This window comes from Oryzihumus sp. (assembly GCF_054325275.1).
The window spans coordinates 1-46,512 of sequence record NZ_JBTCWL010000027.1 but is presented as its reverse complement, the minus strand read 5'-3'; the positions used below and the strand labels follow the sequence as shown (position 1 = coordinate 46,512).

Below are 46,512 nucleotides of genomic sequence, written 5' to 3'. Positions count from 1 at the left end.
CGCCGCCACCTGGTGGAGCTCCGCACCGCGGACGCCGCTGACTACTCCCTGGGCCAGGAGCTCACGGTCGAGACGTTCGAGACCGGCCAGGAGATCGACGTCATCGGCACCACCAAGGGCAAGGGCCACGCAGGTGTCATGAAGCGTCACGGCTTCAAGGGTGTGAGCGCCTCCCACGGTGCGCACCGCAACCACCGCAAGCCCGGTTCTATCGGTGGCTGTGCGACCCCCGGCCGTGTCTTCAAGGGCATGCGCATGTCGGGTCGCATGGGCGGCGTTCGCCAGACCACCCAGAACCTCACGATCCACGCCGTGGATGCTGACAAGGGTCTGCTGCTGATCAAGGGTGCCATCCCCGGCCCCCGCGGCGGCATCGTCCTGGTGCGCACGGCTGCCAAGGGAGCCTGATCGCCATGACGACGATTGACATCATCAGCCCCCAGGGCAAGAAGACCGGCTCGGTGGACCTGCCGGGCGAGGTCTTCGACGTCCAGACCAACGTCCCCCTGATCCACCAGGTGGTCGTTGCGCAGCTGGCCGCCGCTCGTCAGGGCACGCACTCCACCAAGACCCGCGGCGAGGTCCGCGGTGGTGGCCGCAAGCCCTACAAGCAGAAGGGCACCGGCCGCGCCCGCCAGGGCTCGACCCGCGCGCCGCAGTTCGCCGGCGGTGGCACCGTCCACGGCCCGCAGCCGCGCGACTACACCCAGCGGACGCCCAAGAAGATGAAGGCTGCTGCCCTGCGCGGCGCCCTCTCCGACCGGGCCCGCCACGGCCGAATCCACGTCTTCAGCGCTCTCGTCGAGGGCGACACCCCGTCGACCAAGTCGGCGTGGGCGATCCTGGACGGCGTGTCCGAGCGCAAGAACGTCCTCGTCGTGGTCGAGCGCAACGACGCCACGTCGTGGAAGAGCCTGCGCAACCTGGAGAACGTCCACGTCCTGGTCCCGGACCAGCTGAACACGTACGACGTCCTCTGCGCCGACGACATCGTCTTCACCGAGGGTGCGCTGAGCACCTTCCTGGCCGGTCCCGTCAAGGGCAAGGCCGCCGCCGAGGCCGAGGTCGTCGTCGAGGTCGAGGAGGCCCCCGAGGCACCCAAGGCCAAGAAGCCGGCCAAGAAGGCTGCGGCGAAGAAGGCCGAGTCCGCTGAGGAGGACACCAAGTGAGCAACCTGGGCAAGGACCCGCGCGACATCCTGCTCGCGCCGGTCGTGTCGGAGAAGTCCTACGGGCTGCTCGACGAGGGCAAGTACACCTTCGTCGTCGACCCGCGGGCCAACAAGACCGAGATCAAGATCGCGGTCGAGCGGGTCTTCGGCGTCAAGGTCGACTCGGTCAACACGCTGAACCGCCAGGGCAAGACCCGTCGCACCCGCTTCGGCATCGGCAAGCGCAAGGACACCAAGCGCGCCATCGTCACCCTGAAGGAAGGCTCGATCGACATCTTCGGGGGACCGGTCGCCTGACCGGGTCCACCAAAGACTGATCGAGACGATTAGGGAACTGAGGATCACAGACAATGGGTATCCGTAAGTACAAGCCGACGACGCCTGGTCGTCGTGGCTCGAGCGTCGCGGACTTCGTGGAGATCACGCGGTCGACGCCCGAGAAGTCACTGGTCCGCCCGCTCTCCAAGAGCGGCGGCCGTAACAGCGCGGGTCGCATCACGACGCGTCACATCGGTGGCGGTCACAAGCGCGCCTACCGCGTGATCGACTTCCGTCGCCACGACAAGGACGGCGTGCCGGCCAAGGTCGCTCACATCGAGTACGACCCCAACCGCACGGCGCGCATCGCCCTCCTGCACTACGCGGACGGCGAGAAGCGCTACATCCTGGCGCCGAACAAGCTCAAGCAGGGCGACCCGATCGAGAACGGTCCGGGCGCCGACATCAAGCCGGGCAACAGCCTGCCGCTGCGCAACATCCCCGTGGGTACGGTCGTGCACGCGATCGAGCTCCGTCCCGGTGGCGGAGCCAAGATCGCCCGCTCCGCCGGTGCGCGCGTCCAGCTCGTCGCCAAGGACGGTCCCTACGCCCAGCTGCGTATGCCGTCCGGTGAGATCCGCAACGTCGACGCGCGCTGCCGCGCGACCGTCGGCGAGGTCGGCAACGCCGAGCAGAGCAACATCAACTGGGGCAAGGCCGGCCGCATGCGCTGGAAGGGCAAGCGCCCGACCGTCCGTGGTGTGGCCATGAACCCGATCGACCACCCGCACGGTGGTGGTGAGGGCAAGACCTCCGGTGGTCGTCACCCGGTCAGCCCCTGGGGCCAGGCCGAGGGCCGTACCCGGCGCCCCAACAAGGAAAGCGACAAGCTCATCGTGCGTCGCCGTCGTACTGGCAAGAAGCGCTGATAGGAGCCCACGAAAATGCCTCGTAGCTTGAAGAAGGGCCCCTTCATCGACGACCACCTTCAGAAGAAGGTGGACGCCCAGAACGAAGCGGGCACCAAGAACGTCATCAAGACCTGGTCGCGCCGGTCCATGATCAACCCCGACATGCTGGGCCACACCCTCGCGGTGCACGACGGCCGCAAGCACGTCCCGGTGTTCGTGACCGAGTCGATGGTCGGCCACAAGCTCGGTGAGTTCGCGCCGACCCGCACGTTCAAGGGTCACGAGAAGGACGACAAGAAGGGTCGCCGCCGCTAAGCGGTGGTCCACAACCCACAACACCATTCGAAGAACTTCGAACGAAAGCAAGGGACAGCGATGGAAGCCAAGGCGCAGGCGCGGCACGTCCGTGTCACGCCCCAGAAGGCCCGCCGCGTCGTGGACCTGATCCGTGGCAAGCAGGCGACCGAGGCCGTGGCGGTGCTGCAGTTCGCACCGCAGGCCGCGAGCGAGCCGATTCGCAAGGTGCTCGAGAGCGCCATTGCGAACGCTCGCGTGAAGGCCGACAAGGCAAATGAAGCATTCGACGAGCGTGGCCTGGTCATCAGCGCCGCCTACGTCGACGAAGGTCCGACGATGAAGCGGTTCCGGCCGCGTGCTCAGGGTCGTGCCTACCGCATCCGCAAGCGCACCAGCCACATCACCGTGCACGTGGCGCTGCCGGAGAACGCGACTAAGGGAGGAACCCGCTAATGGGTCAGAAGGTCAACCCGCACGGCTTCCGCCTGGGCATCACGACCGAGCACAAGAGCCGGTGGTTCGCCGACAGCACCAAGACGGGTCAGCGTTACCGCGACTACGTCAAGGAGGACGTCGCGATCCGCAAGCTCATGTCCTCGGGCATGGAGCGGGCCGGCATCTCCCGTGTGGAGATCGAGCGCACGCGTGACCGCGTCCGCGTCGACATCCACACCGCCCGTCCGGGCATCGTCATCGGTCGCCGTGGCGCCGAGGCGGACCGGATCCGTGGCGAGCTGGAGAAGCTCACCGGCAAGCAGGTCCAGCTGAACATCCTCGAGGTCAAGAACCCCGAGACCGACGCTCAGCTGGTCGCCCAGGGCATCGCCGAGCAGCTCTCGGCCCGTGTCTCCTTCCGCCGCGCGATGCGCAAGGGCATGCAGTCCGCCCTGCGCGCCGGCGCCAAGGGCATCCGGGTGCAGTGCTCCGGCCGTCTCGGCGGCGCCGAGATGTCCCGCTCGGAGTTCTACCGTGAGGGTCGTGTGCCGCTGCACACGCTGCGCGCGAACATCGACTACGGCTTCTACGAGGCCCGCACGACGTTCGGCCGCATCGGCGTGAAGGTCTGGATCTACAAGGGTGACGTCACGGCCAAGGAGCTCGCCCGCGAGCAGGCCGCCGCGCCGCGCCCGGCGCGTGGCCCCCGTCGTGACGGCGCCGAGCGTCCGGCCCGCGGCCGTCGCCCCGCCCGCACCGAGACCACCGAGGCCCCGGCCAGCGAGGCCCCCGCGACGACCGAGGCTCCGGCTGCGAGCACCGAGGGAGCTGAGTCCTGATGTTGATTCCTCGTCGAGTCAAGCACCGCAAGCAGCACCACCCGGGTCGTTCCGGCGCTGCCAAGGGCGGCACCACGATCGCGTTCGGTGACTACGGCATCCAGGCCCTCGAGCCCGCCTACGTGACCAACCGTCAGATCGAGTCCGCTCGTATCGCGATGACCCGTTACATCAAGCGTGGCGGAAAGGTCTGGATCAACATCTACCCGGACCGCCCGCTCACCAAGAAGCCCGCCGAGACCCGCATGGGTTCCGGTAAGGGTTCCCCGGAGTGGTGGATCGCCAACGTGAAGCCGGGTCGTGTCATGTTCGAGCTCTCCGGTGTTCCGGAGCCCATCGCCCGTGAGGCCATGCGTCTGGCGATGCACAAGCTGCCGATGAAGTGCCGCTTCGTTCGGCGTGAGGGTGGTGACATCTGATGGCAGTCGGTTCCAAGGACCTGACTCCCTCCTCGCTGCGTGGTCTCGAGGACGACCGTCTGGTCGACGAGCTGCGCAAGGCCAAGGAGGAGCTGTTCAACCTCCGCTTCCAGTCGGCCACCGGTCAGCTGGAGAACCACGGCCGTCTGCGCGCCGTCCGCAAGGACATCGCCCGGATCTACACCGAGATGCGTGAGCGCGAGCTCAACATCGGTCGGTCCGAGAAGGCGGAGTGACGACCATGAGCGAGAACAAGCAGGAGAGCACTGTGAGCGACGAGCGCAACTACCGCAAGACGCGCCAGGGCTACGTCGTCAGCGACAAGATGGACAAGACCGTCGTGGTCGAGGTCGAGGACCGCGTCAAGCACGCGCTCTACGGCAAGGTCATGCGTCGCAGCCACAAGGTCAAGGCGCACGACGAGGCCAACTCGGCCGGTGTCGGCGACCGCGTCCTGATCATGGAGACCCGTCCGCTCTCGGCCACCAAGCGCTGGCGCGTGGTGGAGATCCTCGAGCGCGCCAAGTAAGCAGAACCCCAGCGGGAGGCGGGTGGCCCTGGGCCACCCGCCGCCCCCGGGCCAATGACCATAGATCCGTTCCGCAAGGCTCAGTGATGAGAACCAGCGCGACGACAGGAGTTCGACAGTGATCCAGCAGGAGTCGCGACTGCGTGTCGCCGACAACACCGGTGCCAAGGAGATCCTTTGCATCCGTGTTCTCGGTGGCTCGGGTCGTCGGTACGCCGGCATCGGTGACGTCATCGTCGCCACCGTCAAGGACGCCATCCCCGGCGGCAACGTCAAGAAGGGCGACGTCGTCAAGGCCGTCATCGTGCGCACCACCAAGGAGCGCCGTCGGCCGGATGGTTCCTACATCCGCTTCGACGAGAACGCGGCCGTCATCCTCAAGGGTGACGGTGACCCGCGTGGCACCCGCATCTTCGGCCCGGTGGGCCGCGAGCTGCGCGAGAAGAAGTTCATGAAGATCATCTCGCTCGCTCCGGAGGTGCTGTAACTCATGGCGAAGATGAAGATCAAGAAGGGTGACCTGGTTCAGGTCATCAGCGGTCGCGCCCAGAAGAACGGCGGCGACCGGGGCAAGCAGGGCAAGGTCATCGCGGTCTACCCCGACACCCAGCGCGTGCTGGTCGAGGGCATCAACCGGATCACCAAGCACACCAAGGCCGGCACCACCGGTCGTGGCGCCCGCACCGGCGGCATCGTGACCCAGGAGGCGCCGATCCACGTGAGCAACGTGCAGATCGTCGACCCGGAGACGAAGAAGCCGACCCGCATCAAGACCCGCGTCGAGACGGTGGAGCGTGACGGCAAGACCAAGACCGTCCGTACCCGCGTTGCCGTGCGTTCCGGTAAGGACCTGTGAACATGACTGAGACCGCTACCAAGCCGCGTCTGAAGGCGCGCTACGCCGACGAGATCAAGCCGGCGCTGCTGCAGGAGTTCGGCTACGCGAACGTCATGCAGGTGCCCGGTGTCGTCAAGGTGATCGTCAACATGGGTGTCGGTGACGCTGCGCGCGACGCCAAGCTCATCGAGGGCGCGGTCCGCGACCTGTCGGCCATCACCGGCCAGAAGCCGGTCGTGACCAAGGCCCGCAAGTCGATCGCGCAGTTCAAGCTCCGCGAGGGCATGCCCATCGGCGCGCACACCACGCTGCGCGGCGACCGCATGTGGGAGTTCCTGGACCGTCTGCTGTCCGTCGCCCTGCCGCGCATCCGCGACTTCCGCGGCCTGTCGCCCAAGCAGTTCGACGGCCGTGGCAACTACACGTTCGGCCTGACCGAGCAGTCGATGTTCCACGAGATCGACCAGGACAAGATCGACCGCGTCCGGGGTATGGACATCACGGTCGTCACGACGGCGACCAACGACGACGAGGGTCGTGCGCTGCTGCGTCACCTCGGATTCCCGTTCAAGGAGAACTGATCGTGGCCAAGACCGCGCTGATCAACAAGGCGAACGCCAAGCCCAAGTTCAAGGTTCGCGCCTACACCCGCTGCCAGCGGTGCGGCCGTCCGCACTCGGTCTACCGCAAGTTCGGCCTGTGCCGTGTGTGCCTTCGCGAGATGGCCCACCGCGGCGAGCTGCCCGGTGTGACGAAGAGCAGCTGGTAACCCACAACAAACCTCTTACACCGTAGGTCGGCGGCAGAACGTGTGTCGCTGAAACCCCGGTGAGGAAGGGCGGAGAAGCCCAATGACAATGACAGACCCGATTGCGGACATGTTGACCCGCGTCCGGAACGCCAACTCGGCGCACCACGACGTGGTCTCCATGCCGTTCTCCAAGCTCAAGTCTCACATCGCTGAGATCCTCCAGGCCGAGGGCTACATCGCCGGCTGGAAGGTCGAGGACGCCGAGGTCGGCAAGACCCTGACGATCGACCTGAAGTACGGCCCGAACCGCGAGCGTTCCATCGCCGGCGTTCGTCGGGTGTCCAAGCCCGGTCTGCGCGTCTACGCGAAGTCGACGAACCTGCCCAAGGTTCTCGGCGGTCTCGGTGTGGCCATCATTTCCACGTCGTCCGGCTTGCTCACCGACAAGCAGGCGGCCAAGAAGGGTGTAGGCGGAGAAGTCCTCGCCTACGTCTGGTAACAGGAAGAGGAGGAAAGAACCCCATGTCCCGTATTGGACGACTTCCTGTTTCCGTGCCCGCCGGCGTCGACGTCAGCATCGACGGCCAGGCCGTCACGGTCAAGGGTCCCAAGGGTCAGCTGCAGCACGTCGTGGCTGCGCCGATCACGGTCAACAAGGCCGAGGACGGTGCCGTCGAGGTCAAGCGCCCGAACGACGAGCGCAACTCGCGTTCGCTGCACGGCCTGACCCGCACGCTGATCAACAACATGGTGCTCGGTGTGACCGAGGGCTATGAGAAGAAGATGGAGATCCACGGCACGGGTTACCGCGTGACCGCCAAGGGCAGCGACCTCGAGTTCGCCCTCGGTTACAGCCACCCGATCACCGTGAAGGCGCCTGAGGGCATCTCCTTCACTGTCGAGAACCCCACCCGCTTCGCGGTCCAGGGCATCGACAAGCAGCTGGTCGGCGAGGTCGCCGCCAACATCCGCAAGCTGCGCAAGCCCGACCCGTACAAGGGCAAGGGCGTGCGGTACGCCGGCGAGCAGATCCGTCGCAAGGTCGGAAAGGCTGGTAAGTAAGCCATGGCAATGATCATCAAGCGCGCGAAGAGCAAGAGCGCCGCTCGCGGTCGTCGCCACCTGCGCGTCCGCAAGAAGGTCAACGGCACCGCGCTGCGTCCGCGCATGGTGGTGTCGCGCTCGAGCCGTCACGTCTTCGTCCAGATCGTCGACGACACCGTGGGCAAGACCCTGGCGTCGGCCTCCACGATGGAGGCGGACCTGCGGTCCTTCGACGGCGACAAGTCGGCCAAGTCCCGCAAGGTCGGCGAGCTCCTCGCCGAGCGTGCGAAGGCTGCCGGCGTCGAGGCCGTCGTGTTCGACCGTGGTGGCAACCGCTACCACGGCCGTATCGCGGCGATCGCCGACGGTGCCCGCGAGGGTGGGTTGGCTCTGTGATGACCCACACCGCTGTCGAGATTTCAGAGAAGAGGAACGTCTGATGGCTGGACCCCAGCGCCGAGGCGCCACCGGCGCCGGCACTGCCGGCAACGAGCGCAGCGACCGCGGCAACCGTCGTGACCGCGACAACCGTCGCGACAACGCTGCGGAGAAGACCGCTTACGTCGAGCGCGTCGTGACCATCAACCGCGTCGCCAAGGTCGTCAAGGGTGGTCGTCGCTTCAGCTTCACCGCGCTGGTCGTGGTGGGCGACGGCGACGGCACCGTGGGCGTCGGCTACGGCAAGGCCAAGGAGGTGCCCGCGGCGATCGCCAAGGGTGTCGAGGAGGCCAAGAAGAACTTCTTCAAGGTCCCGCGCATCCAGGGCACCATCCCTCACCCGGTCCAGGGTGAGGCCGCCGCTGGTGTCGTGCTGCTCCGTCCGGCCGCTCCCGGTACCGGTGTCATCGCCGGTGGCCCGGTGCGCGCCGTCCTCGAGTGCGCCGGCATCCACGACGTGCTGTCCAAGTCCCTGGGCTCGGACAACGCCATCAACATCGTCCACGCGACGGTCGAGGCCCTGCAGGGTCTCGAGCGCCCCGAGGCGGTCGCGGCCCGTCGTGGCCTGCCGCTGGAGGACGTGGCCCCGGCCGCGCTGCTGCGTGCCCGTGCCGCGGGGGTGAGCGCCTGATGGCTCGTCTGAAGGTGACCCAGACCCGTTCAGAGATCGGTGGCAAGCAGAACCAGCGCGACACGCTGCGCAGCCTCGGTCTGAAGCGCATTGGCGACGTCGTCGTCAAGGAGGACCGCCCCGAGATCCGCGGGATGGTCCGCACGGTGACCCACCTGGTCACCGTCGAGGAGGTTGACTGATCATGGCCAAGGACCCGTCCGCGCTGAAGGTGCACCACCTTCGCCCGGCTCCTGGTGCCAAGACCGCCAAGACCCGTGTGGGTCGTGGTGAGGGCAGCAAGGGCAAGACCGCTGGCCGTGGTACCAAGGGTACGAAGGCGCGCTACCAGGTTCCGGAGCGCTTCGAGGGTGGGCAGATGCCGTTGCACATGCGGCTGCCCAAGCTTCGTGGCTTCAAGAACCCGTTCCGCACGGAGTACCAGGTCGTCAACCTCGACCGCATCTCCGCGCTGTACCCCGACGGTGGCGACATCACGGTCGAGGACCTCGTGGCCAAGGGTGCCGTCCGCAAGGGCGCGCCGGTCAAGGTCCTCGGCACCGGTGAGATCACCGTCAAGGTGAACGTCTCGGTGCAGAAGTTCTCGGCCTCGGCCAAGGACAAGATCGAGGCCGCTGGCGGTACGGCGACCGAGGTCTGACCTGACCGAAACGGTCGAACAACCGCATACTGAAGCTAGTCGTCAGCGCCCCGGGCGCCGGGTCCGTGGGCCCGGAAGCCCGGGGCGCTGTCTAGGACGGTAATGTCGCCCGGGTGACTGGGGGACTGACCTGTCCCCCCGATCGTTCGTTCCATGACCAGGCTGCCGCAACGGGTGGCCCGCAGGAGGACCAGTGCTCACCGCTTTCGCCCGCGCGTTCAGGACGCCGGACCTGCGCAAGAAGCTCCTGTTCACGTTGGCGATCATGGCGGTGTTCCGGCTCGGCTCACTGGTGCCGACCCCGGGCGTCAGCTACACACAGGTGCAGAGCTGCATCAAGGGCGCCTCGACCAGCGGCGTGCTCTCGCTGGTCAACCTGTTCAGTGGTGGTGCGCTGCTCCAGCTGTCGATCTTCGCGCTGGGGATCATGCCCTACATCACCTCGAGCATCATCATCCAGCTGCTCACCGTGGTGATCCCGCGCTTCGAGACCCTGAAGAAGGAGGGTCAGTCGGGCACGGCCAAGCTGACGCAGTACACCCGCTACCTCACCATCGGACTGGCGGTCCTGCAGTCCGCGACGCTGGTGACCATCGCGCGCAACCCCAGCCAGCTGTTCGGGCCTTCGTGCACCAGCATCATGCCGGACGAGAGCCTGCCCACCATCCTCATCATGGTGCTCACGATGACCGCCGGCACCGGCGTCATCATGTGGCTCGGTGAGCTCGTCACCGACCGGGGCATCGGCAACGGCATGTCGCTGCTGATCTTCACCTCGATCGCCGCGCGCTTCCCGACCTCGCTGTGGGCGCTGCGCACCAAGGGCTGGGACAAGTTCATCATCGTCATCCTGCTCGGCCTGGTGATCATTGCCGCCGTCGTGTTCGTCGAGCAGTCCCAGCGCCGCATCCCGGTGCAGTACGCCAAGCGAATGATCGGGCGGCGGATGTACGGCGGCACGTCCACCTACATCCCGCTCAAGGTCAACATGGCCGGTGTCATCCCGGTCATCTTCGCCTCGTCGCTGCTGTCCCTGCCCTCGCTGATCGCGCAGTTCCAGCGCGGCACCGGCCGGCCCCCGGGCTGGGTGACCTGGGTGGACCAGAACCTCACCCGCGGTGACCACCCGATCTACATGCTTGCCTACGTCGGGCTGATCGTGTTCTTCACGTTCTTCTACGTGTCCATCACCTTCAACCCCGATGAAGTCGCCGACAACATGAAGAAGTACGGTGGTTTCATCCCGGGTATCCGGGCCGGGCGACCCACGGCCGAATACCTCGACTACGTCCTCACCCGGATCACCGTGCCGGGCGCCCTCTACCTGGGGCTTATCTCCCTGATCCCGCTCATCGCCTTCGTCCTCGTCGGCGCTGACCAGAACTTCCCCTTCGGGGGCACCTCGATCCTGATCATCGTGGGTGTCGGCCTGGAGACGGTGAAGCAGATCGAGTCCCAGCTGCAGCAGCGTCACTACGAAGGGTTCCTCCGCTGATGCGTCTCATCATCCTCGGCCCGCCCGGAGCCGGTAAGGGCACCCAGGCTGCCCGGATCGCCGAGCGCCTGGGCATCCCGGCGATCTCGACCGGCGACATCTTCCGCGCCAACATCAAGAACGGCACCGCACTCGGCAAGCAGGTCCAGGAGATCCTGGCGGCCGGCAAGTACGTGCCCGACGAGGTGACCAACGCGATCGTGCGTGACCGGCTGATGCAGGACGACGCCGGCAAGGGCTTCCTGCTCGACGGCTACCCGCGCACCCAGGCCCAGGTGGCCGAGCTCGACGCCATGCTCGCCGAGGGCGGGCACCAGCTCGACGCCGTGCTCGAGCTGACCGCCGACACCGACGAGGTCGTGGCGCGGCTGCTGAAGCGAGCCGAGCTCGAGGGGCGCGCCGACGACACCGAAGAGGTCATCCGCCACCGCCAGGAGGTCTACGTCGAGGAGACCGCGCCACTGGCCGCGATCTACCGCGAGCGTGGGCTGCTGCGCCCGGTGGACGGCATGGGCGACGTGGACACCGTCACCGCCCGCCTCGAGAACGCGCTGGGCGCCTGACCCCGTGTTCGGACGCAACCGGCTCGACGTCAAGACCCCCGACCAGATCCGGCGCATGCGACGCGCCGGGCTGGTCGTGGGGGACACCCTCGCCCTGCTGCGTGAGCAGGTCTGCGCCGGGATGACCACCGCCGACCTCGACCGCATGGCCGAGGAGCACATCCGCGGCGCAGGGGCGACCCCGTCGTTCCTCGGCTACCACGGCTTCACCGGCACGCTGTGCGTCAGCGTCAATGACGAGGTCGTCCACGGTGTCCCGGGCAGCCGCGAGCTGCGCGAGGGTGACCTGGTCTCCATCGACTGCGGCGCCATCGTCGACGGGTGGCACGGCGACGCCGCCATCTCGCTCGTCGTCGGCGGGCGCGAGGCCGGCAGCCCGGCCGACCTGGCGCTCATCGACGCCACCGAGGCCTCCATGTGGGCGGGCATCGCCGCCCTCAAGGTCGGCTCCCCGCTGTATGCCGTGGGCGCGGCGGTCGAGGACGCGGTCACCAAGGCGGCCGCCGCCGACGGCGCCACCTACGGCATCGTCGAGGACTACGTCGGGCACGGCATCGGCACCGAGATGCACCAGGACCCGCAGGTGCCCAACTACCGCGTCCGGGACAAGGGCCCCACCGTGCGGTCCGGCCTGACCGTCGCGATCGAGCCGATGGTGACGCTGGGATCCGCCGACACCGCGGTCCTGGAGGACGACTGGACCGTCGTCACGACCGATGGCACGCGGGCGGCGCACTGGGAGAACTCCGTGGCCGTCACCGACGAGGGCCTGTGGGTGCTCACCGAGCTCGACGGCGGCAAGGCGCGGCTGGAAGCCCTCGGCGCGGCATACGCGCCCCTGGACTGAGCGCCGCACCGTCCTGACCTGCCCCGATCCGCAGCCCGTCGATTTCTCCTCCTGTGGGGGGATGGCGTAGGCTAGTGCGTCGGCTCACGAATGTCTCGTTCCACACCCTCGCGGGTCCGCCCGCAGAGGTGTCGGGACGTGCCTTTCGTCGTGCCGGATGAATCATCAGTGGCCACACTGACCGGTCCCACCCGGGGCCGGCTCGTTCGACGGATTGCGGAGGATATGGCCAAGAAGGACGGTGTCATCGAGATCGAGGGCACGATCGTCGAGGCTCTGCCGAACGCGATGTTCCGCGTGGAGCTGACCAACGGTCACAAGGTTCTTGCCCACATCTCGGGCAAGATGCGCCAGCACTACATCCGGATCCTCCCCGAGGACCGTGTCGTGGTGGAGCTCTCCCCGTATGACCTGACCCGCGGCCGCATCGTCTTCCGTTACCGCTGAGCGGGAGCTTCATCACTCCCGATCCCAACCAACTCCTCGGGGCTCGGTCGCGCACGCGGCCGGGAGGCGAGGGGCCCGATCTACAGACAGCAGGCAGATGAAGGTTCAGCCGAGCGTCAAGAAGATCTGCGACAAGTGCAAGGTGATCCGCCGTCACGGCCGGGTCATGGTGATCTGCGAGAACCTGCGCCACAAGCAGCGCCAGGGCTGAGCACCACCCACCGAGCACGACCCGCGGTCTTTCGAGAACGCACAGACACAACGCAGCGCCCGACCCCAGGACCCGTCCTGGACGTCACCCCCGGCACGGAGGCCGGGGACCGTGGGCCCGGGACCATTCCCGGGTCGGAAGCGGACCGGCGTTGCTCCAGACCTCCGTGTTGATCAGGAGAACTGACACAAGATGGCACGTCTTGTTGGTGTTGACCTCCCGCGCGAGAAGCGCGTCGAGATCGCACTCACCTACATCTTCGGCGTGGGTCGCACCCGCGCGAAGGAGACCCTGGCGGCGACGGGGGTCAACCCCGACACCCGCGTCCGCGACCTCGGCGACGAGGAGCTCGTGAAGCTCCGCGACTACCTCGAGGGCAACTTCAAGGTCGAGGGTGACCTCCGCCGCGAGGTCGCCGCCGACATCCGTCGCAAGGTCGAGATCGGCAGCTACGAAGGTCTTCGTCACCGTCGTGGCCTGCCCGTCCGCGGTCAGCGCACGAAGACCAACGCGCGCACCCGCAAGGGCCCGAAGCGCACCGTGGCCGGCAAGAAGAAGGCCGGCAAGAAGTAAGTCCGCTCGTGATCCGATCGCCGGGCTGCGCATATCGCGGCCGGCGAACCGAGTCGGACCACACTTCAACCACGTAGGAGATCTACCGCATGCCTCCCAAGAGCCGTACGGCTGCGGGCGCCAAGAAGGTGCGCCGCAAGGAGAAGAAGAACGTCGCCCACGGGCACGCTCACATCAAGAGCACGTTCAACAACACCATCATCTCGATCACCGACCCGACCGGGGCCGTGATCTCGTGGGCCTCTGCCGGCCAGGTCGGCTTCAAGGGCTCGCGCAAGTCCACCCCGTTCGCCGCGCAGATGGCCGCCGAGGCGGCCGCACGTCGTGCCATGGAGCACGGCATGCGCAAGGTCGACGTCTTCGTCAAGGGCCCGGGCTCCGGTCGTGAGACCGCGATCCGCTCGCTGACCGCCACCGGCCTCGAGGTCGGCGCCATCAGCGACGTCACGCCCTCGCCGCACAACGGCGTCCGTCCGCCCAAGCGTCGTCGCGTCTGAGACCGGGAGAGAGATAAGACATGGCTCGTTACACCGGCCCCATCACCAAGAAGTCGCGTCGCCTCAAGGTCGACCTCGTCGGCGGCGACAAGAACTTCGAGCTCCGTCCCTTCCCGCCCGGCCAGCACGGCCGTCGCCGGATCCAGGAGAAGGAGTACCTCACCCAGCTGCAGGAGAAGCAGAAGGCCCGCTTCACCTACGGCGTCATGGAGAAGCAGTTCCGCGGTTACTACGAGGAGGCCTCGCGCCGCCCCGGCAAGACCGGTGAGAACCTGCTGCAGATCCTCGAGTCCCGCCTGGACAACGTGATCTACCGCGCCGGCCTGGCCCGGACCCGTCGCGCCGCCCGCCAGCTGGTGACCCACGGTCACTTCCTGGTCAACGGCGTTCGCGTCGACGTCCCGTCCTACCGCGTCTCGCAGTACGACATCATCGACGTCCGCCCGAAGTCGGCCGAGACCTTCCCGATCGAGCTGGCCCGCCAGACGTTCGGCGAGCGTCCCGTCCCGGCGTGGATGCAGGTCGTCCCGGGCTCCCTGCGGGTCCTCATCCACCAGCTGCCCGTCCGTGAGCAGATCGACACGATCCTCACCGAGCAGCTCATCGTGGAGCTCTACTCGAAGAACTGACGTTCTTCACCCGGTGTGCCGGGTGGCCACCTCCCCCGGGAGGCAACCACCCGGCATACCCAGGGCTCGCGGCACGGACAGAGGTGCCACGGGTCGCGGACCATCACGGGTCCGCCGTTTCACGAGGCGTCAAATAGCGGTCGCCCGTGGGAAGGAAACTCCAGTGCTCATCGCGCAGCGCCCCACCCTCAGCGAGGACGTCGTCTCCGACGCCCGCTCGCGGTTCGTCATCGAGCCGCTCGAGCCGGGATTCGGCTACACCCTCGGCAACTCCCTCCGCCGCACCCTGCTCTCGAGCATCCCGGGTGCCGCGGTCACCAGCATCCGCATCGACGGCGTGCTCCACGAGTTCTCGACGGTCCCCGGTGTCAAGGAGGACGTCACCGAGATCATCCTGAACATCAAGGGCCTGGTCGTCTCCAGCGAGCACGACGAGCCGGTCGTCATGTACCTGCGCAAGCAGGGCCCCGGCGCCGTCACCGCCGCTGACATCGCGCCCCCGGCCGGTGTCGAGGTCCACAACCCGGACCTGCACATCGCCACCCTGAACGGCAAGGGCAAGCTCGAGATGGAGCTGACCGTCGAGCGTGGCCGTGGCTACGTCTCCGCCGCGCAGAACAAGACCGGCGACGCCGAGATCGGCCGCATCCCGGTTGACTCGATCTACAGCCCGGTGCTGGCCGTGACCTACAAGGTCGAGGCCACCCGTGTCGAGCAGCGCACCGACTTCGACAAGCTGATCGTCGACGTCGAGACCAAGAACAGCATCGCCCCGCGCGACGCGATGGCCTCGGCCGGCAAGACCCTGGTCGAGCTGTTCGGCCTGGCCCGTGAGCTCAACGTCGAGGCCGAGGGCATCGACATGGGCCCGAGCCCGACCGATGCCGCCCTGGCTGCCGACCTGGCGCTGCCGATCGAGGACCTGGACCTGACCGTCCGCTCCTACAACTGCCTCAAGCGCGAGGGCATCCACACCGTGGGTGAGCTCGTGGCCCGCAGCGAGGCCGACCTGCTCGACATCCGCAACTTCGGTGCGAAGTCGATCGACGAGGTCAAGGCCAAGCTGGTCGGCATGGGGCTGCAGCTCAAGGACAGCCCGCCCGGGTTCGACCCGAGCGCTGTCGTGGGCAGCTTCGACGACGACTTCGACGAGGACCAGTCCTTCGCCGAGGACGAGCAGTACTGACCGCCTGACCGATTTCTGTGACCAACCCGCACACAGCGGTTCGGTCAGAACTCTGAGGAGAACAACCCATGCCCACGCCCACCAAGGGTCCCCGCCTCGGCGGCGGTCCGGCGCACGAGCGGCTGATCCTGGCCAACCTGGCCACCTCGCTGTTCGAGCACGACCAGATCACGACCACCGAGGCCAAGGCCAAGCGCCTGCGCCCGCTGGCCGAGCGTCTCGTCACGTTCGCCAAGCGCGGTGACCTGCACGCCCGTCGCCGGGTGCTCACGGTCGTCCGTGACAAGGGCGTCGTGCACCGCCTCTTCACCGAGATCGCTCCCGACATGGAGCAGCGCCCCGGTGGCTACACCCGCATCACCAAGATCGGCAACCGCAAGGGCGACAACGCCCCCATGGCCGTGATCGAGCTGGTGCGCGAGCCGCTGTCCCCGAAGAAGGCCACCGTCGCCGAGGCCGAGGCTGCGACCAAGCGCGCCGCCAAGTCCACCAAGGCGAAGGAGGAGGCCCCCGCCGAGGCCGAGGTCGAGGAGACCGTCGAGGCTCCGGCCGAGACCGCCGAGACCACGGAGGCCCCGGCCGCCGAGGCCACGGACGAGTCCGGCAAGGCCGACGCCTGAGCCAGGCGGCTCACGCAGGCGCACTAGGCTGCGCTGCATGAACACCGACGAGCCCGTCGTCCCCGCACCAGGGGGCGGCGGGCTCGTCCGTGTCCGCATCGACTTCGCCTACGACGGCACGGACTTCTCCGGATGGGCCGCGCAGCCGGGGCTGCGCACCGTCGAGCAGGAGCTGTCCACCGCGCTGACCACCGTGCTGCGCGCACCGGAGCCGGTCCGCCTCACGGTGGCCGGACGCACCGACGCCGGGGTCCACGCCCGCGGCCAGGTGTGCCACGCCGACGTGGACCCGGAGGCGTTCGGGCGGCTGCCCGGCCGGTCAACCCGCACCCCGGAGCTGGCGGCCGTGACCCGGCTCGGCGGGGTGCTGCCGCCAGACGTCGTGGTGCGCCGGGTCAGCGTCGCGCCCGAGGGGTTCGACGCCCGCTTCTCGGCGGTCCAGCGCCGCTACCTCTACCGGCTGTGCGACCGGCCCGCCCAGGCCGACCCGCTGCGCCGGCGCGACACGGTCACGGTGCGCCACGAGCTCGACGTGGAGGCCATGCACCAGGCGGCACAGCTGCTGCTGGGGCTGAAGGACTTCGCCGCCTTCTGCAAGAAGCGCGAGGGGGCCACGACGATCCGCACCCTCCTCGACTACGCGTGGACCCGTGACGAGGACGGCATGCTGCTCGGGCGGGTCGAGGCCGACGCGTTCTGCCACTCCATGGTCCGGTCCCTGGTCGGGGCCGTGCTGCCGGTCGGGGAGGGGCGCCAGCCCGTCGAGTGGCCGGCGCAGGTCCTCTCCGCCGGGCACCGCGACCCCCGCGTGGTGGTCATGCCGCCGCACGGGCTGTCCCTGGAGGAGGTCAGCTACCCGCCGGACGCCGAGCTGGCCGCCCGTGCCCGCGAGGCCAGGGCAGTGCGCACCGTCGCCGGGGGTGCTCAGGGCGCCATGGCCGCCCAGCCGCGGTAGTCCTCGACCGCGATACCGGCGTAGGTGGCGCTGCCCGTCAGGGCAGCGTCGACCTGGCCGAGCTCGGCCTCCATCTGGGTGCGGGTCATCCCGAAGAAGGTCTGCTTGCCCCCGGTTGGGTCGCTGCCGAGGTCGTTCGTCTCCTGGCCGATGCGCACCGGCCTGCCGGTCGCCCTGGCGCTGGCCAGCGCGGCGGCAGCGATGTCCAGCGTGCCGTCGGTGCCGGCGGCGTGGTTGCGGTAGGCCATCACGGTGGTCCCGGCGACCCGGGTCATGACCGCCCGGTCCAGTGGCGTCCGGCCGTAGCTGACCGTGTTGAACCAGAAGGGGATGTCCGCCTCGAGCGGGTGGGAGCGGCCGGCGCTGGAGGCGAGTGTCGACAGCAGGCCGAGGTAGCGCTTGACCGTGCCGGACTGGTCGGTGGACCACGACGCCAGCAGGTAGGGCTCGACGTCGACGTGGATGCCGGTGAACAGCCCGCTGGCCAGGGCCGGCGTGAGCCAGCTGGAGACCACCCACGAGGGAGAATCCACCCAGCCGGCGTCTCCGCCGAGGGCGTCGACCTGCATACCCTCGGCGCGGGCCCGGGCGCTGAGCTGCTGCAGGCGGGGCAGGTCGGGGGAGGAGGTGACCTGCGGCGGCACCGCCACGAAGAGCCGGCTGACCCCGCGGTCCCGGGCGAACGCGACGACGGTCGCGGGGTCGTCGGCGCCCCACACCCACATGGCCCGGCCCGAGGCGGGCGGGGGAGCGCTGGCGTGCTTGCCCCCCGCGGCCAGGGCGGGCGTGGCTGCGCCGACGGCGAGGAGGCCGGCCAGTGCGGCAGCCAGGGACAGGGTGAGGGCGCGGACAGGGGTCATGCGGCGAGCCATGCTGCCTCCACTCCGGCGTGTCACCGGCATCGACCGCGCCGGGAGGCTCAGCATGCGGCCGGCTGCACCGTCCCGCGCGCCGGTTTGACGAACCCGTGACCATTCACGATGGCTGTGTGGCGGGCATTGCGGGTGAAACCAGGATGACTCGGCGGCCCCCGGTGAGGGACAGTTGGCGGTTGTGGGCCACGTCGACATCAATGCCATCAGCTACTCCCTGCCCGACGGGCGTCCCCTGCTCGGCGAGGTCAGCCTCCGCGTGGGCGAGGGGGCCAAGGTCGCGCTGATCGGGCCCAACGGCACCGGCAAGACCACTCTGCTGCGCATCGTCAGCGGTGACCTCGACGCCCACGACGGCGCGGTCACCCGCTCCGGCGGCCTCGGCGTGATGCGCCAGTTCATCGGCAAGGTCCGCGACGACACCACGGTGCGCGACCTGCTGGTCAGCGTCGCCCCGCCAGCGGTCCGCGCCGCCGCGCAGGCCGTCGACGCCGCCGAGCTGGCGATGATGGAGCAGGACGACGAGAAAACCCAGATGGCCTATGCCCAGGCGCTCGCCGACTGGGCCGACGCCGGGGGCTACGAGCACGAGACGCTCTGGGACGTGTGCACCGTGGCCGCGCTCGGCGTGCCGTACGAGAAGGCCCAGTGGCGGGCCGTGCGCACCCTCTCCGGCGGCGAGCAGAAGCGGCTGGTCCTGGAGGCGCTGCTGCGCGGGCCGGAGGAGGTCCTGCTCCTGGACGAGCCGGACAACTACCTCGACGTGCCGACCAAGCGTTGGCTGGAGGAGCAGCTCATCGGCTCGCCCAAGACCGTGCTGTTCGTCAGCCACGACCGCGAGCTGCTCGACCGTGTCGCCACCCGCGTGGCCACGCTCGAGCCGGGCGCGGCGGGCAGCACCCTGTGGGTGCACCCGGCCGGCTTCGCGACCTACCCGCAGGCCCGCATCGACCGGAACGCCAAGCTCGAGGAGCTGCGCCGCCGCTGGGACGAGGAGCACGCCAAGCTCAAGGCGCTGGTGTTGATGTACAAGACCAAGGCCGCCTACAACGACGGCCTCGCCAGCCGCTACCAGGCGGCCAAGACCCGCCTGGCCAAGTTCGAGGAGGCCTGCCCGCCCGAGGCCGTCGCCGCCGAGCAGAACGTGCGGATGCGGCTCACCGGCGGTCGCACGGCCAAGCGGGCGGTGATCATCGAAGGGCTCGAGCTCACCGGGCTGATGAAGCCGTTCGACCTCGAGGTCTGGTACGGCGAGCGGGTCGCGGTCCTGGGCAGCAACGGCTCGGGCAAGTCGCACTTCCTGCGGCTGCTCGCCCGCGGCGGCAGCGACCCCGACATCGAGCACCGCCCGGTCGGGGACGTCGTCCCCGCCCCGGTCGAGCACACCGGTGTCGCGCGCCTGGGCTCCCGGGTCCGCCCCGGCTGGTTCGCCCAGACCCACGAGCACCCGGAGCTGTCGACCCGCACCCTGCTGGAGATCCTGCACCGGGGCGACGAGCACCGGGCCGGCAAGCCGCGCGACGAGGCGGCGCGGGCACTGGACCGCTACGGCCTGGCCCGTTCCTCGGAGCAGACGTTCGCCTCGCTCTCAGGAGGGCAGCAGGCGCGGTTCCAGATCCTGCTGCTGGAGCTGAGCGGGGCGACGATGCTGCTGCTGGACGAGCCGACGGACAACCTCGACCTGCACTCGGCCGAGGCGCTCGAGGAGGGCCTGGCGGCCTTCGACGGCACAGTGCTCGCGGTCACCCACGACCGGTGGTTCGCCCGGGGCTTCGACCGGTTCCTCGTCTTCGGCGAGGACGGCGGGGTCTACGAGGCGGACGAGCCGGTCTGGGACGAGGGCCGGGTCCGCCGGGTCCGCTGAAGTCTGCGGCACCGGAGGTGGGCTGCAAGAACTTGCAGAAACTTTGCACTCCACCTCTGGTGCTGCGGCCGGGCTGGGCCTAACGTTCGCGGGGCGGTCCGCCGGGGCGGGGGGCCGCGACTCACCGACGGGCGGCCTCAGGGGGCGCTCGCTGACGTCCAGGAGTGCCCGTGGCCGGTCGCTGGTCCACCGTCGTCGCTGCCGTCGCAGCATCCACGCTCGCCACCGTCGGCCTGGTGCCGGCGCTGGCGCCCACCGCGGCGGCGGCCGAGCGCACCGCCACGCTGGTCGGCTCGCTGCAGTCCGAGCTCGGCTGCTCCGACGACTGGCAGCCGGACTGCACGGGCACCGACCTGACCCGCGAGGGCGACGGCACGGCATACGGCAGGGACTTCCGGGTGCCGGCCGGCAGCTACGAGCTCAAGGTGGCGATCAACCACAGCTGGGACGAGAGCTACGGCGCCGACGGCGCCAAGGGCGGGGCCAACATCCCGCTGGTGCTGCAGGGACCCGCCACGGTGCACGTGTCCTACGACGACCAGACGCACAAGATCGGCATCACCCCGACCGACCTGCCCGGCCCGGCGACGGCGGCCGACAAGGCGCTTGCCGGCTCGAGCCTGCGCGGGCCGCTGACCCGCGAGCGGTTCTACTTCGTCATGGCCGACCGGTTCGCCAACGGCAACCCCGCCAACGACAGCGGCGGCCTGACCGGCACCCGGATGGACACCGGCTTCGACCCGACGGACAAGGGGTTCTACCACGGCGGTGACCTGGCGGGGCTGACAGGCAAGCTCGACTACATCAAGTCCCTGGGCACCACGGCGATCTGGCTGACGCCGGCGTTCAAGAACCGCCCGGTGCAGGGCAGCGGGGCCGACGCCAGCGCCGGCTACCACGGCTACTGGATCACCGACTTCACGAAGATCGACCCGCACCTGGGCAGCAACGAGGACATGAAGCGCCTTGTCGCAGCCGCCCACGCCAAGGGGATGAAGGTCTTCTTCGACATCATCACCAACCACACCGCCGACGTCATCGACTCCGCGGACGGCCAGCACGGCTACGTGTCCAAGGCCCAGCGGCCCTACACCGACGCCAGAGGGAAGGCCTTCGACGACAAGGCCTACGCCGGGGGTGACACCTTCCCGGCGCTGGACCCGGCGACCTCGTTCCCGCACCCGCCGACGTTCCGCACCGAGGCGGACAAGACCGTCAAGGTGCCGGCATGGTTGAACGACCCGACGCTCTACCACAACCGCGGTGACTCGACCTTCGCCGGCGAGTCCGCGGAGTACGGCGACTTCGTCGGGCTGGACGACCTGTGGACCGAGCAGCCCAAGGTCGTCAACGGCATGACCGACATCTACAAGCACTGGGTCGACTTCGGCATCGACGGCTTCCGCATCGACACCGTCAAGCACGTCAACCTCGAGTTCTGGCAGCACTTCTCGCCAGCCGTCATGGAGCACGCGCGGGCCCAGGGCAACAGCCGGTTCTTCATGTTCGGCGAGGTCTACGACGCCGACCCCAAGGTCATGAGCCGGTTCACCACCGCCGGGCGCCTGCCCGCGACCCTCGACTTCGGCTTCCAGTCGAACGCGCTCGCATTCGCCCAGGGCAAGGCGACCACAGGGCTGCGCGACTTCTACGCCGGCGACGACTACTACACCGACACCGACTCCAACGCCTACGAGCTGCCGACCTTCCTCGGCAACCACGACATGGGCCGGATCGCCATGATGCTCAAGGGATCTGGCTCCTCCGGCGACGACCTCATGGCGCGCACGAAGCTCGCCAACGAGCTGATGTTCCTCACCCGGGGGCAGCCGGTCGTCTACTACGGCGACGAGCAGGGCTTCATCGGCAGCGGCGGCGACAAGGACGCCCGGCAGGACATGTTCGCCACCAAGGTGCCGGACTACGCCTCGCAGGAGGTGCTCGGCGGCGCCTCCGGCAGCAAGGACCGGTATGACGAGTCCGCGCCGCTGTACCGCCAGCTCCAGTTCCTGGAGCGGCTGCGGGCGGCGAACCCCGGGCTCGCCGACGGCGCACAGATCCACCGCTACGCCTCCGACGGCGCCGGCATCTACGCGTTCAGCCGCGTCGACGCGGGGACCGGCACGGAGTACGTCGTGGCCGCCAACAACGCCACCACCGCGAAGTCGGCGACGTTCAGCACCTACAGCGACCGGATGCACTTCGCCCCGCTGCTGGGCGCAACCCGCGACCTGGTCTCCGGCGCGGACGACCGGGTCAGCGTCACCGTGCCGCCGCTGTCGGTGTCGGTGTGGAAGGCCCGCAGTGGCCTGTCGCACCGGCGCACCGCGCCTGCGGTCTACCTCACCTCGCCCCAGGCGGGGGGAGTGGTCGGGGGCCGGGCCGAGGTCGGCGCCGCGATCCCGGAGAACGCGTTCGCCCAGGTGAGCTTCGCCTGGCGGGCGGCCGGGACGAGCCAGTGGCACCCGCTCGGCACCGACGACAACGCGCCGTACCGTGTCTTCCACGACGTCAGCGGCCTGGCCAAGGGCACCCTGCTGGAGTACCGCGCGGTCGCGAAAGACAGCAGCGGCAACATCTCGGCGAGCTCGTCCTACGGGGTCGTCGGCGACGCCCAGGCCACCGGCGGCAGCGGCGGCTCCGGCGGGGTCGGCCCGGTCACCCAGCCCGACAACGTCAGCGTGCCGGGCAGCCACAACTCCGAGATGGGCTGCTCGGGTGACTGGCAGCCGGACTGCGCCCAGGCGCAGCTCTCGCTCGACGCCAAGGACCAGGTCTGGAAGGGCACGACCACCTCGCTCCCGGCCGGGGACTACGAGTACAAGGTCGCCATCGACAAGAGCTGGGACGAGAACTACGGCGCCGGCGGGGCGAAGGGCGGCAGCAACATCGCCTTCACCGCGCCCGGCGGCCCGGTCACCTTCTACTACGACCACGCGACGCACTACGCCACGAGCACGGCACAGGGGCCGATCATCACCGCGCCCGGCTCGTTCCAGAGCAAGCTGGGCTGCCCGGCCGACTGGAGCCCGGACTGCATGCGCCCGTGGCTGCAGGACCCCGACGGTGACGGGACCTACACGTGGTCGACGGACCAGATCCCTGCGGGCAGCTACGAGTTCAAGGTCGCCCACAACCTGTCCTGGGACGAGAACTACGGCGCCGGCGGTGCCCCGGGCGGGGCCAACATCGGCTTCTCGGTGCCCTCGGACGGCACGGTCGTGACGTTCTCCTACGTCCTCGCGACGCACCAGGTCAGCGTCAAGACCTCGCGGGCCGGTGCCTCCCCGGACCTGAAGAAGGCCAAGGCCTACTGGGTCAGCCGCGACCTGCTCGCCTGGCCGGCCAGTGGTGTGCCTGCCGGCTCCGACCCGGCGCTGCTGCACTGGCGGCTGCACTGGTCCCCGACCGGCAGCCTCGGCGTGGACGCCGAGGCGGTCACCGGCGGCTCCACCGCAGACCTGACGTATGACGCGTCCGGGCTCCCGGCCTCCGTCACCGCCGCGCACCCCGAGCTCAAGGGCTACCTCGCGCTGCGCCTGGACCGGGCCGTGGCCCGGCAGGCAGAGGAGGTCCTGCGCGGCCAGGTGGCGGTCGGGCTCTACGACGACCTGGGCCGGCTGCTCGACGCCACCGGGGTGCAGACCCCGGGGGTGCTCGACGACCTCTACGCCTCGGCAGCCTCTCGGCGCAGCCTGGGCGTCACGTGGGACGGGCGCACACCTTCGTTCGCGCTGTGGGCGCCGACCGCCCGGTCGGTCGACCTGCTGACCTGGCCGGCCGCCTCGGCTGCCGACGCGCCGGTGTCCGCCGCCACGAGGACGGCCATGCGTCGTCAGGGCGACGGCTCGTGGACGGTGGCGGGCCGCCCGCAGTGGCGCGGCGCGCGATACCTCTATGACGTGGAGGTGTTCGCCCCCACCACCGGCAACGTCGAGCACAACCTCGTCACCGACCCCTACTCGGTGGCGCTGACGCTGGACTCGACCCGCTCGGTCGCGGTGGACCTGGCCGACCCGGCCTACCGCCCCGCCCTGTGGTCGGGGACGCCGTCGCCGACACTGAGGCAGGACGTGGACTCCACGATCTACGAGCTGCACGTGCGGGACTTCTCGATCGGCGACCCCAGCGTGCCCGCCGACCACCGCGGCTCCTACCTCGCCTTCGCCGACAACGGCAACGGCACCAAGCACCTCAAGGCGCTCGCGGCTGCGGGGCTCAACACCGTGCACCTGCTGCCGACGTTCGACATCGCCTCGATCGAGGAGGACCCGGCCAAGCAGGCCAGGCCCGCCTGTGACCTGGCCTCCTACGCCCCGGCCAGTGAGGAGCAGCAGAAGTGCGTCACGGCCGTCGCAGGCAAGGACGCCTTCAACTGGGGCTACGACCCGTGGCACTGGATGGCGCCGGAGGGCTCCTACGCCTCCAGCGCCGCGGCGGCCGACGGCGGCCAGCGGGTCGCGCAGTTCCGCACCATGGTCGGCGGCCTGCACCGGGACGGCCTGCGGGTCGTGCTGGACCAGGTGTTCAACCACACGCCGGCCAGCGGTGAGGCGCCGACGTCGGTGCTCGACCAGGTCGTTCCCGGCTACTACCAGCGGCTCAACGCGACCGGCGCGGTGGAGACCTCGACCTGCTGCCAGAACGTCGCCACGGAGCACGCCATGGCGCAGAAGATCATGGTCGACTCGGTCGTCTCGTGGGCTCGCAGCTACCACGTCGACGGGTTCCGCTTCGACCTCATGGGGCACCACAGCCGCGACACCATGCTCGCGGTGCGCCACGCCCTCGACGCCCTGACGCTGCAGCACGACGGCGTCGACGGCCGCTCGATCTACCTCTACGGCGAGGGCTGGAACTTCGGCGAGGTGGCCAACAACGCGCTGTTCACCCAGGCCACGCAGGGCCAGCTCGGCGGCACGCACATCGGCACGTTCTCGGACCGCCTCCGCGACGCGGTCCGCGGTGGCGGGCCGTTCGACGACGACCCGCGCAAGCAGGGCTTCGGCAGCGGCGAGGCGACCGACCCCAACGGGGCCGCGGTCAACGACGGCGCGGCCGGCTCGCTGCCGCACGACACCGACCTCGTCGAGCTCGGCCTCGCCGGCAACCTGCGGGCGTTCACCTTCACCGACACCGAGGGCAAGGTCGTGCGCGGTGACCAGGTCGACTACAACGGCGCCCCGGCGGGCTACGCCGACCAGCCGGACGAGGTCGTCAGCTACGTCGACGCCCACGACAACGAGACGCTGTGGGACTCGCTGACCTACAAGCTGCCGGTGTCCACGAGCATGGCCGACCGGGTCCGGATGAACACCCTGTCGCTGGCGACCACCGCCCTGTCGCAGACCCCGTCGTTCTGGCACGCGGGCGCAGACCTGTTGCGCAGCAAGAGCTTTGACCGCGACAGCTATGACAGTGGCGACTGGTTCAACACCCTGGACTGGACCGGCGCGGACAACGGGTTCGGCCACGGCCTGCCGCCGGAGGGCTCCAACAGCGCCAAGTGGCCGTACATGAAGCCGCTGCTGGCGAACCCGGCACTCAAGCCGTCGGCGACCGACGTGGCGACCGCCTCGGCCCAGGCCCAGGAGCTGCTGCGGCTGCGCTTCTCCTCGCCGCTGTTCCGCCTCGGCTCGGCCGACGCCATCCGCGCCAAGGTCGGCTTCCCGGTCTCCGGCACCGGTGACGCCCACCCGGGCGTGGTCGTCATGCGCATCGACGACACCAAGGGCACCGATGCCGACCCGGCCCTGAAGGGCCTGGTCGTGGTGTTCAACGCCTCGCCGGCCGCGGTGGCCCAGAAGCTGCCCGGTATGACGGGTGCCGACCTGGCGCTGTCCCCGGTCGAGGCCGGGGGAGCGGACCCGGTGGTCAAGGCCTCCCGGTGGGACGCCTCGAGCAGCACCCTGACGGTGCCTGCCCGGACCGTGGCGGTGTTCGTGCAGCACTGACGTACACGGGGTGAGGGGCCCCGGTGTGCCGGCCACCCGGCATACCGGGGCCTTTGCCTGCGCGGGTCAGCTGCGCCGGGGTGGGTCGACCGGCAGGGGGCAGGTGTAGACCGTGACCCGCTTGGCCTGCGGGTTGCCGGCGCCGACGCGGCGGTAGCGCTCGAGCAGGTCGTGCAGCTCGCCGCGCAGGCTCGCGAGCTGGGCCGGGGTGACGAGCACGAGGTGGTCCTCCAGCCCCACCTGCTCCTGCCAGTCCGCGGGCCAGTCCGCGCGGGTGTCCAGCCAGTCCTGGGACTTCTCGGCGAAGTGCTGCACGTAGTCGCGGGCCAGCCAGTCCAGGGCGGCGTCGTCGTCGCCGTCGTCGGCGGGTTCGGGGCGGGGGCTGCCGCCGGGGCTGGCCGCCCACAGCCGGCGCCGGCCCGTGCCCTCACCGGTGTCGACCACGAGGCCGACCTCGGCGAGCTTGCGCAGGTGGTAGCTCGTCGCGCCGGTGTTGGTGCGCAGCCGCGCCGCCAGGGCGGTCGCGGTGGCCGGGCCGGCGCCACGCAGCTCGGCCATGACCCGCGCGCGGACCGGGTGGGCCAGCACCCGCAGGCCCGGCCCGTCGACGTGGAAGGAGGCGGAGGACGTGGTCACGAATGCACAATACTTGTGCACAATCTGTTTGCACAAACGGGCTCAGGAAGCCCCCACGCGGCCGCTGACCGGCGGATTCGTGCTCAGATCCCGGGTGAGGGCGAGGATTTGGAGGCCTCTTCGGGGCGTCGGTAAACTCATCTCTCGTTGTGCAACTGGCGGCCCGTGGGTCGCAGGCCCCCGGTCCGCCGGGCGGAGCGCACTCCACGTCGTTGAGTCATCACGAGAGAACGAAGGCATAACCGTGCGTACGTACACCCCCAAGGCCAGCGAGGTCACCCGCGCCTGGCACGTCATCGACGCGACTGACGTCGTCCTTGGCTGCCTCGCGAGCCAGACCGCGATCCTCCTGCGGGGCAAGCACAAGCCGACCTTCGCCCCGCACGTCGACACCGGTGACTTCGTCATCATCATCAACGCCGACAAGGTCGCCCTCACCGGCGCCAAGCTGGAGAAGAAGAAGGCGTACCGCCACTCCGGCTTCCCGGGCGGCCTGAAGGCCACGACCTACCAGGAGCTGCTCGCCAAGAGCCCCGAGAAGGCCGTCGAGAAGGCCATCCGCGGCATGATCCCCAAGAACTCCCTCGGCCGCCAGCAGCTGTCCAAGCTGAAGGTCTACGCCGGCGACACCCACCCGCACCAGGCCCAGAAGCCGGTGCCCTTCGAGATCTCACAGGTCGCGCAGTAAGTCCGGCTCCCGCCAGACCTGTGCAGAAAACGAACGAGGAGAATCGTGGCTGACACCACCCCCGTCGACACCGCTGACATCGCGGGCGACGAGCAGGAGCTTTCCAACTACACCAGCGAGTCCGAGGCCCCGGCCGCGGCAGAGGCGCGCCGCCCGGTCGTCACCGCCCCCGGCGCCGGCACCGGCCGTCGCAAGCAGGCCATCGCCCGCGTGCGCATCGTCCCCGGCACCGGCGAGTGGAAGATCAACGGCCGCACGCTGGATGAGTACTTCCCGAACAAGGTCCACCAGCAGATCGTCAACGAGCCCCTGAAGGTGCTCGAGCTCGACGGCTCCTACGACGTGCTCGTGCGCGTCCACGGTGGTGGCCCCTCCGGCCAGGCCGGCGCCGTGCGTCTGGGTGTGGCCCGTTCGCTCAACGAGGTCGACGCCGAGGCCAACCGCCCGACGCTGAAGAAGGCCGGCTTCCTGACCCGTGACGCCCGTGTCCCGGAGCGCAAGAAGGCTGGTCTGAAGAAGGCCCGCAAGGCGCCTCAGTACAGCAAGCGCTGATCCATCGCAGTCCCGCCAGTGGCGGCTTCGGACCCTGCACGCGTGCAGGCCTTCGGAGCCGCCACTGCGGTTTTGGGGGTACGTTTCCACAGATGCCCCGCACCGCCCGCCCCTGCCGTATGGCGGGTGGCCCGGTGCGTGGGATGACTCCACCGAGAGGCTGAACTCGTGGCTCGACTCTTTGGCACCGACGGCGTTCGCGGGCTCGCGAACCGCGACGTCACTGCCGAGCTCGCCCTGGACCTGTCCGTCGCTGCGGCCCACGTGCTGGCTGAGGCCGGCGCCTTCGAGGGGCACCGCCCCCGCGCCGTGCTGGGCCGTGACCCCCGTGCGTCGGGGGAGTTCCTCGCGGCTGCCGTGACCGCCGGCCTGCTGTCCGCCGGCGTCGACGTGCTCGACGCGGGTGTGCTGCCGACCCCGGCGATCGCGTTCCTGACCGCCGACTCCGACGCCGACCTCGGCGTGATGCTGTCGGCCTCGCACAACGCCATGCCCGACAACGGCATCAAGTTCTTCGCCCGCGGCGGGCACAAGCTCCCCGACGACGTCGAGGACGCCATCGAGGCCCGCATGCGCGAGCCGTGGGACCGCCCGACCGGAGCCCGGGTCGGCCGCCTGCGCACCTTCGAGGGGGGTGCCGAGCGCTACGTCGAGCACCTGCTGTCGGCACTGCCGCACCGCCTCGACGGCCTGCGCGTGGTCATCGACGCGGCCCATGGCGCGGCCAGCGAGGTCTCCCCGGAGGCGTTCCGCCGGGCCGGGGCCGACATCGTGGTCATCGGGGGCGAGCCTGACGGGCTCAACATCAACGACGGCTACGGCTCGACCCACCTGGACAACCTGCGCAAGGCGGTCGTCGAGCACGGCGCCGACCTCGGTGTCGCCCACGACGGCGACGCCGACCGCTGCCTGGCTGTCGACGCCCGCGGTGAGGTCGTCGACGGCGACCAGATCATGGCGATCCTGTCCCTGGCCATGCGCGACCACGGCACCCTGGCCCAGGACACGCTGGTCACGACGGTCATGAGCAACCTCGGCATGTTCCAGGCGCTGGAGCGAGAGGGCATCACCGTCAAGCAGACCGCGGTCGGGGACCGCTACGTGCTCGAGGAGATGAAGGCCTCGAAGCTCTCCCTCGGCGGCGAGCAGTCCGGGCACGTCATCGCCCTGGACCACGGCACGACGGGTGACGGGGTGCTGACCGGCCTGCTGCTCGCCTCCCGCGTGGCGGAGACCGGCCGTAGCCTGCAGGACCTCGCCTCGGTGATGACCCGTCTCCCGCAGGTCATGATCAACGTCAAGGGCGTCGACAAGAACCGCGTCGACGACCACGAGGACGTCCAGGCCGAGGTGCAGGCCGTCGAGGCCGAGCTGGCCGGGACGGGCCGCGTCCTGCTGCGCAAGTCCGGCACCGAGCCGGTGGTCCGCGTCATGGTCGAGGCGGACAACGAGGACCGTGCGACCGAGGCTGCCGAGCGCCTGGCCGCCGTGGTGGAGAAGCACCTGGCTCTCTGAGCCACCGAGGACGCGTCGGCCCGGCCCCACATCGGGGCCGGGCCCTTCGTCTTGCCGGGCCCCTTCGTCGTGCCGGGCCCTTCGTCGTGCCCGGGGTCAGTCCAGGACGGTGAGCTCGTCACCCACGTGCAGGGTGCCCACGGTGTCGGGGATCAGCTGGCGGCCGAACCACGTGACCCCGTCCCACTTGCGATGGCGGGACAGGGTGCGGATCGGCTCCTTGTCCCGGCGGTGCGGGTCCTCAGGGTCGATCGTGGTCATCACGCAGCGGTCGATGTGCTTGACGACCCGCAGCTCCACCTCGCCGATGCGCACCCGCTTCCAGTCGTCCTCGGCGAAGGCCCGGTCCACTCCGTCGATGACCAGGTTGGGCCGGAACCGTTGGATCGAAAGGGGATCGGGCGCCGACTCGCCACGCTCGAGCGCAGCCTCGGTGATCCAGTCGTTGAGCTGGCGCAACGACGCGGTGGTGGTGAGCGTGACGGGGTAGCCGTCCGCGAGGGCGACGCTGTCACCCGGCCGGCCGTAGGCCGGGTTGGGGGAGCGGCGGGTCGGGTCGTCGCACCACACCAGGCGCAGCCCCGGGCGTCCGAGCACCCGGACCAGCCAGTCGTCCGCCTCGGCGCCGGCCGGGCGGGCCAGCAGCTCGTGTCGGTGCAGGCGGACCGGGACGTGCGCGGCCTCGGGCCGGTCAACCTCGAGCCGGGGCGCACCGGGCGCCTCGAGGGTCAGGGTTTCGCCGGGCTCGGTCGTGCTCGCGTGCACCGTGAACAGGGCGCGCTCCTCCCGGGCCGACAGCAGCACCCCGTCGGCGTCGACGACCATCCAGCGGCGGTCGCCCGCCAGACCCCACGGCTCGACCCTGGCGCGCTCGACGGGCAGGATCGCCCCGCTTTTGAGGGGGTGGATGTGCAGCTGGCTCAAGCGCATTCGCGCATCGTCCCACGTCGAGGGGTCTGAGCGAGGCTGCCGGCGGGGAGGGTGGCCACGGACCGGAAGGGGAGCGGTCGGCATACTGGCGGGGTCCACCCCCACCCAGATCAGGGAGTCACGCATGCCGTTCGAGGAAGTCACCGAGGTCGCCTACACCACTGCCGCCACCGCCACCGGCGGGCGCAGCGGCCGCGTCACCAGCGCGGACGGCGTGGTCGACTTCGAGCTGGCCCGCCCCGGCAGCTTCAGCGAGCCCAAGGCCAACCCGGAGACGCTGTTCGCCGCGGGCTACGCGTCCTGCTTCTCCGGCGCGCTGGCGTTCATGGCCGGCAAGGAGGGCGTGGACGTCAGCGCCTCCACGGTCACCGCGACCGTGTCCTTCGGCAAGACCGACACCGGCTTCGGTCTGGCCGTCGAGCTCGTCGCCGACCTGCCCGGGGTCGAGCCCGCACTGGCCGCCAAGCTGGTTGACCTCGCCCACGAGTTCTGCCCCTACTCCAAGGCGACCCGCGGCAACATCGACGTCACCGCGCGCCTGGCCTGAGCCTCGCGACACGACACGGCCCGCCCGGGGGCACCTGGGCGGGCCGTGTCGTCGTCCTGCGGGCTACTCCGGCTCGATGTCCCAGTCGAGGTCGCCGACCGCCTCGACGAGCTGCGCGCGGCCCTCGTCCAGCGCGTAGGTCGCGCCGACCACCGCGAGCCGGCCGTCGGCCACCCGCTCGCCGATGATCGTGGAGCGTTCGACGAGCAGGCGGATGGTCTGGCGCACGTGCTCGGCCTCCACCGCATCGGGGTCGGTCTTGCCCTTGCGGTGGGCGATCAGCACGCTCGGGGTGACCCGCTCGACGATGTCGCGGATGTAGCCGCCCGGAAGCACGCCGTGCTCGACCGCGCTCATCGTCGCGGCCACGGCGCCACAGCTGTCGTGGCCAAGGACCACCACCAGCGGGATGTCGAGCACGCCGACCCCGAACTCGATGGAGCCCAGCACGCCGGAGTCGACGACGTGGCCGGCGGTGCGGACGACGAACAGGTCGCCCAGGCCCTGGTCGAAGATGATCTCCGCCGCGACGCGCGAGTCGCCGCAGCCGAACACGAGCGCGAACGGCTTCTGCCCCTCGGCGAGGCTGTGGCGCCGCTCGACGTCCTGGTTGGGGTGCTCGTGACGGCCCGAGACGAAGCGGGCGTTGCCATGCTCGAGCTCGGACCACGCCTGGGTCGGGGTGCCTGGACGGACCTCGTGCGCGCTCACAGGCCCGGCCGCTTCTGGATCGACATCGCCATCGGCTTGGTCACCGACGCGAAGAAGTCGTTGCCCTTGTCGTCCACGACGATGAAGGCCGGGAAGTCCTCCACCTCGATCCTCCACACCGCCTCCATGCCGAGCTCGGGGTACTCCAGCACCTCCACGCTCTTGATGCAGTCCTGCGCCAGCCGGGCGGCCGGGCCACCGATCGAGCCGAGGTAGAAGCCGCCGTGGGCCTCGCAGGCGCTGGTGACCTGGCCCGAGCGGTTGCCCTTGGCCAGCATCACCATCGAGCCGCCGGCCGCCTGGAACTGCTCCACGTAGGAGTCCATCCGCCCTGCCGTGGTGGGGCCGAACGACCCGCTGGCGTAGCCCTCGGGCGTCTTGGCCGGCCCGGCGTAGTAGACGGCGTGGTCCTTGAGGTACTGCGGCATCTCCTCGCCGGCGTCGAGGCGCTCCTTGATCTTGGCGTGGGCGATGTCGCGGGCCACGACCAGCGGGCCGGTCAGGGACAGCCGGGTCTTGACCGGGTGGCGGGTCAGCTCGGCGCGGATCTCGTCCATCGGCCGGTTGAGGTCGATGCGCACGACGTCGGCCGCGGCGTCGTCCTCGAGGTGCTCGTCGGTCGTCTCGGGCAGGAACCGCGCCGGGTCGGTCTCCAGCGCCTCGATGAACACGCCCTCGGGGGTGATCTTGCCGAGCGCCTGTCGGTCGGCCGAGCAGGACACCGCGATCGCGATCGGCAGGGAGGCGCCGTGGCGCGGCAGTCGGATGACGCGCACGTCGTGGCAGAAGTACTTGCCGCCGAACTGGGCGCCGATGCCGAAGCTGCGCGTCAGCTCGAGCACCTGCTCCTCGAGGTCGGTGTCGCGGAACCCGTGCCCGGCGATGGTGCCCTCGCGGGGCAGCTCGTCGAGGTACTTGGCGCTGGCGTACTTGGCGGTCTTGAGCGCGAACTCGGCGCTGGTGCCCCCGATGACGATGGCCAGGTGGTAGGGCGGGCAGGCGGAGGTGCCCAACGAGCGCAGCTTCTCGTCGAGGAACGCCAGCATCCGCTCGGGGTTCAGGACGGCCTTGGTCTCCTGGTAGAGGAAGGACTTGTTGGCGCTGCCGCCGCCCTTGGCCATGAACAGGAACTTGTAGGCCAGCTCGTGCCCCGGCGCGGTGTCGGCGTAGAGCTCGATCTGCGCGGGCAGGTTGGAGCCGGTGTTCTTCTCCTCCCACGTCGTGATGGGCGCCATCTGGGAGTAGCGCAGGTTGAGCCGGGTGTAGGCGTCGAACACCCCGCGCGCGATCGCCGACTCGTCGGCCCCCTCGGTCAGCACGTGCTGGCCGCGCTTGCCCATGACGATCGCGGTGCCGGTGTCCTGGCACATCGGCAGCACCCCGCCGGCGGCGATGTTGGCGTTCTTGAGCAGGTCGAGGGCGACGAACTTGTCGTTGTTGCTGGCGTCCGGGTCGTCGATGATCCGGCGCAGCTGGGCCAGGTGGGCCGGGCGCAGGTAGTGCGCGATGTCGTGCATCGCGGTCTCGGTCAGCAGGCGCAGCGCCTCCGGGTCGACCTCCAGGAACTGGCGGCCGCCCGGCCCCTCCACCGTCCGCACGCCCTCGGAGGTGAGGAGGCGGTATGCCGTCTGGTCGGCTCCGGTGGGTAGCAGGTCCTCGTAGACGAACTCGGGCACGGGCGCTCCTTCGCGTGACTGCAGGTGGTAGCGGTGTCCCGCCACAGGGCCAGAGTAATGAGCACACCAGTGGAGACGTGCATCACGGTTGCGCCTCCGCCCTGTGGGGGCCTCATGGCAGGATCCAACAATCCAACGAGAGAGCCGCCGGAGGGGTGATGGGTCCGATCCCGGTCTACCTGGAGCAGGGACGCGCGAGGACGTTCGCCGTGACGCTGGACTGGCCCGGCTGGGCGCGCTCCGGCAAGGGGGACGAGGGCGCGCTGGACGCGCTCGCGGAGTATGCCGCGCGGTTCCTGCCCGTAGCGCGTCGCACCGGGCTCCCGGTGGACTTCGCCGATGACGACGTGACGTTCGAGGTGGTCGAACGCGTGCCCGGCACGCCCACCACGGACTTCGGGGCGATTGACGCGGTGCTCGGTCGCGACGCCGCCCCGGTGACCGACGAGGAGGGGGAGCGGCTGGCTCGCTGCGTGGAGGCGGCCTGGGCAGAGCTCGACGAGGTGGCGGCCGGGACCTCGGCCGAGCTGGCCCGTGGACCACGCGGAGGCGGGCGCGACCGGGACCCGATGCTGGCGCACGTGCTCGGCGCGGAGCAGTCCTATGCCCGCAAGATCGGGGTGGCCCACAAGACCCCCGAGGTCGGGGGCGAGCAAGCCATCGCGGCGATGCGGGCCGACATCGCCGCGGTCCTGCGCCGGCCGTGGCAGGGGGAGGAGCTCGGCCTGGGCCGGGGCAGGAGCTGGCCGCCGCGCTACGCGGCGCGGCGCATCGCCTGGCACGTGCTCGACCACGCCTGGGAGATGCAGGACAAGGACCTCAGCGGCCGCTGACCCGCGCGGACCGCCCGCGGCGGGCACCCGGCATACCGGATCAGAGCTCGTGCCGGCCCGGAGGGTTGGCGCCAGCGCGCGAGACGGTGACCGCCGCGCAGGTGAGCGCGCGGTGCACGGCGGGCTGGATGTCGGCCAGGGTCGCGGACCGCAGGCGTGCGCGGGCCGCGGCGTCGCCGAGCAGCTCGGCGTCCAGCAGGCCGGACAGCAGCCCGGACATGAACGAGTCCCCGGCGCCGACGGTGTCGACGACGTCCACCATGGTCGCGCCGACGCTGACCAGCTGGCCGGAGGTGCTCAGACCGACCACGGCGCCCTCGTGGGCGCGGGTCACGACGGTGAGGACCGCGCCGAGGGTGCCCCAGCGGCGCAGTACCTCCGGGATGGGGGCGTGGTCGTAGAGCCAGGCGATGTCCTCGTCGCTGGCCTTGACCACGTCGCTGAGGGCGACGAGGGCCTCGACGCGCTCGCGGGCCGCGGCCGGGTCACCCATGAGGGAGGGGCGCGCGTTGGGGTCGTAGGACACCGTGGCGTGCTCGCGGGTGGCCCGGATCAGGCCGAGCACCTTGGCGGCGCCGGGCTCGAGCACGGCCGCGATCGAGCCGGTGTGCACATGGCCGTCCCCGGAGCTGTCCACCGCCTCGGGCAGGTCCCAGTGGATGTCGAAGTGGTAGCTCGCTGCGCCGGTGCCGTCCAGCGTCGCCTCGGCGACCGAGGTCGAGGCCGGGACCCGGCTGCCGTCGACCAGCGTGATGCCCTCGGAGCCGACGAGGTCGACGATGGTGTCGCCGCGCTCGTCGGTGCCGATGCGGGTGGCCAGGTCGACGCGGTGCCCCAGCCGGGCCAGGCCGACCGCCACGTTGGTCGGGCTGCCGCCGGGGTGCTCACGCACCGACCCGTCGGGCTCGTGGACGACGTCCACGAGCGCCTCGCCCAGGACCAGGGTGCGCGCGACGGCCACGGCGTCAGCCCTGGGCGGGCGTGGCGCGGTCGAAGTCGATGGCGCTGTAGGCCCTCAGCTTGGAGAGCTTGTGCTCGCTCTCGATCACCCGGATCGTGCCGCTCTTGGAGCGCATCACCAGCGAGTGCGTCGTGGCCCCGCCGGCGCGGTAGCGCACGCCGCGCAGCAGCTCGCCGTCGGTGATGCCGGTGGCCACGAAGAAGCAGTTCTCGCCGCGGACCAGGTCGTTGGTCGACAGGACGGCGTCCAGGTCGTGCCCGGCGTCGAGCGCCTTCTGCCGCTCGGCGTCGTCGCGCGGCATGAGCCGGCCCTGGATCACGCCGCCCAGGCACTTGATCGCGCAGGCCGCGATGATCCCCTCGGGGGTGCCGCCGGTGCCCAGCAGCAGGTCGACGCCGGTGTCCTCGCGGGCGGCCATGATCGCGCCCGCCACGTCGCCGTCGGAAATCAGCCGCAGGCGGGCGCCGGTGGCGCGCACCTGCTCCATGAGCCCCTGGTGCCGGGGCCGGTCGAGCATGACCACGGTGACGTCGGAGGGGTTGTCGCCCTTGGCCCTGGCGACCCGCGCGATGTTCTCGGCGACCGGCAGGCGGATGTCGACGACGTGGGCCGCCTCGGGGCCGGTGACGAGCTTGTCCATGTAGAAGACGGCGCTCGGGTCGTACATCGTGCCGCGGTCGGCGGCCGCGAGCACGGCGATGGCGTTGCTCTGGCCCTTGGCGCACAACGTCGTGCCGTCGATGGGGTCGACGGCGACGTCAGCGTCGGGGCCCGTGCCCTCACCGACGTGCTCGCCGTTGTAGAGCATGGGCGCGTCGTCCTTCTCGCCCTCGCCGATGACGACCACGCCGTTCATCGACACGGTGGAGATCATCGTGCGCATGGCCTCGACGGCGGCGCCGTCGGCGCCGTTCTTGTCGCCGCGGCCGACCCACCGGCCGGCCGCCATGGCGGCCGCCTCGGTGACCCGGACCAGCTCCAGGGCCAGGTTGCGGTCGTGGCGCTCGTAGCCGACCTTCAGGGCTGCGGGCAGGTGCTCTTCGGACATGCGGGCTTCCTCCGACGTCAGTGGCGGCGACAGCCCGACTCTATCGGTGCGCCGGGGTGCCGCCGACCGGCAGCCGGGTGGGCCGGTTCGACCACCCGGCCGGTCGTCGGGGACGATGGAGGGGTGAGTGCCACCAGTTCGCCCGCCAGCGCCAGCCCTGCCCCGACCCCGGGCGGTCGTCGCCGGGGCATGGGGAACCTGCGCAGCATGGTCATCTCCATGCTCGTGGTGCTCGGCTTCGTCGTGGTGTGGGTGGCGATGGTGCCCCGGCCCAACGCCATCACCCAGCCGCCGGTCGACGTCACATCCGTCGCCCAGCAGGTCAAGACCGAGACGAAGTGGCCGATCCTCCAGCCGCAGGGGCTCCCCGACGGGTGGCGGGCGACGAGCGTGCGCTTCGTGCGCTCGACCGACGGGCTGATGACCTGGCACGCGGGATACCAGTCGCCCCAGGGGGACTACATCGCCCTGGAGCAGACGCAGGGCGCCACCCAGGGGTGGGTGGATGCCGAGACCAACCGGGGCGCGAAGGAGGGGACGCAGGTGGTTGCCGGCCAGGAGTGGACCAGGATCGACCGCAAGGACAAGGTCCAGTTCTCCCTGGTGCGCCGTGGGGCCGGCCCGAAGGACCTCACGACGATCGTCACCGGCACCGGGCCGTATGACGAGCTGGCCACCTTCGCGGCCAGCCTTCGCCCGGTCGGCTGACCGGGCGCTCGCGGCTCAGGAGCCGCTGCTGACCTTGCCGAGCTTGGCCTCGGCGCCGTCGAGCCAGGTGCTGCAGTGGGCGGCGAGGGCCTCGCCGCGCTGCCACAGCCCCAGGCTCTCCTCCAGACCGACCTGGCCGGACTCCAGCCGCGCGACGATGGTGATGAGCTCGTCACGCGCCTGTTCGTAGCTCAGCTCCGCGATGTCGGGGAACTGGCCCTCGGTGTCGGTGAGCCCCTGCTGATCCTTCGCTGCCACGTCCCTCACCTTAGGCCCAATTGTCGGTTTCGCATCACCGGCGACCAGGGGCGCTCCCGCGCGTCAGCCGACCGCGCGGGCGCCGAAGTCGCCGCGGGCCACGCGCACGTGCAGCAGCTCGTCCGCCTCGACCTCGGCCCGGTCCATGACCACGTGCCCGCTGGCGTGCTGGACCACGGCGTAGCCGCGGTCCAGGGTGGCCTGCGGCGAGAGCGCCCGGACCTGCGCCCGCAGGTGCGCGACCTGGTCGGTGGCGCGGTGCAGGCTCGTCTCCACTCGCTGGCGCGCCCGGTGGGTCAGGGAGCCGAGCTCGTGCCGGTGCACCGCCACCACGGCGTGCGGGTCGGCCATGACCGGGCGCGACATCAGGGCGGTGAGGTGCCGGCGCTCGGCCTCGACCCGGCCGGCGACGACCCGCCGGCACCGGTCGCGCCCGGTCTGCAGGGTCGCGCGCTCCTCGGCGACGTCGGGGACGACCCGCTTGGCGGCGTCAGTCGGCGTGGAGGCCCGCCAGTCGGCGACGAAGTCGAGCAGCGGGGTGTCGACGTCATGGCCGATGGCGCTGACCACCGGGGTCCGGGCCGCGGCCACCGCCCGGACCAGGGCCTCGTTGCTGAAGCCGAGCAGGTCCTCGAAGGAGCCGCCCCCGCGGGCGATGACGATGACGTCGACCTCGGGCTCGGCGTCGAGGCTGCGCAGTGCCTCGGTCACCTCAGGCACGGTGCCCGGGCCCTGGACGGCGACCTGCCGGATGTCGAAGCGCACGGCCGGCCAGCGGCGCCGGGCGTTCTCGACGACGTCCTTCTCCGCGGCGCTGGCCCGCCCGCAGATGAGGCCCACGGTGCGGGGCAGGAAGGGCAGGGGACGCTTGCGCTCCCGGTCGAACAGTCCCTCGGCGGCGAGCATGCGCTTGAGGTGCTCGAGCCGGGCGAGCAGCTCGCCGACGCCGACGGGGCGGATCTGGCGGGCGTCGAGCTGCAGCGTGCCGCGCTTGGTCCAGAAGGTGGGCTTGGCCTGGATGACGACGCGGGCGCCGTCGGTGAGGGGGGCGGCCATGGCGTCGAGCGCGGTGACCCGGATGGTCACGCTGAGCGACATGTCGACGTCGGCGTCGCGCAGCGTGAGGTAGGCGGTGGGCGCGCCGGGGCGCCGGTTGAGCTGGACGACCTGCCCCTCGACCCACAGGGGCGACATCTTGTCGACGTAGTCGGCGATCTTGAGGCTGAGGAGGCGCACCGGCCAGGGCTGCTCAGCCGTCGTGTCGGCTGCGCGCTCGGGGAGGGGGGCGGGACTGCTCACGGCGCAACCTTAGGTCGGGCCGCCGACGCGGGTCCGGTGGTCGGCCGGATCGGGCCGGGTCGCAGCCGCGGTCACCGTTGCGGCGCGAGCCGCGCGGCCGGCCGAACCTGGGTCCCCGGGACCGTGACGACGGCGTGACCGACCTACGATAGGTCGGTGACTGACTCGACGAAGCGTGTCCTGCTCGCCGCCCCGCGCGGCTACTGCGCCGGCGTCGACCGCGCGGTGGTGACGGTCGAGAAGGCCCTGGAGCTCTACGGGCCGCCGGTGTACGTCCGCAAGGAGATCGTGCACAACAAGCACGTGGTGACCACGCTGCAGAAGCGCGGTGCCGTGTTCGTCGACGAGACCGACGAGGTGCCCGAAGGTGCCACCGTCATCTTCTCCGCGCACGGCGTGGCGCCGATCGTGCACGAGGAGGCCAGGGCCCTGTCGCTGAAGACCATCGACGCGACCTGCCCGCTGGTGACCAAGGTGCACCGCGAGGCGGTCCGCTTCGCCAACGACGACTACGACATCCTGCTCATCGGCCACGAGGGGCACGAGGAGGTCGTCGGCACCTCCGGCGAGGCGCCCGAGCACATCACCCTGGTCGACGGCCCGGACGACGTGGCCAACGTGCAGGTGCGCGACCCGGAGAAGGTCGTGTGGCTGTCCCAGACCACGCTGTCGGTTGACGAGACCATGGAGACGGTGCGCCGCCTGCGCGAGCGCTTCCCGGCACTGCAGGACCCGCCGAGCGACGACATCTGCTACGCCACGCAGAACCGCCAGCTCGCGGTGAAGCAGATGGCCGCCGACACCGACCTCATGATCGTCGTCGGGTCACGCAACTCCTCCAACTCCGTGCGCCTCGTCGAGGTCGCGCTGGAGCACGGCGCCGGGGCCGGTCACCTCGTGGACTACGCCGACGAGATCGACCCGGCGTGGCTCGACGGGGTCAGCACGGTGGGCGTCACCTCGGGCGCCAGCGTGCCGGAGGTGCTGGTGCGGGACGTCCTGGCGTTCCTGGCCGAGCGGGGCTACGCCGACGTCGAGACCGTCGTCTCGGCGGAGGAGAGCCTGCTCTTCGCCCTGCCCAACGAGCTGCGCCGCGACATGAAGAAGCTCTCCGGGCAGGACCCGGAGAAGGTCCGGCACGACCCGTCCGCGCTCGACGCCGGCTCGCTGCACTAGTCGCCGCCGGCGGGCCGGTGTGCCCTGGCGGACGCACTACGCATGACTGGCCAGGGCTACCCGAGGGGGGAGCGGGTGCCGGCTCGCTTCGGGAAGAGCGTGTAGGAGAACGAGATCACCGCGTCCACGGCGAGGACCAGGCCCCACGCGCCCGCCGTGCCGAGGAACACCTCGTTGCCCTGCTCCGTGCCGACGAGCAGCGAGGCAAGGCCCAGCAGGATGCTTCCAGTCGCCCAGGCGACGGCGTGGCGATACCACCCTGCCCGCTCGTGGGCGGCGTGGGTGCGGCCGTGAGTCGGGCGTGCCGGCGGCCGTGGGGCACCCGCGAACCGGTGGACGAAGCGGGCGTCGGCCCACCGCACCAGGTCGTGGCCGAATCCCACGGAGACGCCGATGTAGACGCCGGCCAGGGCGTGGGCGATGGACGGAGTGGCGCCGCGCCGCAGGTCGACGACCGAGGCCGTGAGCAGGATGAGGTCGACGAGGGGCGCCCCCGCGAGCAGCACCGCGCCGAGGCGACGGCGCCCCGCCAGGTAGCGCGCCGCCAACCCGGCCCCCAGGGCCAGCCAGAAGAGCACCTCGCAGGCGACGATGACCCCGACGAGCATGACCGCATCCCCCTATAGATTTCACACGACTGTGCCAAAAAGAACGTAGCACAGCCGTGCTACAAAGGGTCATGCCCAAGGTCGTCGACCATGAGGAGCGGCGCGCGCACATCGCCGACGCGCTGTGGCGCATCGTGCTGCGGGACGGCTTCGCGGCGGCCTCCGTGCGCTCCGTGGCTGCCGAGGGTGGCTGGTCGGCCGGGTCGGTACGGCACTACTTCTCCAGCCAGGGCGACCTGATCGGGTTCGCGATGGCCACCCTCTCGGAGCGCGTTCAGGCGCGGGTGGAGGCACGGGCGCAGGGGGCGGTCGACTTCGACGGGCTGGTGGCGCTGCTGGAGGAGGTGCTGCCCCTCGATGCCCAGCGTCGTGCCGAGACCGAGGTCTGGATGGCCCTCGTCGCCGCGGCGCGCACCGACGACCGACTGCGGCCGCTCACCGAGCAGGCCCACCGGGACCTGCGGCGGCTGGCCGAGTCCGTGGTGATGGTGCTGGCCGGACGCGGTGACGGGGGGTCCTCGTCACCGTCCCTGGCTGTCGACCCCGTCACGGAGACGGACCGCCTGCACGCCCTCGTCGACGGCCTCGCCCTGCACGGGTCGTTCGGCACGAGGCTGATGCCGGTCAAGCGCATCCGGGCAGCACTGCTGGCGCACCTGGAGGACCTGGCTGCGCGGGCGGCGGCTCAGGCGGAAAGCTAGGAGGCAGACCGCTGGGGCCCGGCTCCGTCCCGGTGGTCGGGCACGTCGTGGCCGAGGTCCAGCTGGGAACGGCGTACCTCGTCGTCCAGGGCGTCGAGCAGCTCGCCGGCCGTGAGCGGCCGGGGGGCGACCTCGAGCGGGGTGAGCTCGGGCAGCGGCTGGTCGGCGAGCTCGAGGTCGTGCATCTTGCGGGCGGTGACCAGCACGCGGGCCTCGAGCGCCCCGACCATGGCGTTGTAGCTCTCCACCGACTTCTGCAGCGATGCCCCCATCTTCGTGGCGTGCGCGCCCAACGTGCCCAGTCGGGCATACAGCTGGGTGCCGAGCTGGAGCAGCGCCTTGGCGTTGGTGGTGAGCGCATCCTGCTGCCACGTGAAGGCGACCGTGCGCAGCAGCGCGAGCAGGGTGCCGGGGGAGACGAGGACCACCTTGCGGCTCATGGCCTGCTCGAGCAGCGCCGGGTCGGCGGCCAGGGCGGCCGCCAGGATCGCGTCGCCGGGCACGAAGCAGACGACCATCTCGGGTGTGGTGGAGAAGGCTGACCAGTAGGCCTTGGCGCTCAGCTGCTCGACGTGGCCGCGCAGCGAGGCTGCGTGCGTGGCGAGCAGGCGGGTGCGCTCGGCGGCCTCGATGGTGTCGCTCTGGGCCGAGAGGAACGCCGTCATCGGTGCCTTGGAGTCCACCACGAGGCACTTGTCGCCGGGCAGTCGGACCAGCACGTCGGGGCGAATTCCCTTGTCGTGGCTGCTGATCGCGCTGACCTGCTCGTCGAAGTCGCACCGGGCCAGCATGCCGGCGTGCTCGAGGACCCGGCGCAGCTGCACCTCACCCCATGAGCCCCGGACGGTGGAGGCGTTGAGCGACCCGGCCAGTGACGCCGTCTGGGAGCGCAGCGCCTCGGTGGTCGTCGTGACGCTGGCGAGCTGCTGGCCCAGGGCGCTGAACTGCTCGACGCGGTCGCGCTCGAGGGTCGAGACCTGGCGCTCCACCCGGCCGAGGGCGTCACGCAGTGGCGCGAGGATCGTTGCGGTCTGGGCGTCGTCGCTGACGGCCGCCTCGAGGTCGACGACGCGCTCACGCAGCAGGTCGCGCTCGGTGCTCAGCGCGGCGGAGCGCCCTGCGAAGACCAGGCGGCAGACGAGCACCGCACCTACGGCCCCCAGCAGGAGCCCTCCCAGCAACGCCAACGCGATTCCCATGCGCCAGACCATGGCAGAGGGCACCGACAGGGTGGCGCACCGCCACGGACACCACTGTCGGGAAGTGTCAGCCACCGGCCCGGACGCCAACGAGTTGCCTCCCCCCGGTCAAGGGATCGTCAGGGTTTGCGGTGAGGCGGGCCAAAAAGGGTCAGGGACGCCGGTTTGGGATGGCGGAGGCGGTGACGCACGGCACACGATCACGCCGCGGCCCATCCCGGGCCACCCTTCCTGGAGGTCTCATGAAGCGCTTCACCCTGTCCGTCGCGGTCGGATCGGCCGCCGCGGCCCTGCTGGTCGGCACGACCACCAGCGCCATGGCCCAGCCGTCCCCGACCGGGTCGGCCCACCGGACCGCGCACACCTGTACCGCGCCGGCCACGGGCCACGCCAGCTGCAACGCGATCGTCGTCACTGACGCCGCGGGCAAGCCGGTGGCGAACGCGACCCCGAGCGGCCTGGCCCCGAGCGACATCCGCTCGGCCTACGGCCTGACCAGCGCCTCCAGCGGTGGCCGCACGGTCGCCATCGTCGACGCCTACAACGACCCGACCGCCGAGGCCGACCTCGGCACCTACCGCTCGCAGTACGGCCTGCCGGCGTGCACCACGGCCAACGGGTGCTTCCGCAAGGTGAGCCAGACCGGCAGTACCACGAGCCTGCCCAAGACGGACGCCGGCTGGGCGACCGAGATCAGCCTGGACGTCGACATGGTCTCGGCGGCCTGCCCCGACTGCAAGATCCTGCTCGTCGAGGCCAACTCGTCGTCATTCGCCGACCTTGGTGCTGCGGTCAACTACGCCGCCACGCAGGGTGTCGTCGCCATCAGCAACAGCTACGGCGGCTCGGACAGCTCGCAGCTGTCGGCGTATGACCACCCCGGCATCGCGATCACCGCGTCCACCGGTGACAACGGCTACGGCGTGGAGTCCCCGGCCTCGTTCAAGACCGTCGTCGCGGTCGGCGGCACCAGCCTGACCAAGGCCTCCAACAGCCGCGGCTGGAGCGAGAGCGCGTGGAGCGGCGCCGGCAGCGGTTGCTCGACGCTCAACACCAAGCCCACCTGGCAGACCTCGGCCACCCAGTGCTCGGGCAAGGCCAACGCGGACGTCTCCGCCGTGGCCGACCCCAACACGGGTGTCGCGGTCTACGACTCCACCGTCTACCAGGGCCGCAGCGGCTGGCAGGTCTACGGCGGCACCAGCGCCTCGTCGCCGATCGTCGCGAGTGTCTACGCCCTCTCCGGCAACACCTCGGGCTACCCGGCGTCCTACACCTGGGCGCACACCTCCGGCCTGAACGACGTGACCTCCGGCTCCAACGGCACCTGCACCACCACCGTGTGGTGCCACGCCGGCACCGGCTGGGACGGCCCGACCGGCCTCGGCACGCCGAACGGCACCAGCGCGTTCTGACCCGAACGCACGCCCCGTGACGCGATGGGAGGGCCCGGTCCAGGTGACCGGGCCCTCCTGCTGCGTTCACGGCATACCGGCCCTGGCGGCTAGACTCCTGACCCCGTGGCTCTCACTATCGGCATCGTCGGACTTCCCAACGTCGGCAAGTCCACCCTCTTCAACGCCCTGACCAAGAACAACGTGCTCGCGGCGAACTACCCGTTCGCGACGATCGAGCCGAACGTCGGGGTGGTGCCGCTGCCGGACCCGCGCCTGGGCAGGCTTGCCGAGATCTTCTCCTCCGAGCGGATCCTGCCGGCAACGGTCTCCTTCGTCGACATCGCCGGCATCGTGCGCGGCGCCTCCGAGGGGGAGGGGCTGGGCAACAAGTTCCTGGCCAACATCCGTGAGGCCGACGCGATCTGCCAGGTGGTCCGCGCCTTCCACGACGACGACGTGCACCACGTCGAGGGCAAGGTCTCGCCCAAGGACGACATCGAGACGATCCACACCGAGCTGATCCTCGCCGACCTGCAGACCCTCGAGAAGGCCGTGCCGCGCCTCGAGAAGGAGGTCAAGGGCAAGAAGACCGACAAGGCCGTCCTCGACACCGCGCTCGCCGCCCAGAAGGTCCTCGAGGAGGGCCACACCCTGTATGCCGCGGGCGCGGCTTCCGGGGTCGACCCCGAGCACGTGCGCGAGCTCGGCCTGCTCACGACCAAGCCGTTCCTCTACGTCTTCAACATCGACGAGGGGCAGCTCACCGACGAGACGCTGCAAGCCGACCTGTCCGCCCTCGTCGCGCCCGCCGACGCGATATTCCTCAACGCCAAGCTGGAGTCCGAGCTCGCCGAGCTCGACGAGGAGGAGGCGCGCGAGCTGCTGGAGTCGGTCGGCGTGGCCGAGCCCGGCCTGAACCAGCTGGCGCACAAGGGCTTCCACACCCTGGGGCTGCAGACCTACCTCACGGCCGGGCCGAAGGAGGCTCGCGCCTGGACGATCCACAAGGGCTGGACCGCACCGCAGGCCGCCGGTGTCATCCACACCGACTTCCAGCGTGGGTTCATCAAGGCCGAGATCGTCTCCTTCGACGACCTGGTCGAAGCCGGCTCGATGAACGAGGCCAAGGCCCGCGGCAAGGTCCGCATGGAGGGCAAGGAGTACGTCATGGCCGACGGCGACGTGGTGGAGTTCCGCTTCAACGTGTAGAAGCTGACGTTTCCGCAGGTCAGGGGTCTAGTGCGGCCACCAACAAGGTCTCAGGCCCGAGCTGCGACCAGGTGCCGCCGCCCGGTCAGCAGGGCCAGCCCGTAGAGCACGGCCACCACGACGAGCAGCGCGTTGTACCCCAGGACGAGGGCGAGGTACTCCACCGAGCCGCCGACCATGGCCCCGAGCAGGTTCGCCCCGAAGGCCACCGTCGTGGCGCCAACCCCCTTGAACCGGACCGCGAAGATCAGGTTGGCCAGGAAGATCGGCAGGAACGCGATCGTGACCGCGGCGAGGAACCTGGGGACGAGCGACAGGCCGAGCAGCGCATCTTGCGGGATCAGCCAGGCAGCGGCGAGAGCGGCGAGCAGACCGGCATAGAGCAGCAGTGGCCGACGGATGGTCACCCGCTGGGCGACCTCGATCGCCGCGAGCACGCTGAGCAGCACCCCGGCGAAGACCGCTGCGTTCACGGCCCAGGTCGTCCCGAAGAGCAGCGCGAACTGAACCACGTTCTTGGTCTCCAGCAGCAGGAACGCGGCACCCATGAAGAACAGGTCGACGTACGGCGCCATGGTGCGCAGCGGACCGACGACGGTGCGCACCAGGACGACTGAAGCCAGCAACACCAGGCCCAGCATCCACAGGTAGAACGACGGGATCGAGCGCGTCCCGAGGTAGGGGAACGGCCGGTCGTCCACAGATGGCTCGAGCGCCGTGCCGTGCGGCGACCAGGTGGTCGTGCAGCCGCCGGTGCTACCGTCCCGGCGCAGGGTGAGGACCGCCTGCTGGCGCGGGCCATAGCTTGGGCCGAGCTGGACGCATGGAGCCGAGCCGTAGACGGTACGGACGGTGTTTGCGTAGCGGTCGAGCAGCCATGGCTCGTAGTAGTTGTACATCGCGAAGGTGCCATCCGGCTTCAGTAGCGACCGGGCCCGCTCCAGCGCCTGGGTGGTGAACAGGTAGTTCTCCAGCCGCAGCGCCGACTGGCCGGTGACGATGGTCGCGGAGTCCGGCAACGCCAGCAGGATGAGGTCGTAGCGCCGGTCGGTTCGCTCCATGAACGCCCGCCCGTCGTCGACGTGCGTTATCACCCGGGGGTCGGAATAGGGCCGGTCCGGGTGGCGGTCGCGACCGATCTGAATCAGGACGGGGTCGATCTCGACGGCGTCGACCCGCTGCGCGCCCTGTTCGAGCGCGACCGCCACGTCGTTGCCGGTGCCCGCGCCGATCACCAGCACGTCCCGGCGGGACGCGGCGTAGGTGTAGGGATAGAAGTAGAACTGGGAGCGGCGGCGGATCTCCGCCACCGGGAGCGCCGTCTGCAGTGGGGTGTTGTTCACCTCGATGCGGACCAGGCCGCCGGCCAGCTCCTGGGTGTGGATCTTGTAGTACGGCGACCACTGGTAGGTGCCCAGCAAGGACTCGGCGCCGAGCATCAGCACCAGGGCGGCGATGGCGGCAGTGGGCCATCCGCGCACCCGGCGGCCCAGCAGCACTGCGAAAGCCGCTGCCGCCGACACCGCCCAGCCCAGGGGCGGCAGCCGAAGGAACGACAGTGCAGCGAACGTCACGATCCCGGTCAGGCTGCCGAAGATGTCGAGCCGATAGGCGTCAAGCGGAGCGAACGACGCGAACGCGCGTGCCGCCTCCTGCGCCAGCGCCATCAGCACGCCCACGGTGAGCAGGAACACGACGGCCAGGCTCAGCGGCCGGGGCAGCGGCGGCATACCGAAGAGCCCGATGAGCTGCCAGCTCCCGCCCCGGCCCGTGCCCGTCCGCACGGGAAAGGCCAGCACGAAGCCGACGAGAGCGGCGAGCAGGACCGGCGCCAGCGGGAAGAGGTCTCGAGTCGCGTTGGCGCGCAGGAACCCCAGACCGATCCCGAGGAAGCTGGCGAGCAGGACGAAGTTGGTCAGGTGGACCAGGTAGAGGTTGTTCGAGGA

Annotated in this window: 55 protein-coding genes; 43 read left to right on the top strand and 12 right to left on the bottom strand. The window is 70.3% G+C overall.

The genetic code is table 11. The features are described from left to right. The 31 genes from rplC to truA form a co-directional block, all read left to right on the top strand. A partial coding sequence (gene rplC / locus ACXVGS_RS09180; RefSeq protein ID WP_458536863.1) for a 50S ribosomal protein L3 occupies positions 1 to 408 on the top strand: 408 nt, incomplete at its 5' end. Between the two features lie 5 nt (positions 409 to 413). Continuing rightward, a complete protein-coding gene (rplD, locus tag ACXVGS_RS09175; RefSeq protein ID WP_458529556.1) occupies positions 414 to 1,169 on the top strand; it encodes a 50S ribosomal protein L4, sunset domain variant in 756 nt (251 codons plus the stop codon). After that, on the top strand, positions 1,166 to 1,468 hold the full coding sequence (gene rplW / locus ACXVGS_RS09170) for a 50S ribosomal protein L23 (protein WP_141789354.1): 303 nt from the start codon (positions 1,166 to 1,168) through the stop codon (positions 1,466 to 1,468). The genes rplD and rplW overlap by 4 nt, the downstream gene beginning before the upstream one ends. A 53-nt stretch (positions 1,469 to 1,521) precedes the next feature. Then, a complete protein-coding gene (gene rplB, locus ACXVGS_RS09165) occupies positions 1,522 to 2,358 on the top strand; it encodes a 50S ribosomal protein L2 (RefSeq protein ID WP_141789353.1) in 837 nt (278 codons plus the stop codon). 15 nt (positions 2,359 to 2,373) lie between these two features. After that, complete coding sequence (gene rpsS / locus ACXVGS_RS09160) at positions 2,374 to 2,655, top strand: 30S ribosomal protein S19 (protein ID WP_141789352.1); 282 nt, start codon at positions 2,374 to 2,376, stop codon at positions 2,653 to 2,655. A gap of 60 nt (positions 2,656 to 2,715) precedes the next feature. Further along, positions 2,716 to 3,090, top strand: a complete 375-nt coding sequence (rplV, locus tag ACXVGS_RS09155; protein WP_141789351.1) for a 50S ribosomal protein L22 — start codon at positions 2,716 to 2,718, stop codon at positions 3,088 to 3,090. Beyond that, positions 3,090 to 3,911 (top strand): 30S ribosomal protein S3, encoded by an 822-nt coding sequence (gene rpsC, locus ACXVGS_RS09150; RefSeq protein WP_458536862.1) that lies wholly within the window; start codon positions 3,090 to 3,092, stop codon positions 3,909 to 3,911. Before rplV ends, rpsC begins: the two co-directional genes overlap by 1 nt. Beyond that, on the top strand, positions 3,911 to 4,330 hold the full coding sequence (rplP, locus tag ACXVGS_RS09145; protein WP_141789349.1) for a 50S ribosomal protein L16: 420 nt from the start codon (positions 3,911 to 3,913) through the stop codon (positions 4,328 to 4,330). Before rpsC ends, rplP begins: the two co-directional genes overlap by 1 nt. Further along, entirely contained in the window at positions 4,330 to 4,566 is a 237-nt protein-coding gene (gene rpmC / locus ACXVGS_RS09140) for a 50S ribosomal protein L29 (protein ID WP_141789348.1), read from the top strand. The genes rplP and rpmC overlap by 1 nt, the downstream gene beginning before the upstream one ends. Positions 4,567 to 4,571: 5 nt before the next feature. Beyond that, positions 4,572 to 4,859: a 30S ribosomal protein S17 gene (gene rpsQ, locus ACXVGS_RS09135; protein WP_141789347.1), complete on the top strand. Its 288-nt coding sequence runs from the start codon at positions 4,572 to 4,574 to the stop codon at positions 4,857 to 4,859. Between the two features lie 118 nt (positions 4,860 to 4,977). Beyond that, positions 4,978 to 5,346 carry a 50S ribosomal protein L14 gene (gene rplN / locus ACXVGS_RS09130; RefSeq protein WP_141789346.1) on the top strand — a complete coding sequence of 123 codons (369 nt, stop codon included), beginning with the start codon at positions 4,978 to 4,980 and terminating at the stop codon, positions 5,344 to 5,346. 3 nt (positions 5,347 to 5,349) lie between these two features. Continuing rightward, positions 5,350 to 5,715, top strand: a complete 366-nt coding sequence (gene rplX / locus ACXVGS_RS09125; RefSeq protein WP_221632549.1) for a 50S ribosomal protein L24 — start codon at positions 5,350 to 5,352, stop codon at positions 5,713 to 5,715. Between the two features lie 2 nt (positions 5,716 to 5,717). Further along, positions 5,718 to 6,278: a 50S ribosomal protein L5 gene (gene rplE / locus ACXVGS_RS09120; RefSeq protein ID WP_141789345.1), complete on the top strand. Its 561-nt coding sequence runs from the start codon at positions 5,718 to 5,720 to the stop codon at positions 6,276 to 6,278. A 2-nt stretch (positions 6,279 to 6,280) separates the two neighbouring features. Then, positions 6,281 to 6,466 carry a type Z 30S ribosomal protein S14 gene (locus ACXVGS_RS09115; protein WP_050347855.1) on the top strand — a complete coding sequence of 62 codons (186 nt, stop codon included), beginning with the start codon at positions 6,281 to 6,283 and terminating at the stop codon, positions 6,464 to 6,466. Positions 6,467 to 6,548: 82 nt separating this feature from the next. Next, a complete protein-coding gene (gene rpsH, locus ACXVGS_RS09110) occupies positions 6,549 to 6,947 on the top strand; it encodes a 30S ribosomal protein S8 (RefSeq protein WP_141789344.1) in 399 nt (132 codons plus the stop codon). Positions 6,948 to 6,970: 23 nt separating this feature from the next. Then, complete coding sequence (rplF, locus tag ACXVGS_RS09105; RefSeq protein ID WP_141789343.1) at positions 6,971 to 7,510, top strand: 50S ribosomal protein L6; 540 nt, start codon at positions 6,971 to 6,973, stop codon at positions 7,508 to 7,510. 3 nt (positions 7,511 to 7,513) lie between these two features. Then, the gene (rplR, locus tag ACXVGS_RS09100) at positions 7,514 to 7,888 is read left to right on the top strand and encodes a 50S ribosomal protein L18 (RefSeq protein WP_281286346.1); all 375 of its coding nucleotides are present in this window, start codon (positions 7,514 to 7,516) and stop codon (positions 7,886 to 7,888) included. A 43-nt stretch (positions 7,889 to 7,931) separates the two neighbouring features. Beyond that, positions 7,932 to 8,561: a 30S ribosomal protein S5 gene (rpsE, locus tag ACXVGS_RS09095; protein ID WP_141789342.1), complete on the top strand. Its 630-nt coding sequence runs from the start codon at positions 7,932 to 7,934 to the stop codon at positions 8,559 to 8,561. Continuing rightward, on the top strand, positions 8,561 to 8,743 hold the full coding sequence (rpmD, locus tag ACXVGS_RS09090) for a 50S ribosomal protein L30 (protein WP_141789341.1): 183 nt from the start codon (positions 8,561 to 8,563) through the stop codon (positions 8,741 to 8,743). The genes rpsE and rpmD overlap by 1 nt, the downstream gene beginning before the upstream one ends. Positions 8,744 to 8,745: 2 nt before the next feature. Then, the gene (gene rplO, locus ACXVGS_RS09085; RefSeq protein WP_141789340.1) at positions 8,746 to 9,201 is read left to right on the top strand and encodes a 50S ribosomal protein L15; all 456 of its coding nucleotides are present in this window, start codon (positions 8,746 to 8,748) and stop codon (positions 9,199 to 9,201) included. Between the two features lie 193 nt (positions 9,202 to 9,394). Continuing rightward, entirely contained in the window at positions 9,395 to 10,696 is a 1,302-nt protein-coding gene (gene secY / locus ACXVGS_RS09080; protein ID WP_141789339.1) for a preprotein translocase subunit SecY, read from the top strand. Further along, the gene (locus ACXVGS_RS09075) at positions 10,696 to 11,259 is read left to right on the top strand and encodes an adenylate kinase (RefSeq protein ID WP_458529555.1); all 564 of its coding nucleotides are present in this window, start codon (positions 10,696 to 10,698) and stop codon (positions 11,257 to 11,259) included. Before secY ends, ACXVGS_RS09075 begins: the two co-directional genes overlap by 1 nt. Before the next feature lie 4 nt (positions 11,260 to 11,263). After that, a complete protein-coding gene (gene map, locus ACXVGS_RS09070) occupies positions 11,264 to 12,106 on the top strand; it encodes a type I methionyl aminopeptidase (RefSeq protein ID WP_458529554.1) in 843 nt (280 codons plus the stop codon). Between the two features lie 225 nt (positions 12,107 to 12,331). Beyond that, entirely contained in the window at positions 12,332 to 12,553 is a 222-nt protein-coding gene (infA, locus tag ACXVGS_RS09065; protein WP_006946284.1) for a translation initiation factor IF-1, read from the top strand. A gap of 97 nt (positions 12,554 to 12,650) precedes the next feature. After that, positions 12,651 to 12,764 carry a 50S ribosomal protein L36 gene (rpmJ, locus tag ACXVGS_RS09060; protein ID WP_010148647.1) on the top strand — a complete coding sequence of 38 codons (114 nt, stop codon included), beginning with the start codon at positions 12,651 to 12,653 and terminating at the stop codon, positions 12,762 to 12,764. A gap of 192 nt (positions 12,765 to 12,956) precedes the next feature. After that, the gene (rpsM, locus tag ACXVGS_RS09055) at positions 12,957 to 13,337 is read left to right on the top strand and encodes a 30S ribosomal protein S13 (protein WP_141789336.1); all 381 of its coding nucleotides are present in this window, start codon (positions 12,957 to 12,959) and stop codon (positions 13,335 to 13,337) included. Positions 13,338 to 13,426: 89 nt separating this feature from the next. Further along, the gene (gene rpsK / locus ACXVGS_RS09050; RefSeq protein ID WP_091756329.1) at positions 13,427 to 13,834 is read left to right on the top strand and encodes a 30S ribosomal protein S11; all 408 of its coding nucleotides are present in this window, start codon (positions 13,427 to 13,429) and stop codon (positions 13,832 to 13,834) included. Between the two features lie 20 nt (positions 13,835 to 13,854). After that, positions 13,855 to 14,463, top strand: coding sequence for a 30S ribosomal protein S4 (gene rpsD, locus ACXVGS_RS09045; RefSeq protein WP_141789335.1), 609 nt, complete (start codon positions 13,855 to 13,857; stop codon positions 14,461 to 14,463). A gap of 163 nt (positions 14,464 to 14,626) precedes the next feature. After that, positions 14,627 to 15,649 carry a DNA-directed RNA polymerase subunit alpha gene (locus tag ACXVGS_RS09040; protein WP_141789334.1) on the top strand — a complete coding sequence of 341 codons (1,023 nt, stop codon included), beginning with the start codon at positions 14,627 to 14,629 and terminating at the stop codon, positions 15,647 to 15,649. A 68-nt stretch (positions 15,650 to 15,717) separates the two neighbouring features. Beyond that, positions 15,718 to 16,269, top strand: a complete 552-nt coding sequence (rplQ, locus tag ACXVGS_RS09035) for a 50S ribosomal protein L17 (RefSeq protein ID WP_458529553.1) — start codon at positions 15,718 to 15,720, stop codon at positions 16,267 to 16,269. A 37-nt stretch (positions 16,270 to 16,306) separates the two neighbouring features. Continuing rightward, positions 16,307 to 17,224, top strand: a complete 918-nt coding sequence (gene truA, locus ACXVGS_RS09030; protein WP_458534096.1) for a tRNA pseudouridine(38-40) synthase TruA — start codon at positions 16,307 to 16,309, stop codon at positions 17,222 to 17,224. Here the strand turns inward: truA and ACXVGS_RS09025 are convergent. Then, positions 17,194 to 18,084: a hypothetical protein gene (locus tag ACXVGS_RS09025; protein WP_458529551.1), complete on the bottom strand. Its 891-nt coding sequence runs from the start codon at positions 18,082 to 18,084 to the stop codon at positions 17,194 to 17,196. The genes truA and ACXVGS_RS09025 overlap by 31 nt on opposite strands. Positions 18,085 to 18,277: 193 nt before the next feature. On the opposite strand from ACXVGS_RS09025, the gene ACXVGS_RS09020 reads away from it, so the two are divergent. Further along, positions 18,278 to 19,960 (top strand): ABC-F family ATP-binding cassette domain-containing protein, encoded by a 1,683-nt coding sequence (locus tag ACXVGS_RS09020; RefSeq protein ID WP_458536861.1) that lies wholly within the window; start codon positions 18,278 to 18,280, stop codon positions 19,958 to 19,960. 170 nt (positions 19,961 to 20,130) lie between these two features. Next, positions 20,131 to 25,914, top strand: coding sequence for a pullulanase-type alpha-1,6-glucosidase (pulA, locus tag ACXVGS_RS09015; RefSeq protein ID WP_458536860.1), 5,784 nt, complete (start codon positions 20,131 to 20,133; stop codon positions 25,912 to 25,914). A 66-nt stretch (positions 25,915 to 25,980) separates the two neighbouring features. On the opposite strand, the gene ACXVGS_RS09010 is transcribed toward pulA, so the two are convergent. Continuing rightward, positions 25,981 to 26,550 carry a winged helix-turn-helix domain-containing protein gene (locus ACXVGS_RS09010; RefSeq protein WP_458529548.1) on the bottom strand — a complete coding sequence of 190 codons (570 nt, stop codon included), beginning with the start codon at positions 26,548 to 26,550 and terminating at the stop codon, positions 25,981 to 25,983. 244 nt (positions 26,551 to 26,794) lie between these two features. Between ACXVGS_RS09010 and rplM the strand changes: the two genes are divergently transcribed. From rplM to glmM, 3 genes are all read left to right on the top strand, one after another. Then, positions 26,795 to 27,238: a 50S ribosomal protein L13 gene (rplM, locus tag ACXVGS_RS09005; RefSeq protein ID WP_458536859.1), complete on the top strand. Its 444-nt coding sequence runs from the start codon at positions 26,795 to 26,797 to the stop codon at positions 27,236 to 27,238. A 45-nt stretch (positions 27,239 to 27,283) separates the two neighbouring features. Further along, complete coding sequence (gene rpsI, locus ACXVGS_RS09000; RefSeq protein WP_141789326.1) at positions 27,284 to 27,790, top strand: 30S ribosomal protein S9; 507 nt, start codon at positions 27,284 to 27,286, stop codon at positions 27,788 to 27,790. A 168-nt stretch (positions 27,791 to 27,958) separates the two neighbouring features. After that, positions 27,959 to 29,305, top strand: a complete 1,347-nt coding sequence (gene glmM / locus ACXVGS_RS08995) for a phosphoglucosamine mutase (protein ID WP_458529547.1) — start codon at positions 27,959 to 27,961, stop codon at positions 29,303 to 29,305. A gap of 96 nt (positions 29,306 to 29,401) precedes the next feature. On the opposite strand, the gene ACXVGS_RS08990 is transcribed toward glmM, so the two are convergent. Then, positions 29,402 to 30,235, bottom strand: a complete 834-nt coding sequence (locus ACXVGS_RS08990; protein ID WP_458529546.1) for an MOSC domain-containing protein — start codon at positions 30,233 to 30,235, stop codon at positions 29,402 to 29,404. A gap of 124 nt (positions 30,236 to 30,359) precedes the next feature. Between ACXVGS_RS08990 and ACXVGS_RS08985 the strand changes: the two genes are divergently transcribed. Next, positions 30,360 to 30,782, top strand: a complete 423-nt coding sequence (locus tag ACXVGS_RS08985; RefSeq protein WP_141789323.1) for an Ohr family peroxiredoxin — start codon at positions 30,360 to 30,362, stop codon at positions 30,780 to 30,782. Between the two features lie 63 nt (positions 30,783 to 30,845). On the opposite strand, the gene ACXVGS_RS08980 is transcribed toward ACXVGS_RS08985, so the two are convergent. Further along, positions 30,846 to 31,493, bottom strand: a complete 648-nt coding sequence (locus tag ACXVGS_RS08980) for a carbonic anhydrase (protein ID WP_458529545.1) — start codon at positions 31,491 to 31,493, stop codon at positions 30,846 to 30,848. Beyond that, positions 31,490 to 33,169 carry a fumarate hydratase gene (locus ACXVGS_RS08975; RefSeq protein ID WP_458536858.1) on the bottom strand — a complete coding sequence of 560 codons (1,680 nt, stop codon included), beginning with the start codon at positions 33,167 to 33,169 and terminating at the stop codon, positions 31,490 to 31,492. The genes ACXVGS_RS08980 and ACXVGS_RS08975 overlap by 4 nt, the downstream gene beginning before the upstream one ends. A 158-nt stretch (positions 33,170 to 33,327) precedes the next feature. On the opposite strand from ACXVGS_RS08975, the gene ACXVGS_RS08970 reads away from it, so the two are divergent. Beyond that, positions 33,328 to 34,002, top strand: coding sequence for a hypothetical protein (locus ACXVGS_RS08970; RefSeq protein WP_458529543.1), 675 nt, complete (start codon positions 33,328 to 33,330; stop codon positions 34,000 to 34,002). A gap of 40 nt (positions 34,003 to 34,042) precedes the next feature. Here ACXVGS_RS08970 and ACXVGS_RS08965 read toward each other — a convergent pair whose 3' ends face one another. Both ACXVGS_RS08965 and glpX read right to left on the bottom strand, forming a co-directional pair. After that, positions 34,043 to 34,963, bottom strand: a complete 921-nt coding sequence (locus ACXVGS_RS08965) for a carbohydrate kinase family protein (protein ID WP_458529542.1) — start codon at positions 34,961 to 34,963, stop codon at positions 34,043 to 34,045. 4 nt (positions 34,964 to 34,967) lie between these two features. Further along, complete coding sequence (gene glpX, locus ACXVGS_RS08960) at positions 34,968 to 36,011, bottom strand: class II fructose-bisphosphatase (RefSeq protein WP_458536857.1); 1,044 nt, start codon at positions 36,009 to 36,011, stop codon at positions 34,968 to 34,970. Between the two features lie 123 nt (positions 36,012 to 36,134). Between glpX and ACXVGS_RS08955 the strand changes: the two genes are divergently transcribed. Beyond that, complete coding sequence (locus tag ACXVGS_RS08955; protein ID WP_458530180.1) at positions 36,135 to 36,719, top strand: DUF4245 domain-containing protein; 585 nt, start codon at positions 36,135 to 36,137, stop codon at positions 36,717 to 36,719. Positions 36,720 to 36,734: 15 nt separating this feature from the next. Here the strand turns inward: ACXVGS_RS08955 and ACXVGS_RS08950 are convergent, their stop codons facing one another. Both ACXVGS_RS08950 and xseA read right to left on the bottom strand, forming a co-directional pair. Next, entirely contained in the window at positions 36,735 to 36,977 is a 243-nt protein-coding gene (locus ACXVGS_RS08950; RefSeq protein ID WP_458536856.1) for an exodeoxyribonuclease VII small subunit, read from the bottom strand. Positions 36,978 to 37,040: 63 nt separating this feature from the next. Continuing rightward, positions 37,041 to 38,276, bottom strand: a complete 1,236-nt coding sequence (gene xseA, locus ACXVGS_RS08945) for an exodeoxyribonuclease VII large subunit (RefSeq protein ID WP_458534395.1) — start codon at positions 38,274 to 38,276, stop codon at positions 37,041 to 37,043. A 156-nt stretch (positions 38,277 to 38,432) separates the two neighbouring features. Between xseA and ACXVGS_RS08940 the strand changes: the two genes are divergently transcribed. Further along, on the top strand, positions 38,433 to 39,452 hold the full coding sequence (locus ACXVGS_RS08940; protein ID WP_458530177.1) for a 4-hydroxy-3-methylbut-2-enyl diphosphate reductase: 1,020 nt from the start codon (positions 38,433 to 38,435) through the stop codon (positions 39,450 to 39,452). A 56-nt stretch (positions 39,453 to 39,508) separates the two neighbouring features. Here the strand turns inward: ACXVGS_RS08940 and ACXVGS_RS08935 are convergent, their stop codons facing one another. Further along, positions 39,509 to 40,060 (bottom strand): hypothetical protein, encoded by a 552-nt coding sequence (locus ACXVGS_RS08935; RefSeq protein WP_458536855.1) that lies wholly within the window; start codon positions 40,058 to 40,060, stop codon positions 39,509 to 39,511. 71 nt (positions 40,061 to 40,131) lie between these two features. On the opposite strand from ACXVGS_RS08935, the gene ACXVGS_RS08930 reads away from it, so the two are divergent. After that, a complete protein-coding gene (locus tag ACXVGS_RS08930) occupies positions 40,132 to 40,761 on the top strand; it encodes a TetR/AcrR family transcriptional regulator (protein ID WP_458530175.1) in 630 nt (209 codons plus the stop codon). Here ACXVGS_RS08930 and ACXVGS_RS08925 read toward each other — a convergent pair. Continuing rightward, on the bottom strand, positions 40,758 to 41,960 hold the full coding sequence (locus ACXVGS_RS08925; protein ID WP_458531993.1) for a DNA recombination protein RmuC: 1,203 nt from the start codon (positions 41,958 to 41,960) through the stop codon (positions 40,758 to 40,760). The genes ACXVGS_RS08930 and ACXVGS_RS08925 overlap by 4 nt on opposite strands. Positions 41,961 to 42,202: 242 nt before the next feature. Here ACXVGS_RS08925 and ACXVGS_RS08920 point away from each other — a divergent pair, with 242 nt between their 5' ends. Together ACXVGS_RS08920 and ychF are read left to right on the top strand one after the other, a co-directional pair. Beyond that, entirely contained in the window at positions 42,203 to 43,375 is a 1,173-nt protein-coding gene (locus tag ACXVGS_RS08920) for a S53 family peptidase (protein ID WP_458530173.1), read from the top strand. A 105-nt stretch (positions 43,376 to 43,480) separates the two neighbouring features. Next, positions 43,481 to 44,566, top strand: coding sequence for a redox-regulated ATPase YchF (gene ychF / locus ACXVGS_RS08915; RefSeq protein ID WP_458530172.1), 1,086 nt, complete (start codon positions 43,481 to 43,483; stop codon positions 44,564 to 44,566). Positions 44,567 to 44,616: 50 nt separating this feature from the next. On the opposite strand, the gene ACXVGS_RS08910 is transcribed toward ychF, so the two are convergent. Continuing rightward, positions 44,617 to 46,512, bottom strand: a 1,896-nt coding sequence (locus tag ACXVGS_RS08910) for a spermidine synthase (protein ID WP_458536854.1), incomplete at its 5' end; no start/stop codon positions are given.

Excerpts from the sequence above, each read along its gene's own strand:
- ACXVGS_RS08935 (WP_458536855.1), bottom strand. The coding sequence starts at position 40,060 with ATGCTCGTCGGGGTCATCGTCGCCTGCGAGGTGCTCTTCTGGCTGGCC.
- ACXVGS_RS09025 (WP_458529551.1), bottom strand. The coding sequence starts at position 18,084 with ATGACCCCTGTCCGCGCCCTCACCCTGTCCCTGGCTGCCGCACTGGCC.
- ACXVGS_RS08925 (WP_458531993.1), bottom strand. The coding sequence starts at position 41,960 with ATGGGAATCGCGTTGGCGTTGCTGGGAGGGCTCCTGCTGGGGGCCGTA.
- truA (WP_458534096.1), top strand. The coding sequence starts at position 16,307 with ATGAACACCGACGAGCCCGTCGTCCCCGCACCAGGGGGCGGCGGGCTC.
- rpmC (WP_141789348.1), top strand. The coding sequence starts at position 4,330 with ATGGCAGTCGGTTCCAAGGACCTGACTCCCTCCTCGCTGCGTGGTCTC.
- rpsK (WP_091756329.1), top strand. The coding sequence starts at position 13,427 with ATGCCTCCCAAGAGCCGTACGGCTGCGGGCGCCAAGAAGGTGCGCCGC.
- rplR (WP_281286346.1), top strand. The coding sequence starts at position 7,514 with ATGGCAATGATCATCAAGCGCGCGAAGAGCAAGAGCGCCGCTCGCGGT.
- rplX (WP_221632549.1), top strand. The coding sequence starts at position 5,350 with ATGGCGAAGATGAAGATCAAGAAGGGTGACCTGGTTCAGGTCATCAGC.
- rpsC (WP_458536862.1), top strand. The coding sequence starts at position 3,090 with ATGGGTCAGAAGGTCAACCCGCACGGCTTCCGCCTGGGCATCACGACC.
- ACXVGS_RS08990 (WP_458529546.1), bottom strand. The coding sequence starts at position 30,235 with ATGCGCTTGAGCCAGCTGCACATCCACCCCCTCAAAAGCGGGGCGATC.
- rpsM (WP_141789336.1), top strand. The coding sequence starts at position 12,957 with ATGGCACGTCTTGTTGGTGTTGACCTCCCGCGCGAGAAGCGCGTCGAG.
- infA (WP_006946284.1), top strand. The coding sequence starts at position 12,332 with ATGGCCAAGAAGGACGGTGTCATCGAGATCGAGGGCACGATCGTCGAG.
- rplP (WP_141789349.1), top strand. The coding sequence starts at position 3,911 with ATGTTGATTCCTCGTCGAGTCAAGCACCGCAAGCAGCACCACCCGGGT.
- rplD (WP_458529556.1), top strand. The coding sequence starts at position 414 with ATGACGACGATTGACATCATCAGCCCCCAGGGCAAGAAGACCGGCTCG.
- ACXVGS_RS08985 (WP_141789323.1), top strand. The coding sequence starts at position 30,360 with ATGCCGTTCGAGGAAGTCACCGAGGTCGCCTACACCACTGCCGCCACC.
- rplO (WP_141789340.1), top strand. The coding sequence starts at position 8,746 with ATGGCCAAGGACCCGTCCGCGCTGAAGGTGCACCACCTTCGCCCGGCT.
- rpmD (WP_141789341.1), top strand. The coding sequence starts at position 8,561 with ATGGCTCGTCTGAAGGTGACCCAGACCCGTTCAGAGATCGGTGGCAAG.
- ACXVGS_RS09075 (WP_458529555.1), top strand. The coding sequence starts at position 10,696 with ATGCGTCTCATCATCCTCGGCCCGCCCGGAGCCGGTAAGGGCACCCAG.
- glpX (WP_458536857.1), bottom strand. The coding sequence starts at position 36,011 with ATGTCCGAAGAGCACCTGCCCGCAGCCCTGAAGGTCGGCTACGAGCGC.
- rplE (WP_141789345.1), top strand. The coding sequence starts at position 5,718 with ATGACTGAGACCGCTACCAAGCCGCGTCTGAAGGCGCGCTACGCCGAC.
- ACXVGS_RS08920 (WP_458530173.1), top strand. The coding sequence starts at position 42,203 with ATGAAGCGCTTCACCCTGTCCGTCGCGGTCGGATCGGCCGCCGCGGCC.
- rpsD (WP_141789335.1), top strand. The coding sequence starts at position 13,855 with ATGGCTCGTTACACCGGCCCCATCACCAAGAAGTCGCGTCGCCTCAAG.
- rplQ (WP_458529553.1), top strand. The coding sequence starts at position 15,718 with ATGCCCACGCCCACCAAGGGTCCCCGCCTCGGCGGCGGTCCGGCGCAC.
- rpmJ (WP_010148647.1), top strand. The coding sequence starts at position 12,651 with ATGAAGGTTCAGCCGAGCGTCAAGAAGATCTGCGACAAGTGCAAGGTG.
- rpsE (WP_141789342.1), top strand. The coding sequence starts at position 7,932 with ATGGCTGGACCCCAGCGCCGAGGCGCCACCGGCGCCGGCACTGCCGGC.
- rplF (WP_141789343.1), top strand. The coding sequence starts at position 6,971 with ATGTCCCGTATTGGACGACTTCCTGTTTCCGTGCCCGCCGGCGTCGAC.
- rplV (WP_141789351.1), top strand. The coding sequence starts at position 2,716 with ATGGAAGCCAAGGCGCAGGCGCGGCACGTCCGTGTCACGCCCCAGAAG.
- rpsH (WP_141789344.1), top strand. The coding sequence starts at position 6,549 with ATGACAATGACAGACCCGATTGCGGACATGTTGACCCGCGTCCGGAAC.
- rpsS (WP_141789352.1), top strand. The coding sequence starts at position 2,374 with ATGCCTCGTAGCTTGAAGAAGGGCCCCTTCATCGACGACCACCTTCAG.
- ACXVGS_RS08970 (WP_458529543.1), top strand. The coding sequence starts at position 33,328 with ATGGGTCCGATCCCGGTCTACCTGGAGCAGGGACGCGCGAGGACGTTC.
- rpsQ (WP_141789347.1), top strand. The coding sequence starts at position 4,572 with ATGAGCGAGAACAAGCAGGAGAGCACTGTGAGCGACGAGCGCAACTAC.
- rplB (WP_141789353.1), top strand. The coding sequence starts at position 1,522 with ATGGGTATCCGTAAGTACAAGCCGACGACGCCTGGTCGTCGTGGCTCG.
- ACXVGS_RS08930 (WP_458530175.1), top strand. The coding sequence starts at position 40,132 with ATGCCCAAGGTCGTCGACCATGAGGAGCGGCGCGCGCACATCGCCGAC.